The sequence below is a fragment of the Paraburkholderia sp. BR10936 genome, from assembly GCF_040965735.1.
Taxonomy (GTDB): domain Bacteria; phylum Pseudomonadota; class Gammaproteobacteria; order Burkholderiales; family Burkholderiaceae; genus Paraburkholderia; species Paraburkholderia nodosa_A.
On the sequence record NZ_JBFRCM010000023.1, the window covers coordinates 56,657 to 103,637 of the forward strand.

Genomic DNA, 46,981 nt, shown 5'->3' on the forward strand with positions numbered 1-46,981 from the left:
TGGGCGACATACCGTTGCTCCCGTTTTCAGACCAGCAACCAGACCAGCAGTTGGAGGACACATGAGCGATCAGAAACTGTTTCTCGCTGTTTTTCTCGGTACCAAAGACAACGCGCGCATGAAGGGATGGGCGGCGCTTTCCGAAGCCGATCGGCACGCGAAGGAAAAGGAGGGCATTGCGGCCTGGCACGCGTGGGTCGAAAAGCACAAGGCATCGATCGTCGATATGGGCGGCCCGCTCGGCAAGACGAAATCGATTGGCGAGCATGGCATCGCGGACACATCTAACGCGCTAACCGGCTATACCGTTTTCCGTGCTGCATCGCACGAAGAGGCTGCGAAGCTGTTCGAAGGCCACCCGCACTTTTCGATTTTTCCGGGCGAGGCCGTCGAGGTGATGCCCGTTCTGCCGATTCCCGGTGTGTGAACGGAGGCGCGTCATGAAACTCTATGGTTTTGCCGGCACGCGTTCGCAGCGCGCGCTATGGGGCCTCAAGGAAGTCGACGCCGATTTCGAATTCATCTCGGTCAATCTGCTCGCAGGCGAGCACAAGCGGCCTGAATACCTGCGCATCAATCCCGCAGGCAAGGTGCCCGTGCTGATCGACGGCGACCGCGTAATTCCCGAATCGGCTGCCATCGTGCTGTATCTCGCGGATAAATATCCAGAGAAGGCGCTGTTGCCCGCGGATCTCGACGAGCGCGCGCAGGCGTATCGCTGGACCCTGTTCGCGGTCACCGAACTGGAGCAGCCGCTCTGGAGAATCACGCGGCATTCGTTCCTGTATCCACCGGAAAAGCGCAGTCCCGCCGATATCGAACTCGCGCGGGAGGACTTCAGCAGCATGGCCGCGGTGCTCGAAAGGCACCTCGAAGGACGCGAGTTCATCGTCGGCAACAAGCTTTCGGTCGCCGACTGCGTGACGGTGTATCTGATGGACTGGGCCAACGAAGTGCAACTGCTGGAGGGCTTCCCGCGCTTGCAGGCGTATCTCGAACGCCTCTACGCGCGTCCCGAGGCGCCGCAGCGCATCGCCGAAGCGCGCAAGGCGGCATAAAGGGAAAACGGCCCAATCGGATCTCGCCGATTGGGCCGCCTCGCTACCGCGTTACACCCTATCAATGCGCCCGCGCATGTTCGTGATCCACATGCGTGCGCGGCTGCGTCACCGTGCTCACCACCATGAGCACGATCACGTTCACGAACAGCGCAAGGAAGCCGATGTTGACGTCCTTGAGCGCGTCCGGCGCGAACGGAATCAGCTGAGCCACGCTCACATGCGTGAGCGTCGTGACGATCACCACCAGCACGCCCGCCACGATGCCGCAGAATGCGCCTTGCTTCGTTACGCGATTGCGCGCGGAGAGGCTGCACACCATCGCCGGGAACAGCTGCGTGACGAAGTTGTAGCCCATCAGGAGCAGCGCGACGATGGTGTCGCCGCCATTGAGCGTGAAGCCGACTGCCACGAGCGCGATCACCGGCACGAAAACGCGCGCGAGCTTCGCGACTTGCGCGTCGTCCGCGCTCTTCACGAGCCCGCCGCGATAGATGTCGTTGGCGAGCAGCGTCGAAGCCGTGGTGAGGATCATCGAGCCCGGCACGAGTGCGGTCAGCACGCCGGCCGCGCCGATCACGCCCACGAACCATGGATCGAACGTCTGCAGGGCGAGACGGAACAGCGAGAGGTCGATGTCGCCGCCCTTGAGGCCCGGCACCTTGAGCACGGCTGCGAAGCCGCAGAAGAAGACGAACAGCAAAATAAGCTGATAGAGCGGCAGGATCATCGCGTTGCGGCGGAAGATGCGCTCGTTCTTCGCGGTGTAGACCGACATGAACGTATGCGGCCACATGAAGAAGCCTAGCGCCGTGAGCAGCACGGTGGACTGGAACCACGTCACGCTCTGGCCGCGTGCCGGGAAGGTGAGGAAGCCGGGCTTGGCGGCGTCGATGGCGCGGAACATCTCGCTCAGGCTGCCATAGTGGTGAATCGGCAGGTAAATGCCGAGGAACACGGCGATGGCGAGAATCATCGTGTCCTTCACGACCGAGTTCCACGCGCAGCCGCGCACGCCCGAAACGATCACGTAAGCCGTGACCACGGCCGCGCCGATCCAGATCGCCGCGGTGGAGGAGATCGCGCCATACGAGGCCGTCGTCACGATGATGCCGAGGCCCTTGAGCTGCAGAACGAGATACGGCACGAGCGCGAGCACGCCCACGCAAGCCACCAGCACGCCCAGCGCGGGGCTCTGGTACTTGCGCGCGAAGAAGTGCGGCTGCGAAACGAGCCGGTGCTGCTTGGCGAAGCGCCACACGGGCGGCAGCATCCAGTATGAGAGGATGTATGCAAGCGTGCCGTAAGCCAGAATGTAGTAGACGGGCGCGCCCTTGCCATAGGCGAAGCCGCTGCCGCCGAGGAACGTGAAGGTGGTGTAGATCTCGCCCGCCATCAGCAGGAAGACGAACGCGGTGCCGAAGCTGCGGCCGCCCACGGCCCACTGCTCGAGGTTCATGTCGTGCCCGCGGCGGGCGCGCATGCCGAGGTAGAGCGCGACGAAGGTCATCGCCGCGATGATGATGAGGGCGCTCATGATCGCACCTCCGCATCCGCTTCGCCCGAGAGCCGGTTGACTGGGTCGAGCCGGTAGACGATCCCCATGATCACCGCGGCCAGCACCACCCACATGACGATCCACGCGAGCACGAGCGGCATGCCGAGCACGAGCGGCTCGGTGCGATTGACGAACGGCACCCCTAGCAGGATGCCGATAAAGGGCAAGGCAGCGAGCAACCGCAGTGACATGGCAACTCCTCTTTCATATGAGAAGAAAAGAAACGTCGCGTCGGGGTGCGAAGCCACCCACTCTATGCTTGTGAACGCGCCCCGTAAAGCCGCCAAAAATACTGAAGGGCTTGCCGTAAAGATTGGTGCAACGCGCCATTTTTCGCGGCATCGAGCGACATCGATCAGGCACGCCCGACGCCGATCCGGCTACACTTCTCGCAGCCCGGCGCGCTTTTTGCGCATGCCCTCAACGGATCGACTCCATGATCGAGAGCCTGATTTCAGACATCCTGTTCGGTTTCACCGGACTCATCAGCATCATCAATCCCTTGAGCGGTGCTTTTGTTTTTCTCGATCGCACCACAACGCTTACTGACGAAGAGCGGCGCCTGCTCGCCAAACGCGTGGCGATCAACGCGTTCTTCGTGCTGGTCGGGGCTTTTTTCGTCGGCACGCCCATCCTGCATTTCTTCGGTATTTCAATGGAAGCGCTGCGTATCGGCGGCGGCCTCGCCGTAGCCGTGGCCGGCTGGCAAATGCTCAACGCGCCCGAGCCGGAGCCGCCCGCGGTCGATCATCCGGTCAAGCCCGTGAGCGCGAGTTCGGCTTCCGGAAAAGCTTTTTTTCCGCTGACCATTCCGCTCACCACCGGCCCGGGCTCCATCGCCACAGCCATTGCGCTGAATGCCAACCGCACGCACAAGCTTTCGGCGTGGCTGCTCTCGAGCTTCGCGTCGCTCGTGATCTCCGCGCTCGTCATGCTCGTGATCTATTACGTGTACAGCCGCGCCGCGCGGCTTTCGCAGTACCTGGGTGTGGAAGGCACGCGCGTGGCCATGCGCGTGTCGTCGTTTCTGCTCCTGTGCATCGGGGTGCAGATCATACTGACTGGCCTGACCGGCTTTCTCACGCCGATCGCCGACCTGCGCGCCGCGAAGTAGCGGCGCCTGTAGCTCGTGAGCAGGCCGGCGTACACAAACGTCCTCACGCGAAGGAGACCATCATGTGCCGCTGGCTCGCTTATAGCGGGAACCCCGTGCAACTCGAAACCGTGCTGTTTCACGCACGGCATTCGCTGATCGATCAAAGCCTGCATTCCACCAAAGGCGCGACCACCACGAATGGCGATGGCTTCGGCATGGGTTGGTATCAGGACCCGCACGACATTCCCTATCGTTACCGCAGCGTGCATCCCGCCTGGAACGACCGCAACCTGCGCGAACTGGCGCGCGCGGTGCGTGCGCCCATGTTCGTCGCGCACATTCGCGCGGCCACGCATACGCCGGTGCAGGAAACGAACTGCCATCCGTTTCGGCACCGGCGCTGGATCTTTGCGCACAACGGTCTGATCCGCAGCTATCCGCTGATGCGGCGCGACCTGCTGGTCGCGATCGATCCGGGGCGCTTCAATGCGCTCGAAGGGTCGACGGATTCGGAAACGATGTTCTATCTCGCGATGACGTTCGGCCTCGAAGTCGAGCCCGTTCTTGCGCTGGAACGCATGGCGGGTTTTGTGGAGGCAACCGCGCAAAAGCATGGCGTCGAGCCGGCGCTCAACATGACGGTTTGCGCATGCGACGGCGAGCAGATCGTCGCTGTGCGCTATTCGAGCGAGCGCAATTCCCGCTCGCTTTATCACACCACGGCGTTCCGGCATCTGCGCGAACTGTATCCCGACGACCCGCGCATCATCGCAGCCGGCGACGACGCGTATCTGCTCGTGTCCGAGCCACTTGGCGATGCGCCCGATGTATGGGCCGAAGTGCCGGAATCGACGGCCATTGTCGTGCGCGGCCCCGAGGTCGAATACCGGCCGTTCGCACCTATCTCACCTTAAGGCACCGTAACTCAAGGGCGCGACAAGTCGAACGTCACGCGCTGCGGCGCCTTTGCCTTGCCGCCGCAAGCGCGAGCACCTCGTCGAACAGCGTGACGTCCACGGGCTTCACGAGATGCATCTCGAAGCCCGCTTCGTGCGTGAGCTCGATGTCGGCAGCCTGGCCGAAGCCCGTCATCGCGGCGAACAGCGTGTGCTTGAGTGGCGGCAGCGCGCGTAGGGCACGCAGCGTCGCGTAGCCGTCGATCTCGGGCATGGCGATGTCGATGAGCGCGGCGTCCGGCGTGAAGCCGTCCACTTCCTCGCGCGCGTGAGCGGCGCTGTAGGCCACGCGCACGTCGTGCCCTTTGAGTTCGAGCAGCATGGCGAGGCTGTCGGCCGAATCGCGGTTGTCGTCGACCACGAGCACGCGCAGCGGCGGCACGCCGGCTTCGGCCAGCGCGGCAAGCTCGGCCGTGTCCGGCGTGAGCGGCGGCGGCTGCACGGCATGCGTGGCCTCGCGCGCGAACGGCAGGCGGATCGTGAACGTGCTGCCTTTGCCGGGCCCGTCGCTCCTGGCGGAGATGGTGCCGCCATGCAGCTCGACGAGCGAGCGGCACAGCATGAGGCCGATGCCGAGCCCGTTTTCCGTGGGCCCCGGCGCCGAGCGGTCCTGGCTGAAGAGGCCGAAGATCGACTCGTATGTGCCGGGCCGCAGGCCGCGGCCTTCGTCGCGCACCTGGATCTGCACGGCGCGCGCGGCGGAACGCACGTCCACGACGATGCGGCTGCCGTCGGGCGAGAACTTCGAGGCGTTGTGCAGCAGGTTCTGCAGCACCTGCACGAGCCGCGTGTGGTCGCCCTTCATGGTGAGCGGCTCGTCGGGCATCTGCACGTCCACGTGCTGACCGCGTGCCGAGGTGAAGGGCTGCGCCGCGTCGATGGCGTGCGCGACCACTTCGTGCAGGTCGAGCGGCGCCTCGCGCAACTCGATCTTGCCCGACGTGATGCGCCCGACGTCGAGCAGGTCGTCCACGAGCCGGGTGAGGTGCACGATCTGACGGTCGATCATTTCGCTCGCTCGCTCGATCTCGGGGCTCGGCGCATCCATGAGGCGCATCGTGGCCACGGCGTTGCGCACCGGCGCGAGCGGGTTGCGCAGTTCGTGCGCGAGCAAGGCGAGGAACTGCTTCATCTGTTCGCTCGAATGCTCGAGTTCGTCGGTGCGGCGGCTTTCGGTCATGTCGCGCGTGACCTTCGCGAACCCCGTGAGGCGGCCTTGGCCGTCATGCACCGCGGTGAGCGTGACACTGGCCCAGAACATCGAGCCGTCCTTGCGCACGCGCCAGCCCTCGCTCACGACCCGGCCCAACTCCTTCGCGCGGCGCAGCTCGCGTTCGGGCTGACCGGCGGCGACCTCGTCGGGCGGATAGAAAACGGAAAAATGCTGGCCGACGATCTCGGCCGGACGGTAGCCCTTCAGGTTGGTCGCGCCGGTGTTCCAGCTCACCACGTTGCCCTGCGGATCGAGCATGAACATCGCGTAGTCGCTCACGCTTTCCACGAGCAGGCGAAAGCGCTCTTCGGAAAGACGCAGCGCTTCGACCTGGCGGCGTTCGGCGGTGAGGTCGCGCGTGACCTTGGCAAAGCCGGAGAGCGAGCCGTCGCTCTCGTGCAGCGCGGTGATGACGACGTTGGCCCAGAACATCGAGCCGTCCTTGCGCACGCGCCAGCCTTCGTCGTTGAAGCGTCCGTGCAGCGCGGCCTGCTCCAGCTCGTGATCGGGCCAGCGGCGCGCGTTGGCTTCGTCGGTGTAAAAACGCGAGAAATGCTGGCCGATGATCTCGTGCGCTTCATAGCCCTTGATGCGGGCCGCGCCGCGATTCCAGCTCACGATGTAGCCGCGCGTATCGAGCAGGAAGATCGCGTAGTCCTCGATCGGCTCCACGAGCGCCTCGAAGCGGCGTTCGTGGTGGCTTTCGGCGACGGTGTTTTGCTGGGCGATGCCGGGGTCGGGCGTCGTCATGGTCCTCGGGTCTGTCATAGGGCCTGTTCACAAGATTGACAGGCTCCGGCCTCCTGAATGGACGGCCCGCGCGCAGCGGGCGTCGCAGCTTACCACGCGCGCTGCCCTGAGCGGTCGTACTTTTCGGCCATTGCCGGAATGCCCGCGCGCACGTGGCGTTCCGCGCGGCGTACCTGGCGGGTGAGCAGCACGACGTGCGGCGGCACCACGCGGCGTGCGCGCAACGTCCAGAACGCGCCGCGCAGCAGCGCCACGCCCGCGGGCCCGAGCGAGCGCTGGCGCGCGAACACGGCGAGCGCACGGCCGGTCGCCGCGATCGCATCGCGCGCGGGCAATCGCATCCACGCCACCCAGGCGGTGTTGCGCGCGAGCGCGCATTGCTGCGCGCGCGTGAACCAGCGGTAAAGCGGCTCGCGATGCGCGAGCGCCTGCTCGCAATAAACGATCTGGTGGCCGGCCGACAGCATGTCGAGCGCGGCAAGCTCTTCGGCGCCGCCGTGTGACAGCCGCTCCTCGTAGCCGCCGAGCGCGTGGAACACGGCCGCGCGGAAAATGCACGCGCCGGCCATGAAGTTCGCGAGCGCAGGCCCCGCCTCGCCTTCCGTACCCGGCGACGTGGCGGCGAGCATCAGGCAGGCGGGGTGAATTTCGCGCTCGTCGCCGCTCACCACGCGCGCGTTGAGCACGGCCACCTGCGTGTGGGCGTCGAGCAGGTGCGCCGCACGCGCGAGCGCGCCGGGCGCGAACCAGGTGCTGTCGTCGCAGCACGCGACATAGTCGGTGCGCGCGAGCAGCACGGCGCGATTGAAACCGGCCATGCCGTGATCGCCCAGCGACTGGACGATGCGCACTTGCGGAAAGAGCGACGCCAGCAGGGAGACGGTGGAATCGGTGGAGCCGTTGTCGGCCACGATGACGTCCGGGTGTTCGGGAAGGGCGGTGAGGCGCGCGACGGTATCGACGGTTTGACGTACATGATTGCGCGTGAGGACGACCACCGTCACGCGCGGCGCGCTGGGAGTTCCGGGGGCAGGGGCGGAGTCGTTCATCGCAGCAGGCGGCGGGAGCCGGCCGGTGAGTTGTCGAATTGACCTATGTCAGCATACGCCGATGGCGCGCGACATGCAGTACATGACGTGCGCCAGAGGCGGGGCGGCGCAGCCGCGGTGCTGCACTGCACAGCCGAGAGCTGCGCAATTTTCGCGCCGCGTGCGGCGGCGCGCGCAATCAGTCCGAGCGGCGGCTCGATCAGCGGCTCAATCGCGAGCGCAGACTTCGTCGAGGTGGTCGAGCAGGTCGGCGGGATCTTCGTACACGCGTAGCGCGCCCGCGCGTTGCAGCTCCTCGGTGCCGTAGCCGCCCGACTGCAGGCCGATGCCGAGCGCGCGGCAGCGTTGGGCCGCGAGCATGTCCCAGACGCTGTCGCCCACCACGAGGCAGCGCTCGATCGGCACGTTCAGCCGCAGCGCCGCGGCGACGAAAAGATCGGGGTCGGGCTTGGCGTGGCGCACTTCGTCGCGCGTGACCACCGTCGTGACGGACGGGTCCACGCCGAGCGCCTGCAGGTTCACGGACGCCGTGGCGAGGCGCCCGCTCGTGGCGATCGCCCAGGGCACTTGCGCCGCGCTGAGGGTGTCGAGCAGCGCGCGGGCGCCGGGCAGCGGGCGCACCTGGTCGGCGTGGCGGCGGTAGGCGTCGGCGTGTAGTTTTTGCAAGCGCGCGATGCGCTCGGGGGCGATCGACTCGTGGGCCTCGTGGGTCTCGCGCAGCAACTGGTTCATGAAGAGACCGCCGCTCATGCCGATGCGCCGGTGAATGCGCCACACCGAGAGCTCGATGCCGTCCGCGTCGAGCGCTTCCTTCCATGCGAGCACATGCTGATACACGCTGTCGACGAGCGTACCGTCGAGGTCGAACAAAAAGGCCGTTTCGTTGCGCATGGGGGGCTCCTGGTTGCTATACGACGATTACGCTGCGGTGGCGCAAAAAGTGTACGCCGCGCGCCGCCGGCGTGCGGCGCGGCGGGCGCGCGGCGGCGCCTCAGGGCGTGCTGGCGGCGGCCGCGCCGGACGCCGCCGGTGCGCCTTGCGCGGCGCCCGTCTGCGGATACATCTGCAGCAGCAGGCGCAGGACGCCGTTGGTCCATCCAAAGCCGTCCTGCAGCGGATATTCGCCGCCGCCTGCCGACGAGGCCTTCGTGGCCGACGCGCTCACGTCGTACTTCTCGACGAGCTTGTGTGTGCGCGCGTAGTAGGCGAGATTCGTCGCGATCCAGCGCGTGGCGATCTCCTGCGCGAGGTCCTGTGCGCCGTAGCGGCGCAGCCCCATGACCGCGAGATATTGCAGCGGCGCCCAGCCGTTCGGCTCGTCCCATTGCTGGCCGGTCGCGACCTGGGTGGTGGCGAGGCCGCCGGGGCGCAGCAGCCCGGCGCGCACCGCGGCGGCCACTTCCTGCGCCTGGGCCTTCGTCGCCACGCCCGCATAGAGCGGATAGACGGTCGCCGCCGTGAGCCGGTGCGTGAGCGTGCGGTGCGCGAAGTCGTAGTCGCTGTAGGCATGCAGTTGCGGGTCCCAGAGCACGCGGTCGATGGCGTCGGCGCGTTGTTGCGCCCGCTTCGTCATCAGTTCGGCCTCGCGCGCGTCGCCCTTGAGGCCATAGGCCTTCGCGAGCGTGCGTTCGAGGATCACCATCAGCGAATTGAGGTCGACCGGCGCGAGCGACGTCACATCGATAGTCGAGAGCGTTTGGCCGTCGGCGAGCCAGCGCGAGCTGTAGTCCCAGCCCGTCTCCGCGCCCGCGCGCAGGTTGCGCCAGAGGTCGGAGGCGTCGCGTTGCGGCGTGGCGCGCGCGGTCAGGATGTCCTCGCGGTACGACTCGTCGCGCGGGCGGTTGCGCGCGTCCCAGTAGCGGTTGAGCAGCGTGCCGTCGGGCAGGCGCACGAGGTGGCGCGCGGCGTGACCGGGCTTGAGCGTCTGCGCGCCGGCCATCCAGTAGTCGTATTCCTTGCGCAGTTGCGGCAGGTAATGGAGGTATGCGGCGTCGCCGTCTTTTTCCGCAACGAGGCTCACCATCTGCGCGAAAAACGGCGGCTGCGAGCGGCTCAGGTAGTACGTGCGATTGCCGTTCGCGATGTGGCCGTATCGGTCGATCAGCGCGGCGAAGTTGCTCAGCTCGTCGAGCGCGAGTTCGTGGCGGCCGCTCGCTTCCAGGCCGAGCATGATGAAGTACGAATCCCAGTAGTAGATTTCGTTGAAGCGCCCGCCCGGCACGACGTACGCATAGGGCAGCGGCAGCAGCGACGAATACGGATTCGGCTTTGCGTCGGGGCGGCGGCTCAGCACGTTCCAGAGCGTGTCGATGTGGCCGACGACATCCTGGTTCGGATCGGAAACGTAGTGATCTTCGGTTTGCGTGGGGGCCGTGAAGTACCGGTTCACGAACTGCGTGAGCGCGGCCTTGCGCGCGGCGCTGCCGTGCAGCCCCGCGTGTTGCTGGCGCCAGCGCTCGTAGGCGGCCGTGATCTGGCTCGGGCGCTCGTTGGGCAGTATGTCGGCAAAGGTCTTGCCGTCGGGGAAGATCTGCGCGAGCTGCACGTCGTGATAGAGGCGGCCATAGAGGTCGGCGGGCGTGGCGGGCCGGCTCTCTTTTGCGGCGTCATGCTGCGCCGGCGAGCGAACCGGCCTTGCCGATCGCGCGGGCGTTTGTAATTCCTGCGCGTTGGCGGGTGCGCTAGCGGAGGCTGCGACGTCGGCTTGTGCGTCGGCGGCATGGGCGGTTTGCGCGAGCGGCCAGGCGAGGCACAGCGCAGCGGCGAGCGTGGCGGCAAACGGGACGGGGCGGGATGTCGTGGCGGATGTGGGCGTGCGGGAGCGGAACGGGAAGGACATGGCCTTGATGTTTTTGAGGGGCGACGAGCGCGCCAGTGCGCAAACCTGGGGCGCAGGCGAAGCGTGACAATAAGCAATTTCCGTTCCGCGCAATGGCGATGCGAGACGGCGGGCGACTGCAACACTATTCAAAATAGAGATAGTCCATATTCTCCATATCGCGTTGCGCGATAACGCGTGCTGCGGCGAAACTTGCCAAAAATCAATTCAAGCAACGCCGCATCAGGAGACATCTCATGCGCACCCAGGTTGGCATCATTGGCGCCGGGCCCGCGGGCCTGCTTCTTTCCCATCTTCTGCATTTGCGTGGCATCGACTCGGTCGTGATCGAGCTGCGTGGCCGCGAGCAGATCGAATCGACCATACGCGCCGGCGTGCTCGAGCAAGGCACGATGGACGTGCTCACCGAAGCGGGCGTCGGCGAGCGCATGAAGGCCGAAGGCGCAGTGCATCACGGCTTCGAACTCGCGTTCGAAGGCAAGCGCCGCCGCATCGATCTCACCGGCCTCACGGGCAAAGCCATCACCGTCTACGCGCAGCACGAAGTGCTCAAGGACCTTGTGGCGGCGCGCGTGGCCGCGGACGGCAAGCTCTTCTTCAATGTCTCGAACACGTCGATTCACGGCGTCGAAACCAGCACGCCGTCGATCCGCTTCACGCACGAAGGCGAAGAGCACGAGCTGCACTGCGACTACGTGATCGGCTGCGACGGTTTCCACGGCGTGTCGCGCGCCTCGATTCCGGCGGCGCTGCGCCAGGACTACGAGCGCGTGTTCCCGTTCGGCTGGTTCGGTATTCTCGTCGAGGCGCCGCCCACTTCCGACGAGCTGATCTACGCGCGGCACGATCGCGGCTTCGCGCTCGTCAGCACGCGCTCGCCGAACGTGCAGCGCATGTACTTCCAGTGCGATCCGACGGACAACGTCGACAACTGGTCCGACGACCGCATCTGGGCCGAGCTGCACGCGCGCGTCGATTCGCGCGAAGGCCACCAGGTGGTGGAAGGCAAGATCTTCCAGAAGAACATCGTGGGCATGCGCAGCTTCGTCACGACCACGATGCAGCACGGCCGCCTCTTTCTCGCGGGCGATGCGGCGCACATCGTGCCGCCGACCGGCGCGAAGGGCCTCAATCTCGCGGTGGCGGACGTGCGCGTGCTGACCGCGGCGCTCGTGGCGTTCTACCAGGAAGGCCGCACCGATCTGCTCGATGGCTATAGCGAAACGGCGCTGCGCCGCATCTGGCGCGCCGAACACTTCTCGTACTGGATGACGCGCATGATGCACCGCCTCGACGACGCCACGCCGTTCGAGCAGCGCCTGCAGGTTGCCGAACTGGAGCATGTCACCACGTCCCGCGCCGCCGCGACGGCGATGGCCGAAAACTACGTGGGCGCGGTTGCCGTGTGAGGTAAGCGCAACGCATGAAAGGCCGCGCGAGTCCCGCAGGGTTCGCGTGGTTTTTTGTTTACAGCGTCGCGTTGGATCGCCTCAAATCGCCGTAAGCGGCGCAATGCCCAGTTCGGTGGCGATGTCGGCGAACGGCTTTCTCACGGAGTCGGGCAGCGTGATCGTCTGCATGTGCCGCGCACGATTTTCCGCTTCGTACTGGCCAGGGTACTGCACCGGCTGCGACGGATCCTGCGGCGGGCAGCTGAGCAGATAGTCGAGGAACGATTCGACCTCCTGCGAGCGCCACGTCGTGTTGAAGTCCACCTGCGGATCGAGCACCAGTGCGAACAGATTGTTGGTCGCCACGCCATTGCGCGGGTTGTCCGGATGGATCGTGCCGCCGCCCGAGAGCACGCCCGCGAGCAGTTCCGCCACGAGACCCAGCGCATAGCCCTTGTGCAGACCGAACGGCAGCAGCGCGCCTGGCGGGTCGGCGAACAACACGTTGGGGTCGGTGCTCGGCTGGCCGTTCGCGTCGATCACCGAGCCGTCAGGCGCCGGCAGGCCGTTTTCGGCGAGCACGCGCGCCTTGTTCACGGCGATGGCGCTCGTGGCGATATCCACGACGAAGGGCGACCGCCCGCCCGGCAGCGGACCCGCGAAGCACAGCGGGTTGGTCGTGAGCCGGGGCTCGCGTCCGCCGAACGGCGCGACGGTCGGCGCGCGATTGACCACGTTGGTGAAGGCGAGCAGCACGTAGCCCTGCGCCGCAACCATTTCGCCGTAGTGGCCCATGCGCCCCAGGTGATGGCTATGACGCAGCGTTACGATGCACTGCCCATGTTCGCGCGCGCGAGCGATCGCGTCTTCCATCACGACCTTGCCAATGTGCTGTCCGAAGCCGCTGTGGCCGTCATAGCCGATCAGGCTGCCGCGGTCGACGACGCGCTCGGCGCGGCCGTCTGCGGTGACGAAGCCCGCGGCCAGCACGCGCTTGTAGTTAGGCAGGATCGACAGGCCGTGGCTCGCGTAGCCCACGCGGTCGGATTCGATCAGATGGTCGGCCACGTCGGCGGCGATGTCTTCGGGCACCGAGACGTTCGTGAGCACGGCCGTGGCGAAGCGGCGTGCGTCGTCGATCCTGACTTCCATGAGCGGCTCCTTGCTAACCGTGCAGCGTTCGGGTGCAGTGTTCAGATCCAGCCCAGCCAGCGCCACCACGTCGCGGCGAACAGCAGCAACAACACATAGCCGACGACAGTCAGCACGATGCCCACGCGCGCAAACTGCTTCGCCGTGAACGTTTCGGTGGCGAGGCACACCATGTTTTGCGGCGCGTTGATCGGCAGGATGAAGCCGAAGCTCACCACGTAGCCGAGCAGCATGGTGAGACCGAGCCGGTTGAAGTCGCCCTGCATGGACTGCAGCACCGACACGAGAATCGGCAACATCGCGGAGGTGAGCGCCGTTGCGCTCGCAAAACCGAGGTGGATGAGGATGAGGAAGGCCGAGAGAATCGCGAAGGCCATGAACGGCGTGGCGGTGTCGAGCCCGGTGTGATGCGCGACGAGGTCGCCGAGCCATTGGCCCGCTTTCGTCGTGAGCAGCGCCGTGCCGAGGCTGATGCCCACGCCGAACACGATCACCGTGCCCCACGGAATGCGGCTCTGCACGGTCTTCCAGTCCATCACGCCAAAGCGCGGCAACAGCAGCAGCACGAGCCCCACGTAAGTGACCGAAGTGGTGTCGAACGGGTGCAGCTTGCCTTCGGTCGCCCAGAAGAGCAGCAGGCCGATGGACACCCCGAGCAGGCGTTTCTGCGGGCCCGTCATGGGGCCGAGTTCGCGCAGCGAGGCTTCGACGGCTTCCTTGCCGCCCGCGATGGCATCGGCTTCGGGCGGCAGCATCTTCAGCACGATGAAGAGCAGCGCCGCCGACATCACGATCGCCCAGGGCGCGCCCGCAATGAGCCAGTCGAGCCACGTGACGCGCGCGCCGAGCATCTTGTCCATGAAGCCCACGGTCAGCAGATTCTGCGCGGCGGCGGTCTGGATGCCGACGTTCCAGATGCTCGTGGCTTGCGCGACCACGATCATGATGCCCGCCGCGATGTTCGAGCGCTTGTCGACGCCGAACGCCGAGATCACGCCCACCATGATCGGCACGACGCACGCGCTGCGCGCGGTGGCGCTTGGTACGACGAGCGAGAGCACGATGGTCACGGCGACCGCGCCGATCAGGATGCGCCGCGTGGTGGTGCCGATCAGCGAGAGCGTGACGAGCGCAATGCGCCGGTCGAGCCCGGTGACGGTCATCGCCGCGGAGATGAAGAGTGCGCCGGCCACGAGCGCGAGCGCGGAATTGGAGAAGCCCGCGAGCGCCATGCTGATGGCTTTGTTGGTGCCGTAATCGACAGCGGGGTTTTCGATGGTGGGCGCGGTGCCCACGAGAAACGCCATGAGCGAGGTGATGATGATGGCGCTCGCTTCGTACGATACGGCTTCGGTGAGCCACACGACCACGGCGAACGCGAGGATGGCGAGCATGCGCTGGCCGGCGGGCGGGAGGCTATCGGGCAGGGGCAGCAGAAGCACGACGACGAGCGCGATCACGCCCGCGATCAGGCCCACAGGTATGCCCTTCTTCTGCGGCGCCGCGCTCGCGTTGGCGGCTGGCTGGGGTGCGTTCATGGCGATGACTCCCTGTTGGGCATGCACGCGGCATGGCTCGCGTGTCGCTTCTGGCAGAGCGCATGCAGCATCGAAAAGCGGCGGTGTGGCGGCTTGCGAACGAGTCAGCGCATTCGCATCGCGGATGGTACTGCCATTCGACTGATGAAGCGTTTAGTGTGTACAGCGGGAGCGCGCGAGCGCGAAGGCGGGGGAAGCGCAGCGTTGCAGCATGCTGCGGGTGATGCGGGCAAGCTGATGGTGAAGGCGTTTTAACCGGCAAAACAGCCGGTTAAAACGACCGCTGACGCGAATTACTGGCTGGCGCCAGCAGCAGCGTTAGCTTTCTTCTGTGCGTCCTGCAGGTTCTGCGGATAGTTCGGGTCGTTCAGCGCCGGCTTGTAGCCTGCGTCTTCCAGCTTCTTCAACTCGGCATTGTTCTTCGCGCGGGCCTGTTTGCGTTCGGCCTTGCGCTGCGCTTTGGCTTGAGCTTTGGCCTGCGCCTTTTGTTCCTTGGTGAGCGGTTGCGAGGCCGTGGCGGCGGGTGCGCTGGCTTCCGTTTGCGCAAATGCCGGCGCGGCAACGCCGATCAGGAATGCGGCGGTCGCCGCGGCGAGAGTCAGCTTGCTGGTGGTGGAGCGCATTGATTCCCTTAATGGTTGATTTGAACGACTTACCCAGGTCTGGGAGGACGGGCGCAAACGACTGCGGCGCGCCCGTTGCTCAATGTAATCGATCCCCATCAAAGACGGTAGCAAGCGCTGACCCTGGCTTGCCGGTAATCGCAGTAGTTACCCCGGCGGCCTCAACGGGCGCTCAAGCACCGAGCTTCGCGGCCGCCGCCGCGACTACGCGTGCGCGTGCGGCGAGCGATGCGGCTGTCTGCGCGCGCAACCTTTCCACGATTGCACGCGGTGCGCTGGCGGGGTCGCCCGCATCGAACGGCGGCGCGGGCGCGTACTCGAGTTCGAGCTGGAGCGCCTGGGCGTCCTCGTCGCCGATCAGTTCGGCGGCGAGCGTCAATGCGAAATCGATACCCGCGGTGATGCCGCCGCCGGTCAGCACGTTCCCGTCGCGCACCACGCGCGCTTTCACGGGCAGCGCGCCGAGCGGCTCCAGCAGTTCGTGGAAGGCCCAGTGCGTGGTCGCGCGCCGTCCGCGCAGCAGCCCGGCCGCGCCGAGCACGAGCGCACCCGTGCAAACCGAAGTGACGTAGCGCGCCGTGCTCGCCTGGCGGCGCAGGAACGCGAGCGTCTCGTCGTCTGGAATCAGCTGGGAGACGCCGCTGCCGCCCGGCACGCAGATCACGTCGAGCGGCGGGCAGTCCTCGAAGGTCGTGTCGGGCGTGAACATGAGGCCGGTGCTCGAGCGCACCGGGTCGAGCGTCTTCCAGATGAGCCGCGCGCGGGTGTCCGGCATCGAGGCGAGCACGTCGTATGGGCCGGTCAGGTCGAGCTGTTGAACGTTGGGGAAGACGAAAAATCCGATCTGCAATGCCATGTGGTGTTCCCGGTCAAGGTTTGGCTGTCGAAAAGGCCGACGCGGTGTGCCGATGATTCGGGAATCACTGTAATCTCGCGCCGCTCCACAACCATGCCAAAAACCGCGCAAAAACTGCCAGCGGCGCGCGAGCCGCAATCGGAAAGCACTCGGTGATCGACACCCGCGCCGCGTTCAGTCGCCGCTTAATTTGCGGCAGCTGCAGCAGCGCGCTTGCTGCTTCGGACTCAAGCCGGCATCTTGCGGAACGTCACCGCGATGCGGTTCCAGCCGTTGATCGCGATGATCAGCAGCGTGAGGTCGGTGATCTCCTGGTCGCTGAAATGCGGCTTCACGCGTTCCCATACTTCGTCGGGTACGTGCGTTTGCGCGAGCAGCGTGACTGATTCGGTCCATTCGAGCGCCGCGCGCTCGCGCTCAGTGAAGAACGGGGTTTAGCGCCACACCGATACCGTAGCGAGCCGGCGATCGGTTTCGCCGCCTTTACGCGCATCAGCGGTGTGCATGTCCACGCAATAGGCGCAGCCGTTGATCTGCGAAGCGCGCAGGCGCACCAGTTCCGCGAGGGGCTTTTCAAGCGAGCTTTTGCTCGCGCGCTCTACTCGGCGTTTCGCGCAAGACCACGCTCGACGTATTCGAACGGCTGCTCGCCGAAGGCTATCTGAACTCGCGGCGCGGCTCGGGCACTTTCGTGGCGCAGACGCTCGAACGCCTGCCCGCGGGCGAGCACGGTCATCCGAATCCGCAGATACGCGCGGCCACCGCGGCGATCACTTCCACGCGTACCGGCAAGGCGCCGCGCGGGGCGCGCAGGCGCAAGCCGAGGCGCTGCACGGTTCGTTGCCGCGCCTCGATACGCGGCTCGCCTGCGATTTCGCGGGCGGTGTCACCGACAAGTCGCGCTTTCCCTTCGACGTCTGGCGGCGCTGCATCAACGATGCGCTGCGCGTGCAGGCGCGCGGTTTCGGCATGTATCGCGATCCGGCGGGCGAGGAGAAGCTGCGCCTTGCGGTCTCGCGCTATCGCGCTTTCAACCGCGCGGTGCAGGGCATCTGGCAAGACGTGATTGTCACGCAGGGCGCGCAGCAGGCGCTCGATCTGCTCGCGCGCATCATCTTTGCCGCATTGGGCGCGAAGGTCGTGCCGGTGCCGGTGGATCACGACGGGCTCGTCGTCGCGCGGCTGCCGAAAGCGGCGCGGCTCGTGTACGTGCTCGACGCTGCCGCGGTGGCGCAGGCCGCGCGCCGCGCGTCGATCGGCCTGCATCCGCTCGCGCCGTTTCATCTCGAAGCGCCTGTGCAGAGCGGTTTTCTTTTCGGTTACGGTGGGGTCGACGCCGAGCGTATCGACGCCGCGCTGACATCGCTCGCCACGCTGCTGCGCACGCTTTGACTGCATTTTGCCGTCGCGGCGACACCGGCATGGCAGCCGAAATCGCGAGAAAACGCCATACGTGTGGCGCTTTCCTGTCGAACGCGCCGTGCGCTGCGCCCCACCGAAGCGTATCGTCCGTCGGTGATCCGGCTGCGCCAGGTGCACGTTTACCCCTGTAAACAGGCGTCAAAATGTGTTCGAGAGTCAGCGCTGCGCAACAAAATCGTAACGACAATGCAAAAGCTTCACGCAAAACGCTTGCGCGTATGTAGAATCCGCCGTTGAAGCACGTGCATTCCGCAGTGCTTCTTCGATTCACTGACCAACACTGGTAGGAGAAACATGCCGACTTCCGCAAAGAAAGTGGCCGCAAAAAAGGCAGCTGCCCCGGCCAAGAAGGTTGCCGCAAAGAAAGCGCCCGCCACCAAGACGGCCGCAGCTAAGAAGGTCGCCGTGAAGGCGTCCGGCGTACCGACGCCGATCAAGGACACCTTCACGAAGGCCTCGCTGGCTACCCACGTCGCTGAACGTGCAGGCGTCGAGCCGAAGGCTGCCAAGGCCGTGCTCGCCGCGCTGGAAGACACGATCCTCGGTTCGGTCCACAAGAAGGGCGCTGGCGAATTCACGCTGTCGGGCCTTCTGAAGATCGTCGTCCAGGCCGTGCCGGCGAAGAAGAAGCGCTTCGGCAAGGATCCGTTCACGGGTGAAGAGCGCTGGTTCCCGGCGAAGCCCGCATCGGTCCGCATCAAGGCGCGCGCCCTGAAGAAGCTGAAGGACGCAGCAGCAGCCTGATTGCGCTGATTGCGCTTGAAGCCGCGACCTTCGGGTAGCGGTTACCTGTCAGTACCAAAAAATCCCCGTTGGCGTCGAGCTCACGGGGATTTTTCATTTGGTGCGTGCAATGCGCACAGAACATGCATATCTATGCTCTGATGTTATGGTCAGGTATCCGGTATGATGTCCCTGTGTTAGAGGCATCAGTGTCATTCATGTCGTACGAAAACGATGTCGTAGACCCGCTAATTTAAATTTCCATAGCATAGTGTTATGCAGGCAACCGACCTCAGTTTGCGGCAGGTGGAAGCGTTTCGCGCGCTGATGCACTGGGGTACCGTCACGCGCGCGGCACAGGCGCTCGGCATTTCTCAGCCTGCGGTGAGCCGTTTGCTTGCCGACTTCGAAGCCAGGATGGGGTTCGCGCTTTTCGAGCGGCGCCAGGGGCGTTTGCTGCCGACCGTCGAGGCCCATACGCTGCAAGATGAAGTCGAGCGCGCGTTCTTCGGCTTCGAGCGCGTGGCTCAGGCGGCCGCGCAGATTCGCGCACAACGGCGCGGGGTCGTGCGCGTTGCCGCTTCAGCGGATCTTTGCGCCGACTTCCTGCCGCGCGTGGCCGCCGCGTTTGCAAGCGAGCACGAAGGCGTCGATTTCGAACTGCTGACTGGCGAAGCCGCCGGGATTGCCGAGCGCGTGGCGGCGCAACGCTGCGATCTCGGTTTCGTCGCGCAAGCCGTCGCGCATCCTGGCGCGCGTCTCGAGTATCTGGGTGAATGGCCGCTGCGCTGCATCGTGCCGCGCGGACACCGGCTTGCGCGCAAACGCGTGATTCATGCGCAAGACTGCGCGGGCGAACGCTTCATTTCGTTTGCCGCGGCGAGCGAGGCGCGCCTCTCCATCGACCGGCTCTTTGCCGAATGCGGGGTGGTGCGCGAGCCCGGCGTCGAAGCGGCGCTCGCGCAATCGGTCGTGGCGATAGTGGAAGCGGGGATGGGCATCGCGCTCGTCGACGCGCTGACCGCCCAGCACGCGAGCGCACGGGTGAGCGTGAAACGCTTCACGCCCACGCTGTCGAGCGCGCTCCATGTCGTGCGCGGAGCGCAGCGCGCGGCGACGGCGCTCAGCGACGCGTTCGTGTGGCACGCCGCAGCCGCGCTGGCGCGGCTGCGTTGAGCCTTTCGCTCGTGTAAAAGGCGTGTAAACGGCGCAAGTCACGACTTTGCGTGAACACGCCCTTGGGGGATTGCTCCTAAAACCCGGCGGCCATAAAAAAACCAGCCAGGGCTTGCGCCCGAGGCTGGTTTGTGCAGCGTGTCGTTTTCAGCTGCGTGGTCTCGCTCGCTTCGCCGGAATGGCTCGTCAGCCAGTTCCGGCGCCGGGCCGGAGCCCGGTGTAAAGCGTTGCTTAGAACTTGTGGCGGATGCCCAGGCTGACGATTTCCTGCGAGCTCGACGACGAGTTGAAGCTGTACGAGCCGATTGCTGCGCCAGCCGTCGTCGTCGTGCCGTCCGCGTTGCGCTGCGTGCCGTTGGCGTGCTGGTAAGCCGCAACAGCGTACAGGTCGGTACGCTTCGACAGGTTGTAGTCCGCGCCGAGCGAAACCTGGTTGTACGTGTTCGACGTGTCGCCCGAGCCGTGCGTCCAGGTGTAGCCGAGGCCGAGCAACAGGGCCGGGTTCAGCTGGTAGCCGACGAAGCCACCCGCGACGTTGAAACGCTGGTTCGAAGCGAACAACGAAGCGCTGTCGCGACGCATCTGAACGTTGCTGTAACGGCCGCTGAACGTGAACGGACCAGCGACGTATTGCGCTGCAATCGAAGCGATACCGACCGAACTCGCCGTGTTGTAGCCAGCGGTGATCTGGTTGTCGCCGAACATCGAGTCCGACGTTGCGGTCGACGACCAGCCGGTGCGGGCAACTGCCGACGCTGAGTTGTCCATGCGGAAGTAGCCGCCGGCAATGTTGAACGAGCCGATGCCGTACGTAGCCGCTGCGCCCCAGCTCTGACCCGAGCCCGTTGCGCCAGCCACGCCGCCCAGCGCGTACATGCCTTCGAACTGGAAGCCCTGGATGTTCGGCGAGACGTACTTGATGGCGCTGTTCGTACGCGAGCTGTTGTCGTTGTTGTCGACGTCACCCGGCGTCGTGAACGTGCTGCCGAAGTAGTTGTCGGCGGTCAGCGGCTGGACCATGTCGACCAGCGGATCGTACTGGCGGCCGAGCGTGACCGTACCGTATTGATCGTGCGTCACGCCGACGTATGCCTGACGGCCGAACATCTTGCTGCCTTGGCCGAGCTTGCCGTTGTTGATGTCAAAGCCGTTTTCCAATTGGAAAATCGCCTTCATGCCGCCGCCCAGATCTTCCGTGCCCTTCAGGCCCCAGCGGTTGCCCGACAGGTTGCCGCCAGCGAGGCCCCAGAAATTCTTGTTCCCTGCTGCGCCGCCGACCGGGCCGGTGTTGTGCGCGAACTGGATCGATTCGTCGATCACACCATAGAGGGTCACGCTGTTCTGAGCGTGTGCGGTGCCTGCTGCGGCCAAGAGGGCCAGCGAGAGGGTCGAGAGAGCGACTCGTTTCATTCTGTTTTCTCCACGCAGAAATTGTGTAGTTGTTGCGCGTTGGAGAATAACGCAGCAGGCCAGGCGACCTGAACTGAAAAAATAAAGATTGTCGCGAAAACCTGACACCGGCCAGAATCCCTTGTCAGGCGGGAACTCCGTCCATTATGCCGTTTCAAGAAATATTGGATTGTTGATCGAGCATTATTGTTGGTTTTGATAAAAGTTCCGTAAACAGCCGTTATTTTTGCGCCTTGTTGCGACCTTTGGTAGCAGCCTTAATTGGCGCGGCGGCATGGGGGTGGCGGCGCCTGCCGGCGGTTGTCATGGCGAGCGCCGCGCTCGCGACGAACAGCACCGAACCCCACGGATGGCGCTTCACATAGCGGTCGGCGGCGGCGACCGTGCGGCCCGCGTGAACCAGCGTGAGCGCGGCCGCGTAGGTGGCGCTGTCTTCCATGCGCACGACCGAACGGCGGATATGCAATCCCGATTTCAGCCTCCCGAACGGGCCACCATGCGCGCTCGCGCGCCGAATCGCGCCGAGCGGGGTTTCCGATAGTGTCGATTTGTCTGCCGAAACAGCTGCCGCCAGGGCCGCAGGCATTGCCGGGGCGGCTGCGCCGCCGTTTCCGATCGGCACGGCCTGCGGCGCCGACGCAGCGGGGCGGTCCGCACGCTTCGTGTCGTGCCGCGCGACGATGGTGGAGGCGGCGAGCACCGAGGCCAGCTTGGCGCGGCTGCCGGGCGGCGTTTCCTCGAGGAAACCCCACGCGCCGCGCGGATCGTGCATACGCCCGCGCGCGGCCGAGAATTCCGCGCCCAGCAGGAGCACGGCCGCTGAAAAATAGAGCCACATGAGCAGCACCGCGAGAGAGCCGGCGGCGCCGAAGGCCGTTGCCATGCCCGCGTGCGCGAGATAGAGCGCGAACAACTTCTTGCCCGCCGAGAACAGCACCGCCGCGACGACGCCGCCCACCATCGCGTCGCGCCAGCGCACGTCGGCGTCTGGCAGGAAGCGCAGCAGGGCGCCGAAGGCGACGGCCAGCACTACGAGGCCCACGGCAAGCTGCATCAGGTTGCCGATGATCACATAAGGGGAATTGCCCCAGATCCACTGACCGACGAACGTAATAGCCGTGTCGAGCACGAGCGAGACGATCAGCAGGAACGCGACGCCCAGCACGAGGCTGAACGAAATGAGCCGCACGCGCACGAGCGCCATCACGCTGGAGGGACGCTGCCCGTCCGGCGGCCAGACGATGTTCAGCGCGGAATTGAGCGAGGAGAAGGTTGCGGACGCGCCGATCACGAGCAGGGCGAGCGAGATGATCGCCGCGACGCCGCCCTTGCCGCCCGCCCGATGCGCGTTCTGCACGATGGTGGTGATGCCCGCGGCCGCGTCGTCGCCGAGCACGTTGTGGACCTGGCGGAAGAGTTCGCCGCGCGCGGCATCGACGCCGTAGAACCAGCCCGCCACGGCAATCACCATCACGAGCGTCGGCGCGAGCGAAAACGCCGAATAGAACGCGATGCTCGCCGCGAGCGACGGGCAGCGATTGGCGATGAACTGGCGCAACGCGCCCACCACCCACGACGCTTCCTTGCGTGCGGCGGACTGCAGTCGTTCGGTGGAAAGCGTTGACATGATGGTGCGCCCCGCGGTGGTGCTTCAGTGGTTCGTTTTCGTCACAAAGATGGTTCATTCGCCATTCGATATTAGCAAGCGCGGTTCCCGGGCGAGCTCGCGCTGTACGCGCGTAACGCTCGCGAGCATCCAGCGCGATCCGTCTCCCAAAACGTCTTATACTGAAAAAACCCACAATCAAGCCGAGGACGAATCATGCTGCAGATGTCCCGGCGCCAGTTCCTCAAGGTCACGGCAACATCGCTGGCGGGTTCCAGCCTCGCGTTGATGGGTTTCGCGCCCGACAACGCACTTGCCGAGGTCCGACAATACAAACTGGCGCGCACCACTGAAACCCGCAATACCTGCCCGTACTGCTCGGTTGGCTGCGGGATCCTCATGTACGGTCTCGGCGATGGCGCGAAGAATGCTACGACGAGCATCATCCATATCGAGGGCGATCCCGATCACCCCGTCAATCGCGGCACGCTGTGCCCGAAGGGCGCGAGTCTGATCGATTTCATTCATAGCGAGAGCCGCCTCAAGTATCCCGAGTACCGGGCGGCCGGCTCGAATGAGTGGAAGCGCATTTCGTGGGATGACGCGCTCGACCGGATCGCGAAGCTGTTGAAGGAAGATCGCGACGCGAACTTCGTCGAGAAGACCGCCGACGGCAAGACCGTGAACCGCTGGTTGACCACGGGCATGCTGGCCGCATCGGCAGGCAGCAACGAAGTCGGCTATCTCACGCACAAAGTGGCCCGCAGCATGGGCCTGCTCGCATTCGACAACCAGGCGCGTGTCTGACACGGCCCGACGGTGGCAGGTCTTGCCCCGACGTTTGGCCGTGGAGCGATGACGAACCATTGGGTCGACATTCGCAATGCGGACGTGATTCTGGTGATGGGCGGCAATGCGGCCGAGGCGCATCCGTGCGGCTTCAAGTGGGTCACGGAGGCAAAGGCGCACCGCGGTGCACGGCTCATCGTGGTGGATCCGCGCTTCACGCGCACCGCATCGGTCGCGGACTTCTACGCGCCGATCCGCACCGGCACGGACGTCGCGTTCCTCGGCGCGGTGATCAACTATTTGCTCACCAACGACAAGATCCAGCACGAGTACGTGAAGAACTACACGGACTTCTCGTTCATCGTGCGCGAAGACTACGCGTTCAACGACGGCATTTTTTCGGGCTACGATCCGCAAAAGCATTCGTACCCGGACAAGTCGTCGTGGAACTACGAGCTCGGCGACGACGGCTTCGTGAAGACCGACGACACGCTGCAGAATCCGCGCTGCGTGTACCAGCTGCTCAAGCAGCATTACTCGCGCTACACGCCGGAAATGGTCGAGAAAGTGTGCGGCACGCCGAAGGACAAATTCCTCAAGGTGTGCGAAATGCTCGCGACCACCGCCGTGCCGGGCCGCGCGGGCACGATCCTGTATGCGCTCGGCTGGACCCATCATTCGATCGGCTCGCAGAATATTCGCACCGGCGCGATGGTGCAGCTCCTGCTCGGCAACATCGGCATTGCGGGCGGCGGCATGAACGCGCTGCGCGGCCACTCGAACATCCAGGGGCTGACGGACCTCGGGCTCATGTCGAACCTGCTCACGGGTTACATGACGCTGCCGTCCGAAGCGGAGCAGGACTACGACGACTACATCAAGAAGCGCGCGTCGCAGCCCATGCGGCCGAACCAGCTCAGTTACTGGCAGCATTACGGCGCGTTCTTCGTGAGCTTCATGAAGTCGTGGTGGGGCGACGCGGCGACGAAGGACAACAACTGGGGCTACGACTGGCTGCCCAAGCTCGACAAGCCGTACGACCTGCTGCAGACCATCGAGCTGATGAATCAGGGCAAGGTCAACGGCTATATCTGCCAGGGCTTCAATGTCCTCGCTTCTTCCCCGAACAAGGCCAAGACCGTCTCGGCGCTCAGCAAGCTCAAGTGGCTCGTGATCATGGACCCGCTCGCCATCGAGACTGCCGAGTTCTGGAAGAAGTACGGCGACTATAACGATGTCGATCCGACTTCGATTCAAACCGAAGTGTTCCGTTTGCCCACCACGTGCTTTGCGGAAGAAAACGGCTCGCTCGTGAGTTCGAGCCGTGTGCTCCAGTGGCACTGGAAGGGTGCGGAGCCGCCGGGCGAGGCGAAGAGCGACCTCGAGATCATGTCGGGCCTGTTCCTGCGCGTACGCGCCGCGTATCAGAAGGACGGCGGCAAGCTGCCCGATCCGATCGTCAAGCTCGACTGGCCGTATTCGGATCCCGCGAGCCCCACGCCGGAGGAACTGGCGAGGGAGTACAACGGCCGCGCGCTCGCCGACCAGACCGATACGAAAGATCCGACCAAGGTGCTCGTGAAGAAGGGCGAGCAGCTCTCGGCGTTCGCGCAGTTGAAGGACGATGGCACGACCGCGAGCGGCTGCTGGATTTTCTGCGGCGCGTGGACCCAGGCGGGCAACCAGATGGGTCGCCGCGACAATGACGACCCCACGGGTATCGGGCAGACGCTCAACTGGGCCTGGGCGTGGCCGGCGAACCGGCGCGTGCTGTACAACCGTGCCTCGTGCGACGTGGCGGGCAAGCCGTTCGATCCCACCCGCAAGCTGATTGCCTGGAACGGCAGCGCATGGAGGGGTGCGGACATACCCGACTTCAAAGCTGATGAGGCACCCGATCAGGGCATGGGTCCGTTCATCATGAACCCCGAGGGCGTGGCGCGTTTCTTCGCCCGCGACGGCATGAACGAAGGTCCGTTCCCTGAGCATTACGAACCGTTCGAGAATCCGCTCGGCTATAACCCGTTCCATCCGAACAACCCGCTCGCCACGAGCAATCCGGCGGCGCGCGTGTTCCCCGACGACCGCAAGACGTTTGGAACCGCGCAGCAGTTCCCGCATGTGGCGACCACATACCGGCTTACCGAACACTTCCACTTCTGGACGAAACACGCTCGGCTGAACGCGATCATTCAGCCGCAGCAGTTCGTCGAGATCGGCGAGGCGCTCGCGAAGGAGGTGGGCGTGGCGGCGGGCGAGCGCGTGAAGGTGTCGAGCAATCGCGGCTATCTGATCGCGGTGGCGGTCGTCACCAAGCGCATCAAGCCGTTGACCATCGAGGGCAAGACCGTGCATCAGGTTGGCGTACCGCTGCACTGGGGCTTCAAGGGGCTCACGCACCCGGGCTATCTGACGAATACACTCACGCCACCCGTGGGCGACGGCAATTCGCAGACGCCCGAGTTCAAGTCGTTCCTCGTGAAGGTCGAAAAGGCATAAGGGGCGACGACATGGCATGGCAATCACTTGACGTCAAACGCCTCTCCGCGACTACCTCGGAGCCACCCGGCGTGCGCGAGCCGGTGACTGGCACGGTCGCGAAGCTCATCGATGTTTCCAAATGCATCGGCTGCAAGGCGTGTCAGACCGCGTGCATGGAGTGGAACGATCTGCGTGACGAAATCGGTATCAATACGGGCGTCTACGACAATCCGCACGATCTGACCGAGCACTCGTGGACCGTGATGCGCTTCACGGAATACGAGAACTCGCAGGGCAACCTCGAATGGCTGATCCGCAAGGACGGCTGCATGCATTGCGAGGACCCGGGCTGTTTGAAGGCGTGTCCCTCGCCGGGCGCGATCGTGCAATATACAAATGGCATCGTCGACTTCCACCAGGAAAACTGCATCGGCTGCGGCAATTGCATTACCGGCTGCCCGTTCAATATTCCTCGCATGTCGAGCGAACGCCGCGTCTACAAATGCACGCTCTGCTCGGACCGCGTGGCCGTGGGACAGGAGCCCGCGTGCGTGAAGACCTGCCCGACCGGTGCGATCGTTTTCGGCACCAAGGAAGACATGAAGCAGCACGCGGCCGAGCGCATCGTGGACCTCAAGGAGCGCGGCTTCGAGAACGCCGGGCTTTATGATCCGCCGGGCGTGAGCGGCACGCACGTGATGTACGTGCTGCATCACGCGGACCGGCCGTCGCTCTATGCCGGACTGCCCCAGGATCCGCACATCAGCCCGATGGTGCGGATCTGGAAGGGCGTGGCCAAGCCGATTGGGCTCGCCATCATGGCGCTCACCGCACTGGCCGGTTTCTTCCATTACACGCGGGTCGGCCCGAACGAAGTGACGGCTGAAGACGAAGCCGCGGCGCGCGAAGAGGCGCGGCGCATGCGTGGCGAACCACCGGAGGAGCGCGGCGATGAAAGACGATGAACCGCAACTGATCGAGCGCTATACGCCCAACGAGCGCAGCAACCACTGGATCACCGCAATCTGCTTCATCCTGCTCGCGCTCTCGGGCCTCGCGATGTTTCACCCGGCCATGGCATTTTTGTACGCGGTGCTCGGCGGTGGCCAGTGGACGCGCATTCTGCACCCGTTCATCGGCGTGGTGATGTTCGTCTCGTTCCTGATCCTTGCGCTGCGCTTCTGGCATCACAACTATCTGGACAAGGACGACATCCAGTGGATGAAACAGATGGGCGACGTGCTCAACAACCGCGAAGACAGGCTGCCCGAGATCGGTCGCTACAATGCGGGCCAGAAGCTGTTATTCTTTGTGATGGTGGTTTGCCTCGTGCTGTTGCTCTTGAGCGGCATCGTGATCTGGCGGCGATATTTTTCGGTCTACTTTCCGATCGAAATTATCCGGCTCTCAGCGTTGGTGCATGCGGTAGCGGCATTCGTGTTGATCTGCGGCATCATCATTCATATTTATGCGGCCATATGGGTGAAGGGGTCGATCGGCGCGATGACGCGCGGTTACGTCACCTGGGGCTGGGCGAGAAAGCATCACCCGCGCTGGTTCCGCGAGAGCATCAAGTAACGCACAGGCTGCGCGTCGCCTGCCGCGCCGTTTGGCGAAGGCAGTGGCGGCGCGAGCGGCAAACCGCCGGCGCCCGCAAGGGCACGGCGGTTTTTTCTTCGTGAAGCCGTTCTGGAGTCGACCCGTCGTGACGCAACGCATTCTCGACCCGCAGCAAATCGAATCGCTCGATCCTTCGGCCATTCCGCGCATTCGTCTGCCCGAACGGGTCGCCTTTTTCAGTACGCGCGCCGTGCGCCTGCGGCATCTCGCGGACCACAATCCCATTGGCGGCTACGTGCGGCTCATGGCGGCGCTCGTCGACGCGCAGCAGGAGGCGCTAGAACATTGCAGCGCCTCCATGCCTTCGCGTGAAGCGATTACGAACGCGCAGCATCACTCCATGCCGATCCTGCCGGCGCTTTCGGGCGAGCGTGATCCGCAATGGCGCGCCGTGCTATCGCGTCTTGCCGATCGGGTCGAAGCGGCAGGAGCGGTTGGGCCTGCGCTCGCGAAAGTGCTGGGCGACCTGCGCGCCATGAACGAAGGGCAACTCGATGCCCAGGCCGATGCGGTTCTCGCCCAGCGCTACACCGAAGTCGCGCCCGCCACCGCGCCGTTCATCATGGCCGCGCTGCAGGTGGTGTGGACCGACCTCGCGAGCCGCATCGACGTACGCGACGTGCCCTATGTCGACGCACCAGGTGCGTGCCCCGTGTGCGGATCGCCGCCTGTTGCCAGCATCGTGCGCATTGGCGGCGTGTATCAGGGCTACCGGTTTGCGCAATGCGGCCTGTGCGGCACCGAGGCTCACGTGGTGCGCGTGAAGTGCACGAACTGCGATTCGACCAAGGGCATTGCGTATCACGGCATCGAAGGCGGCAATGCCGCACTCAAGGCCGAATCGTGCGACGAATGCCATACGTACCGCAAGATCGGCTATCAGGAGAAGGACCTCGATTTCGAGCCGCTCGCGGACGACCTGGCGAGCCTCACGCTCGATCTGCTGATGAGCGACGCGGGCTACCGTCGCGCGAGCCCGAATCCGTTGCTATGGCCCGAAGTGCCGGGCGACCAGTAAGGAGCCGCGCACGCCATGAGTGAAGCCGTGGGACAAGCAGCGGAGCACGATGCGCACGCCCTGCATGTGCTGCTCGCGAAAATGCCGGCGGTCGAGCGCGTGATTGCCTCGGAGCAAGCGCAGCCGCTGATCGCTCAGTACGGACGCACCCAGGTGATCGACGCGATTCGCGCCACGCAGGACGGCTGGCGTCGCGATGTGCGAGCTGGCGTTCTGGCGCATGAAAACAAGGATGCCGAACCATTTTCATTGGAGCGCGTGATCGAGGCGACCACGCAACGGTTGGCCGAACGCGCGCAAAGCCGCCTGCGTTCCGTCTTCAATCTCACGGGCACGGTGCTGCACACGAATCTCGGCCGCGCGCTGCTGCCCGACGAGGCCGTGAAAGCGGTGGTGCAGGCGCTCACGCAACCCGCAAACCTCGAATTCGATCTCGCGAGCGGCAAGCGCGGCGACCGCGACGACCTGATCGACTCGCTGATCTGCGAACTGACGGGGGCAGAAGCCGCGACCGTCGTGAACAACAACGCGGCGGCCGTGTTGCTGCTGTTGAGCGCACTCGCCAATCGGAAGGAGGTCGTCGTTTCGCGCGGCGAACTGGTCGAGATCGGCGGGGCATTTCGCATTCCCGACATCATGAGCCGGGCGGGCGCACGCTTGCGCGAGATCGGCACGACGAACCGAACGCATCTCAAGGATTACGAAGCGGCGATCAACGCGCACACCGCGCTCCTGATGAAAGTCCATTGCAGCAACTACGCGATCAGTGGCTTTACAAAGAGTGTCGAACTCGATGAACTCGCGCCGCTAGCGCGTCAGCACGGCCTGCCCGTAGCGGTCGATCTGGGCAGTGGGACGCTCGTCGATCTCGCGCAGTGGGGCTTGCCGGCCGAGCCCACGGTGCGCGCGACCGTGGAAGCGGGCGCGGACCTCGTGACCTTCAGCGGCGACAAGCTGCTGGGCGGCCCGCAGGCGGGACTGATCGTCGGCCGCAAGGAATTGATTGCGAAGATCAAGAAGCACCCGCTCAAGCGCGCGTTGCGGGTCGGCAAGCTCACGCTCGCTGCGCTCGAGCCCGTATTGCGGCTCTATCGAGCGCCCGAATTCCTGCAGGAACGGCTCACTACGCTGCGCCTGCTCACGCGGCCCGCCCTGCAAATGCAAGAGGCCGCGCAGCGCGCGCTGCCCCCGTTTCAGCGCGCCATAGGCGAAGCGTATGCGGCGAGCGTCGAGCCGATGTTCAGCCAGATCGGTAGCGGCGCACTGCCCGTAGACGTGCTGCCGAGCAGCGGGCTCGTCGTGCGCCATGCGGGGAAGGGCGGCAGTGGCCGTGCGCTGCTCAGGCTCGAACGCGCCTTGCGCGAACTGCCGCGTCCCGTGATCGGCCGTATTGCCGACGACGCCCTGCGCCTGGACCTGCGCTGCCTCGAACCCGCGGACGAAGCGGCGTTCGTGGCGCAACTCGCGGAGCTGCGTCTGTGATCGTCGGCACGGCGGGGCACATCGACCACGGCAAGACCACGCTGGTCCGCGCGTTGACCGGCGTCGATACCGACCGCCTGAAAGAAGAGAAGGCGCGCGGCATTTCGATCGAACTGGGTTATGCGTACCTGCCGCTCGCCAACGGCGACGTGCTGGGCTTCATCGACGTGCCCGGCCATGAGAAGCTCGTCCATACGATGGCGGCGGGTGCGTGCGGCATCGACTTGGCGCTGCTCGTGATTGCGGCCGACGACGGCGTGATGCCGCAAACGCGCGAGCATCTCGCCATTCTGCAACTGCTGGGCGTGCAGCAAGGCGCCATCGCGCTGACCAGGGGCGATCGCGTGGATGCGGCGCAGCTCGACGCCGTGCGTGCCGAAATCGCCGCGTGGCTCGCTGACACGATGCTTGCGGACGCACCCGTATTCGAGACCAATGCCACGCAGCCGCATGACGAAGGCGTGGCGCGCCTCGACGCCTGGTTGCGCGAGCGCGCGAGTACATGGCGGGCGCGACGAGACGATGGACTCTTTCGCCTCGCCGTGGATCGCGTATTTACGCTGACGGGCCAGGGGACGGTGGTGACGGGGACCGTATTCGCCGGGCGCGTACAGGCGGGCGACGCGCTCGTGCTCGCACCTGCCGGCACGCCTGTGCGCGTGCGTGGCCTGCATGCGCAGAACCGAGCGGTACAGGCGGGCGATTCAGGCCACGCCGGCCAGCGTTGCGCGCTCAATCTCGCGGGCATCGACAAAGAGCAGATTGAGCGCGGGGACTGGATCGTCGATGCGCGGCTGGCCGAGCCGGCCGTGCGTCTCGACGTCGAACTGCAGTTGCTCGACGACGCGGGTATCACGTTGCAGCACTGGTCGCCGCTGCATGTGCATCTCGGCACGACGCATCGCGTGGCGAACGTTGCGTTGCTCGAAGGCGAAACGCTCGCGCCGGGCGCGGCTGCCCGAGTGCAGCTCGTCTTCGAAGCGCCGTTGCACGCGTTGCCGGGGGACCGCTTCATTGTCCGCAACGCGCAGGCAAACCACACCATAGGTGGCGGGCGTGTGCTCGATCCATTCGGTCCGTCGCGGCGGCGCCGGACGCCAGAACGGCGTGCCTGGCTCGACGCGTTGCGCACATGGCTCGACGAAGCGAGCCTGGCGCCGCTGATCGAAGAAGCGCCGCGTGGCATTGCGCGCGCGACGTTGACGCAGTTGACCGGTTACGACGACGCTGCGCTCGCTTTGCCCGCCGATGCGATTTCCATCGCACCGCAAGGACGCGACGACGAAGGCGCGGTGATCGCACACGCGCACTGGTCGAGGCTCACCGAACGCATTGTCGAGGCGCTCGCCGAGTTTCATGCGCGCTCGCCCGATGAGCAGGGGCCGGACGCGGCACGGTTGCGCCGCATGGCGGCGCCGCTCGTGAGCGATGCGGTGTGGCGCGCCGCGATCGAAGCGCTCGAGCGCGAGGGGCGCGTGGCACGCAGCGGGCCGTGGCTGCATCTGCCGTCACACGCGGTGACGCTCGACGCCGAAGACGAAGCGCTCGCCGCGCGCCTCATGCCGCTGCTCGCACAAGGGCGTTTCGATCCGCCGTGGGTGCGGGATCTCGCACGTGAGACGCGGCAGCCGGAAGAGAAGGTGCGTGCGCTGCTGCGTAAGCTTGCGCGCCTGGGTATGGTGTATCAGGTCGTGCGCGATCTCTTTTACGATCGCGACATGGTGCAGACGCTCGCGCGTGCCGTCGCACAGATTGCCGCGGAGCAGGGCGGTGCGGTCAACGCCGCGGCGTTTCGCGACGCCACGGCATTGGGCCGCAAACGTGCGATCCAGATTCTGGAGTACTTCGACCGCGTTGGATATACTCGCTTTCAGCGCGATACGCATCTGCTACGGCACGATAGCCGGATGCGCGAATGGTTGTAGGCACATCGATATGTGCGTGTGGTTGCAGGTGATTGGGTTTCACGAAGGAAGGCATTCGTATCCGGTGGTACGGCCGGGCTTCAAACCCGGTTGGGGGCGTCAGCCGCTCCCGGGTCAGTTCGACTCTGGCTGCCTTCCGCCATATGGGCCTTACGGCCTGGTCCGATCTCTCTTTGTAGAGTTCATCAATTAATGTCGTTTACGACAAGAATTGGTTGTCCTTGTTGTGACCCGATTTTTCGAAGGAGGTTTATCCGGGGCGTCCTCGGCAACCTTAACGGCCGCTGATAACCGCGACGCTCTAGTCTGAAACTTTGAAGTCTCAGACCTGTTGAATTTTCTTCCCGTTCTTTGAGACACTAGCGACGAAACTCTATCTCTCGTTGGCTGTACGTGCTGTGAGCGTAGTTCCTGATAGCATTGCCAATAGTTGTTAAAGTTGGCTTCCTCCCGTTCAAATTTTTGCCTGTGTCTGTCCTCCCGTCCAATTTTAACTATCCGCGCGACGATATCTGGCGCCAGTTTGCGCAAACGGTCCTTATTTACATCAAGAAGCCTGCAGGTTTGATTGAGATTTTTCGCCATCCCCGAACTCTCGAGATTCCTAAGGTCCGTGAGCAAAGCTTCTGACGATTCGACAATGCGGAAATGCCGCCGGCAATTTAATCTTTTGAAATCGAAGCTCAAATCAACGATCCTTTTTAAAGGCACTTTTCTTCCTAGAAGAATGTCAGAAATGTTGCAGTCGAAAGCACTAGCAATACGCGCAACTAAAGGAAGCGAAGGCTTGGTCACGCCATGCTTCCACCGATAAAATAATTTGCCGCACCGTAGGTAACTAAATAGCTTGCTTATTTTCCCGTCGAACAGTGTAATTGCTGCGTGCTGCAGAAATTCGCAAATCGGAGCACCATTTGCGAATGCTTCCGGATCTTCATGGATCTCATCCAGTAGGTCAGCGATCAAACGCGCCTTTTGGACTTGTTGACTACTGGCCTGTCGAACTTCGTGATTTGCTAGGCTGCTGCCATCAAGGCGAGAAATTCCCGGTAGCCAGAACGTGAACCGAATGCGCTTTGATGGTTCAGGGGCGGTCTCAAGAAGAGTACGATGCAAAGGGCAGGCTTCGACACAATCGATCGACCAAAGCAATCGATTGTATTTTGGGCGACCCTGAATTTCATCATCACAATAGCAGGATGGACAGAAACGCTCTTTTCTGCACAAAAGTTTGGTGCGTCCAATCAGGCCGCGTAGTGGAAGGAGCGTTCTCAGAATCAGGTCAGTGCGCAGGGTAAGCTTTTCCAGGACGTCGACCCACGTAGCCGCTCCTCCGGTCACGCCGTTCATAACGGTAGCGTATTGGTTAAAGTTCGGTGTGCATACTTCTTGATTTTCGAATAACGGTCTGATTCGCCAAGCAAACGAATGTGGGAATATGCCGTGGCAAGCGCACAATCTACGGAAGTAGCTTACTAGATCTTCGTAGCTTTCGCCGCTCTCTCCTTCAGGGGTTAAGCCAAAGCACGCAGACCGCGGCGGAGCATCATCTGGCCACCCGCTGGGAATACTCACCAATTGGACAGAAGCTTTCATCGAGCTCGATTTCGATTTAACCTATTTCTCTCGGCTTTCTCTGCACCTAACAATGCCCGAATCTCCGTTTCTGTCGCGTATTTGACACGCTGCTGATTTTGAAGATATGGCTGGATTTGCTCTTCGCCGCGTAGAGTTTCCATCGCAATCTCTTTTTGCGCCTTTATGGAGGGCATATATTTCACAAGGAAATCATCGCTCCACTTTGGATGCTTTTCTCTTGAGCATCGTGCAGCCGCCTTCTGTAATACCTCTACCGATGAACCGGGAATTCCGAGATTTCCATCGAATAGGTAATGAACACTGTGTTCCAAATCTATTTCAAATCGATATGGCATCTGCAACGCAACTGATTTCATGAACGTTGCATACTCTTTGTAATCTTCGGTGGAATCTGTGTAGCGCTGGTAGTGCAGAATAATTATGCGACGCGCTAGCTGGCCGCTTGCGTGAATTATCTCTTCACTTCCATATGCGCCGAGTAGCAGTAGATCAAAATTTGATCTGTTTGAAAGCGATTTCAGAAGATTTCCGTAGTGCTCGGGAGGTGTTGACGATGCTAAAAAATGAATTACCTCATCCAGAATAAGATGTCGAAGATCTCGTCCGACTATGGCTTTTTCGAGCATTATCCGACTTTTTTCCGTGTAGTCGACAGTATCAGAAAGACTTTTGGGAGTGGCAAAACCATCCAGAACGCTTGGCGATAGTAACGCCGAACAGATCCGTGCGAAAAATAGGCCGAAGTCTATCTCCTGTTTCTTGTCTGGCGAGTCGACTTCCACCATCACAGCCGGGATGATGGCTGGGTCCTCTTGAATCAAATACGAATACTTTTCGAGAGTTTTTCTTAGTAATTTCCTGCCAAGAGATGATTTTCCGACTCCAGTAGGTCCTACAATCACGACGATGGTGAGACCTGAATCCTCTTCCATAAGCGGTTGTACGTCATCTAGAACCCTATCCAAATTTCTATGAGGAATTGTGAGGTTTAACTGATATATCTTCCTGTCACGGGGCGAGCCCGCGATGGCCTGCTCTCTAGTAATCACGATGCTTGTCTCCCATGGTCGATAGCGTGATCTGACGTTTTCAGAAATGCTGATGACGTTTCAATCCAAGTTGGAAAGGCGACGTTGCTGAAATACCTCCGGATGCGAGTATGTACGATTTAATGCAATCCGCTGTGCAGTGGAAAATTATTTCGATAGAGCGACATGAGACATCGAAGATTTCGCAGTGTCTCCTGAGCATCCATCGCGTAGCGGATGCTGGATCATATCGAAACGTACACTTAGTTTGGTTGTCTAGCTGGAAGGTTTGCATAATCGATTTTGAATTTCGAAGGAGATGGATATTCATATCCTTCGTCATGCTTATCAATGACGGTCGTGGAGTGCGTAGAGTTGGTGGATGCTACGTCGTGATCTTCACACGTGCGCGTGGCAGGGGGGGAAACGGAGGTGAGTCCCGCCGGGCCGTAGAGCATTCTCGTTGCGGCGGTGGCTTCAGCTACTGGCGGAAGAATATTATCGGCAAATACATCGTCAAGAACCGATTGCAAATTTTCACCGGGAGAAGCTTTGAGCCGCAGGCGGACCTCATACAGAGCATAACGCAACTCGATTGATGTAAGGTTGCGATAGCGAAGCAGTAAATGCGAGACGCACTTTACCCAATGTTTATTTACGATCGCATATGCCACACTGACATCCCACATATCGACATAGATATCAATTTTTCTTTTTTTGTGGCGTGCCGCTGCAAATTCATCGGCCCAATACCAGATGGGGCGTATTAGCACTCCCATACTTGAATTTATCGTATATGGATTTCTGGGTGCTGGAATGAGAGTTTGGAGCATGAATTGTGTGTCATATGGGCGAAGCCTTGTTAGACGTCTCCCTGTTTCTATGAACCGCTTATGCATATATAGTTCTGGTGTATGGTCATGGGCTGGATGGATCTTTTCACGGTTATATTCGACAAAGAAAAAGTAGTCGAGAAGACCGTGTAACTCGACGAAGGTGAGGTGGTCAGCATTCATCGGGTCTACCGAGCGTGTTATTGTCCGGACGTGTTTAGTCGCCTTCGTGTTGCCCCTTAGATTGTGAATCAGTTCTGTGTTGGTAAGGCCGAAAAGGCGCTCAAGCACGCCGCCGAATCGTGACTGATGGGCTGGGCGATAATCGATGGTGATATCGTTGAGGTCACAAAATCTATCAAAAGCCTTCGCGTGAAATTCTTTACCGTTATCGCAAACAATAAAATCGGGAACGCGCTTGTGTCGCGCGACCATTGCTCTAATAACCATCATGCAGCTCACCGTACTTGGCGGGTGAGCTGCGAGATAGAAAGCCAGAACAGCCCGTGACTCCGCGTCCATTGCGACGGTGAGCCACGCGCGTAGTTTGTAGACGCGTCCCCCTCTCCCTCGTGTTTTGACTACGACATCAAGCTTGGTGTGGTCTATATGGACTCGGTGGAATGGACGCCCGCCGTGAATTTTGTCGTGGCGATGCAGATACCATACTGCGGGCTCTTTATTGTAGGCAAAGCGGGGGCCGCGTCTCGCATGTATATCGCGGAACTCCACGGATCGTCGATAGAACGTACTTTTGGAGCAAGGCCTCAGATTTCGCTCTTTGCAGAGATTCTTGAATGCTTCGTAGCTATTAGACTGGAGCGGATTTGTTGGCGTGTTGCCGCCGAGGGCGACCTCCCGAATTATGTCGATTACTTCCTGCGTGAGTTGAGGCCCCCGTCCTCCACGACGCTTCGGAATCAAAGCAAGCTTCTGAAGCGGTCGGGAATCTCCGGCTTCCCGTCTCAACTTTCTCCAACGCTGAATAGTTCTCTTGGTAAATGCATGAGGAACGTCGATTTCGTCAAGTAATTCCAGCAATTCGAACCTGCGATTGCCCTCTTGAATTCTCTCATCGCTAATCGGGTCATTCTCCGCCAGCAGCTGATCCGTGGTTTTAGGTGTTGAGAGCAGCCGAACATCCCCGCAATACATGAGCAATTGGAATTGTTGCTCTGATTCTTGTTCAAACACGTTTGCCGCTGAGTTCCGAAAGAGGACTTTACCTTCGGGCAATCCGGTGACCGTGTACACATCAGGCCGACCGCGAAACATGAACTCGGTTCCAATCTCGACTGTCATCTCGAAATGGGTCGAAACTGCATGAGGTGGCGGACGACGCCATTGGACAAGTGCTAACTGTTCTCGAGTCAGACAGACAACAACGTCGTGAGGATCGGAGAGGTCGACGTATTCCAGATCGACAAAGGTCTTCTGGTCGGCGATAGCCTTCCAGACATCGTCCCTTCGAAATCGACCCGGTGGTGCTTCAGTAACGATATCCTCATTCCATGGCGTATCGTCTTCGTATGCCTCATGATTTAACGCGGCTAAACTCGCCGCACCGTGACGCTTCCTGAGGAATTTTTCGATGGCAGACATCGCATCATCCGTAATGGGTCGCGAATCGTCCGTCAGGAAGGCAGAGAGATGCTCCAGGTTCACCGCGAATTGGTCGTTATGCTCTGCGGAGGAGCGAAGGCAAAAGGTGATACCCAGTTCTTTAAAGTATTCCTCTCGCTCCGGGCAGTGCCATGTGCCATCAATTTTGTAGAAGCGATCGGGGGACTTCTTTGCCAACTTGATGAGTTCGGCCTCTGTCTTCCATTCCTCGACAAAGGCACCATAGTCGGTCAGGCGTAGAAGATCCGGTGTGTAGGGAACGTCATATTGATATTCCGTTTCCTTTCGGCCGTGACGTGAAGTCCGGCGAATCGTTCGCGTGATTCTGACCAGAACTGGCTGGCAGCATAATTCGCGAGTGAATCCATCAAAATCGGCCTTTAACACAGCGGGAAATTCAACCCGTCTGCTCTCTGTCCCGATACGGACTCCCATCTTCTTTGACGTGTAACGGGACCTAACGTTTCCACCTATACCTGGAAACTTTCTCGTGGGTGCTTCCCGTAGGGATCGCAGGATGTATGTCTGTCCGGCAGCGGGGATTCCCCAATCTTGCAAAGCCTTCGATCGCTCTTCATCAGTGAATCGTTTTGCGGATCCGAGGTGGCAGCTTTCCATCCATTGCTTCTCGCTTTGCTTCCAGACGGAAATTGGCTCGAGGGTGATCGGCAACTCAATCCTCATACTGCGCTCCAGTCAATAGTGGCTTTGGATCTGCTTCTAGTCAAGACCAGCTCAAAGATAGCCACCATTGAGAAATATTCGAGGGTTATGACAATCCGAATGTCGATTGTCTTTGGATGATGTGGACGATAGCGTGGGACTGTCTGGCTATCGACCACGGGAAGGTTCATCGCAATTGATGATCTCAAGCGCGCGTGCACATGAGTAGGTGTCCGAAGTACATCGATAACGATATTTTCATTTCGCCGATCAAGGATGAATCGTTTGACTTCCCACCGGCAAGTGCTCCAGATCGCATACTCGCCTGACAGATCTGATACTTGGCTACAGCGATAAACCTAACAGTTCCCATGAAAACGGCAACTCGCCGCGGTGTAACCGCGCAGCGAGATGTCATGTTGGAACCATTCAGTTGGAGGAAATGGTGTATTGTTGGTGCTAGTGGACTACACTCCGCGCAGGAGATTGGACATGGCCGCGTACCCGTTTCCGACCCCGGTCTGGGACACCTCTGGCAAGAGGTCGATTTTCCACGAGCAACTTGGTCGCGCTGCGACAATGGCTTGGGCTACAGCAGCGATTTATATCCTTGATGAAAGCGCTTCTGCCATTAGCAAGCGCCTTGCGGCACCAGATAGCGCACCAGGTTCCAATAGCAAGTACCTCTATCAGCTGAAGAGTGGAAAACATGTCCTGAGTTCGAAGGGCGGTGGCCGTTATGGTTACAACTGGCTGGCCGCGGTCGCGGAGCGTCCGCGTGGCGATCGGGTGACACGCTTCTACTACGAGCCATGGGAGCTTATGGAGCGCGAAATTTCTCTGGACCGTGTTTCCGAGTTGCTTCACGCGACAGTGCTTTCCCTGTGCGGTCCGAACTCGGTCTGCTTTTTCTACGTTGCCGAGGAGGGTTTTCCGTCCACTCCTGCATGGTGGCGCAAGCGAAGCTCACTGCACGACGAAATTCGCGCACTTGACGCAGGTGTTAAGAGTGCTATGAGTGCCGTCAAAGGGTGCAGCGACGCAGAATTTGACCGCTTCGTCGCGTTCTGGTGCTTATATCGAGAGGCGATGTTGCGCCGCGAACTCAAGAGAGCCGTTTATTATCGGCTAGCCGTCGTTGATGCAGGTAAGAAGATCGCCAGCCATCCGGTTTTTTCTCAAGTGTTTGCTAACGAATACGACCGACTCTTCAAGCAAGTCCTTGAAGAAGACGGGTTGCCCCCGATAAGGGATATCTATCTGCGAAAAGTTCGTGGATTCGCCGAGCGAAATGTTCTCCCGTTTTTTGGGTCTGCCAGAGATAGTGCGCGGATGGGATTGCGAGCGATCCTTAAGCAGGTCCTTAAGAAAGCGAGAAGTCGGGGTTAATACCTGCACTGTTGCGTGTTGGTTCGTTTGATTCGGCTCGCTGGCCGAATCGCTCATTTCTTTCGCTTGAGGACGTCCAGCGAGGCTTGGATTGGTTGAGAACTATGACACCCCCCCCACGGGAGAAAGGCGGTTTGGTCTCGCTCTGTCTGCCTCTTAGGAAGCCGTGGCCGTCGAATGCCGCTTCGTCGCCAAGCAGTTCGATCTAGGCGCGCCTCTCGGGGTGCGTATCAGATTGCTAGTCCGTGATCGGCCGATGAACAGCCGTTCGTCGAGAGCGCTTTTACCACATCCGATCGTCTCTTCTGCTTCCGATAAGCAATCATTCAAAGCGATCGAAAACAACGTGTCTGGCGTGCGGGAGCGCCGAGCGGTATGCGGTTGTAGAAATGAAGAGAAAGGATGTGCGCACAACGCAATGAGTGGTCTGATGGCGATCGAACAGAAACGCTCCTCCTTAGGAGGAAGCCTAAAAAGGGTGATTCGGTATCGCAGCCGCTCTTGCTTTTCTCGCTGCACGCCGCTCATCTGCATAAGTTAGTCGGATTCCCTGTTCTTGGAGTTTTTTCACGATCTTCCTACGTGAAGGGTAGGTGCCGCTGTCTCTTAGCGCGAGGCGTGATTCCTGATATGCGTGGTCCTTCGCGTCTTTCCGTTCCTGGGAAGTTCGCTGCTGATGGAGACGGCCAGCGATGACGAGTGCCTCGTTTTTCTCTGGGAAGTTTTCCCGAAGGAATTTCGGCGATACGTCAAGGTGTCTTGCCGCGTCTATAGCATTCGAATTGGGGTTGAACATCAGAAAGGTTGCGAGGGACGCGAGCAGTTCTTCACGAGGCACCTTATAGCCTACGCGTCGTGCGAGGTCGAATAGGCGACGGCAAAATTTTCTTCCATGATGTAGTCGAATACCAACTGTATTTGCAGATAATATGTCGACGATAGTGCAATCAAAAGCATACGAGAGTCGCGTAACAAACGCCAGACTCGGTAGAATTGCATCGTTCATCCAACCATGAATTTGCGACTTTGATATTCCAAGGTGGCGCGCGAGAGCAGCGGAATTTCCATCAAAAAAATTATGAGTTACATAAGATAAAAAATCTGGAAGAGATGATTTCGTATATGTTTCAATCGATAGGTAATCAATTAATCCAGATACTTTTTTGGAGGCTTCTATCTCGTAATTTGAAGCTCGTTCGCTGGCGACGTTTGCAAGGCTGGTCCCATCAATTCTTGACGTACCCGGAACCGTGAAGGAAAAGGGGCGATGCCCTTTAAATGGAGGCTCAACAATTAGTCGGCATAGATGTAACGGGCATGCCGTAACACATCGTATTGTCCACAGCAGGCGATCATACTTTTCACGTCCAGCTCTTTCGTCCTCCGCGTAGCATAGCGGGCAAAATCGGTTCTTCGAGTCGAGAAGCTGGTAAGAAGATACTAGGTTTTTAAGAGAAGACAGGGTTAATAGTTGCAGGTCGGAGCGGGAAGTTAGGTCATTCAATACAGCAATCCAGCGAGCTGCGCTCGCGCTCATCCCGCACAAGTTTTTCCGGTAGCACTCGTCGGCTGTGAAATCCGCTGAGATTAGTGTTGGGATCCCCATCGGTGGAACTATTACGTAATATGCAAGGGAGCGGGGCAGTAGCCCATGTGCGTTTGCTGTACGTCTGAAAAAACTCATAACGCTTTCGCGCGTTGCTCCGTCAATACCATATGGTGTAGCTCCAAATAGTTGTGAGCGAATAGGGAAATCTTCTGGCCAGCTTGCCGGCCGTCGAGATCCTGAGGGAGCTTGCGAGGTCAAGGAGTACTCGATAGCAATCGGGGAGAATTCACGATGCTGCCATTGCGATGAGATGCCTTTCGCGACGCATTTTATTCTCTGCGAGCGCTACTTCTGGGTGGTTGTGCGTGAAACTATGCGATGGAGTGCTTGAACGGCTCTTGGGTCGGCTAATCCAATTTGTGGTTCGAGAAGCAGCGTAAGTCGCAGGAAGCACTTGGGGTATCGGGAATCTGCGTGGTCAAGTATGAGAACCTGTTCCGCGGAGTTCTTCGCGGCATCGGTTGCTAGCTCGATCCGATGAGGAGTAGCTGGGTAAAAGCTGGCATGCTGAAGGATAGTCCCATCAACCCGTGATGAAAGGGAACTCGGAAGGTGGCGCAAACTCTCTTCAAATCCAACTTTGTATGTCCACCACGTATTAAGGACTAGACGTAAGTCGTTGAAGTCTGCGACGACTTCTGCGAGTACATTGCTGCTCTCAAAGAGACGATGCCGCGGTGCGTACAGAAATGGGTGGTTGTTTTTGTCGAACTGGACTGCGTTAGGATGTAGCACGCCGTCGAAATTTAGAAAGAGCACCATCTTTCTACTACTCCTACTCGTATCGCATTCGAGGCTTAGGCGATAGCCCAAAGAAGGTCGCATCGATGAGGCACCATCGATGTACTTATCCGCATACAGCGTGAGCCAGCGCGTAACTCCCTAAAAGGCGCGGCATAAGGGTTCGGGTCATACAGATGCGGCAGCGAGACGTATCCATCTTTCTTCGACGCAGCAATAGCTGCCCAACGTTTGATAGTGTTAGATCCTGTTTTCGCGATATAAGTCTCATATATGAGATTATAGGAGCCTATTCGAGAGAGGCAAGGAATAATCCGCCTTTTTGCAGGGGTAAGGGCGGATGGACTGGTATGAGGTGGCTAGAAACGTACTTCGCGCCGAACTTGTTCGGCACGGGGTTAGCTATCGACAACTCGCCCTGTTACTTGCTGGCATCGGAGTCAGCGAGACTGAACGATCTATCGCGAACAAGCTGTCTAGAGGTAGCTTTAGCTTCGCGTTTTACCTGCAGTGCATGAAGGCATTGGGTCGAACGGATTTTCGCGTGGACCTCACGGACGTAACCTAACCCCGACTTCAGCTTCTGCGTGGGCTTTATCACTTTGGCAGCACCCCGAGTGTGGCGCCGCGGGGGGCCGACAGGTTGTAGGTGTGGTGTAGGTGAGCAGGCGAGTCCCTGGCCGTGGTTGCGTTACTTCTTGTGCTGCCAGCGTTCCCCATCGTCATGCACTAGTTATCTGGAAATTTCGCTCGCCGCAGCTTGCTGATCTCATATATGGGACTATAATGCCGTATGCGAGACTTTTTTGCGGGGTTGAGCTAACCCGCGTGTCGTGCGGCTAGCGATGGAGGGTGCGATGACGACGCCTGTTGAACGGACCCGCTCGGTGTACGGGACTAGACAGTTACTTGCGATACTTGCTGCTCATACCGGCCCGTTTAATCACCGCCTTGTCCGTACCCTGGCCATTCAACTCTTGCGGCACTTCCCGTCAGACGCCGACATTACGCTATCGAGCAATTCACTTCCGGCGCTGTGGGGAACGTTGAGGGAGGATTACTCTCAATCGCCGACGTCCAGATTCGATGCGCCGGTGACCAAGAAATCGCTTCACAGTTCTCGCAATTCCCAGAGTCGCTGATGGGGAGGTGTGTCGGATGCTGCGAGTCACCGTGGAGTTGCTACCCTGTGGAAGTGAACGCGCAAAGCGTGTCATCGCATCGGCGGACATTGCGCGGCTGGGCGACGGCGCACTTGGGGACTATAGGGTGATCTTGCAAGAAGCGTCGCTTGGTGTGGTCGGCGAGCCTGCATTCGTCCGAGATTATCCGCGATGGGCGAGCAGTGTATGGGATATCACTGCGCGCTGCGTCGCGGCTGCCCTCAATCATGGTCGCGAAGAACTTCCACCGCGACCTGCGAAACCCGAAGTGACGGTCCGGACGAACGATGCAGGCCAACATTACGTGCGGCTGGACGAGATCCCGGAGCCCACTCGAACATTCTTTGATCAGAACCTGAGCGGTTCGTCCATTCCCGATCACGGCTGCGCCTATGCGCACGATTGGTTCGACTTTCTTGACGGCCAACGCTGACGAGATGAGCCGCACCAGCCGGCCGCCTGACCAGCGTAGGGCACTGTTTACCGCCAACATAGTCTGTGATCCTGACGATTCGATTGAAGGCGGAGCCGTCTGGGCGATCGCTCGTGCCGCATGAGAACGGCGGGAGGTGAGTTTCCGGTACCGGACGAGATGAGGAATGGGATGGGAGATGCATGTGAAGAATCGTGGCCCGGCGAGCCCGACCGCGACCCCGAGCGCGTGTTGATGCGCATCCGGGCGCGGCTCGAAAGCGGTCAGCCAGCCGGACAAATGGATCCAGTCGGTCTGGAGGCACGGATCGTCCATGCGTACGAGGATGCTACGGACGTGTTTGAAAATCCCGTGCTCGGGATTCGATGGCTGCTGACGCCTAACCGGGCACTGGGAATGGCCAGACCGGTCGACTTGCTGTCCGCCGAAAATGGGGCGGACCGTGTCCAAACGACTCTCGCACGCATCCGTCATGGGATCTGCGTCTAACCCCGTTATTGAGCACGGACTTCATCACGGAGCGGGAGATGGAGAAAACGCAACGAGACGATAGGACAAAGGCGGAGGCCGGACCCTTGCGTGCCGGGATGGAGGCGATGGCGGCACAAGCGGTGCTCAACGGCACGAATTGGTTGACGGCACAGACGGTGGGTAAGCGGGAGAGCGCGGGAGTGATTCCGGAGGCAGCGGACCGGTGGCAGGACGAGGGTAGGGTGTTTGCCATTAAGTGGGCTGGTGAGACCTTGTATCCCAGCTACGTCTTTGATGTGCTGGGAAATCCGATTCCTGAAGTGGTGGAGATCCTGAAGGTGTTCAAGGGATACACGCCTCTTCGGATCGCCTCATGGTTTGAGTCGACGAACAGCATATTGCACGGTAAGCGCCCGCGCGAAGTCATGACGTCGGCACCTTCTGCTGTGCTGGAGGCTGCGAGGGATCATGTGGCAGGGGCGGTGCATGGTTAGTCCGCAGCACAAGTTGCTGAAGACTTAGATCGGCAGCGGCAATGAGCGCTTGCTCACCTGCTCGATCATTTCCAACTGGACCGGCACGCACTCGCTGCCAATTTCGGCATAGGAGGTTCCGCATGGCCCAGCTGAATAAGCGTCTCCGCCGCCTGGAAATCATGCAGGCCGTGTTGGAGTTGGGCGAATGGCTGACCGCAGCGCAGATCAACGCGCGGCAAAAGAGGCCGCCTTGCAGAAGGTCGCAACCAGCAAGCAACTGGAAGCGGCGGGGCCGCATCTACAGCGTGACGGTCAGTGGTCGGGCGTAGTTTTCGGCCTACCAGTTTGATACTACTTGCGAGCCGCCGCTCCTCATTCGCGACATTCTCGCGGAGCTCGGCCCGGTCACCGATAGCTGGAAGACTGCAGCATGGTTTTATTTTCCGAACGGTTGAATCAGTGACGAACAGGTGCAGGCGGTTGTGCCAAAGGATGCGCTGGATCGGCCCCGGGAAGTCATCACAGCGGCCAGACGTAGTAACGGGAGCTATGTCGCATGAGCACCGTGATGCTCGAAGCAGAAATGTGTGTCCGTACGAGCATCCATTGGACTGCGGTAGGCGCAGGAATCGTGTTGCCATCGACCAGGTGTCGGAGACCATTTAGGGCATGCCGCGCATCATGTCGCCCACCGCATTGAATCAGATCCGCAAGCCATACCCTCTTGCCCTCGACCTCGCGACACTGGGCCGCTCGATTCGTCTTAAGCGGCTGGAATGCGGTCTCGACCTTCAGGACGCAGCGGACATCATTAACATCGACGGCGCGGCCTTGAAGAGCCTCGAGGACGGGAAGCCGGTCGATACGTTTTGCCTGTTCAAGGTGCTGGAAGGCTTGGGCCTCACGATGCTTGTCATGCCTCCAGCCGATGCCGAAAACGCGCTTGATTTCCTCGGGCAAACAGTCAACTGGGGGCAGTTGACGGAAGCCAATTCCTCACCGAGGAATCGTCAGGCACGCGGTCCGGTGTCTATGCCGCTGGATCCGGAGAAGCTCACGCCCACGCTGTTCGTCGACTTCGATGGGACCTTGCACGTCGGCACCGCGTATATCGACGACCGCGGGGACATAACGCTCGACTCCGGGCGACCGTTGCTCGAATTCGCTCCATTGCTCGAGGAGCTACTAGTTGGGTATCCGAAGATCGAGATCGTGCTTACGACTTCGTGGCTTACGAAAATGCCAGTGCAGAAGGTGATCGATGCGCTACCGGCAGCGTTGCGTCGTCGGGTTGTCGGAACCACAGGAGACGTCAAACCTCGATGGAGTTACCTGCTCGCCGGCACCGAGCGAACCGATGTCATCATCCGCTATGCAGCCGGCAAGCGCCTGAGAAACTGGCTGGCGATTGACGATGCGGTGTTCGGAATTGAGCGAGCAGGTTTCGGAGCACCGGGTGAGCTCGTCGAGCACTTCGTCCTGCTTGACCCGGCCATCGGTATCAACGATCGCGACGTGCTATCGCGCATCGCCAAGTGGCTTGCCGATGTTCACGCAAAGATCCTGGAGGATATGCCGTGATATCCCAAAAACGGTGGGCAGTTTAGGTTCAAGAGGCTTCTGATAGCAGCGGCGACGGCGTGCTTCAGCTACCCGCCACCATATGGACCGAACTAGAGGCCGAGGGCTGGGAAGTTGGCGACGTACTCGAAATTGACACGACCGGCCCCGGCCGAGCGGTAATCCGAAACAAGTATGCCGAATGCCGCCGGCTTGGAATGGAAAGCAGAGGCGAGGCTCGCGCGCGATGACATCAGGTTCTCCACTGACACACCTGGTGCAGGATCATCGGCAATGCCTTGCTCGCGTTGCTTGAGCATGTGCGGGAAAAATTTGCAGTGCTCGGCTAGGCGTTGTCATCGTCCCCGCCCGATCCATTATGCCGGTCGCAAAACTGGGCGATGCCATTAACAAGCGAAGGCAAGTCATGGGTATCAAAAGTACGATCCGGTTCCAGCCGAAGGAAGGCGATCTGCCGGGCTGGCAGCTTTATACCGAGCTGTTCGAGCCTGAGGACGCCGTGTATCTGGAGCTTGAGGTCGTCCAGAGCGATCTGGCGATGATCGGGAGCCCGTTGGGTCAGTCGGCCGGGACTTTACTGATTCGCCTGCCCGCGTTGACCGCTGCGGCAACTGGGCCTCGTGGGGCCGGGGTGAACAAGAGACTCGTCGCGCGCGACGCAATAGCCAGGACTCTCGCTGTCCGGGTTACTGGTCCAGTCCAGACGGCGGCGTAACTATTGGGACGATCCCGTAGATGCAGCGATTTGCATATCCCGCAGCCGAGCGCCCCAGGGCGACTCCACCGCCCGCGCATATGGGCGGGCGCATCCTCTATCTCGACTTTGATGGCGTACTGCATCCGGAGGACGTTTGGAGACGGCCAGGAACTGGTCCGTATGTCGCCACTCCGCCTGGCCACGTAGTTCTCGAACACGCCCGCCTGCTTGCTGACTTGCTTGCCCCGTACCCGGACGTGCGGATCGTGCTCTCGACCAACTGGGTCATCGTCTATGGCAGCGTCCGCAAGGTCGCGCACAGGCTGCCGGATGGCCTGCGCGCGCGTGTCATCGGCGCGACGTTCCATCGTGACATGGACGCGTCGCTCTTCCGGGCAATGCCCCGCGGCTTGCAGGTCTGTGCAGACGTCATTCGGCGTCGGCCAGAAGCGTGGCTTTCACTCGATGACGACGGTCATGGGTGGCCGGATTGGGCAAAGGGTCATCTCGTGCTCACGGATCCGGTGCTCGGCATTGCGGTGCCAGCGGCCATTGCCGGGCTGAAGGCGGGACTGGCCGGAATGGCTACCGAAGACGCACGACACCCTGTATGAGAGTCATGCGAATTCCGTTGCGAACTCAGCGATAGAGAGGAACAGATGCGTGACGAACTGCAGAAAAGGTTGCGCGATCGCTATCCGCTTATTTTCCGCTCAGCTCTCCCGCCTCGTGACCCGTGCGGCCCGGCGCCGGATCCATTCCCGGTCTGGGGATTCGAGTGCGGCGATGGCTGGTTCGACCTGTTGGATGCGCTAGCTGCGCGGCGACAATCATTTTGGCCGGTATAGCGACAGAGGTTTTGGCTGGTGGGGAGAACTCGGAGGCGGCGTAGCCGCCGGAGGGTTCTCCCCACCAGCGGCGCCGAGTCGGCCGGGTTCTACGAT

Annotated in this window: 42 protein-coding genes, 1 tRNA gene and 2 pseudogenes; 25 read left to right on the plus strand and 20 right to left on the minus strand. The window is 61.4% G+C overall.

From position 1 onward, the window contains the following. Positions 1-61: 61 nt before the first annotated feature. Together AB4Y36_RS34645 and AB4Y36_RS34650 are read left to right on the plus strand one after the other, a co-directional pair. On the plus strand, positions 62-427 hold the full coding sequence (locus tag AB4Y36_RS34645; protein WP_069266232.1) for a hypothetical protein: 366 nt from the start codon (positions 62-64) through the stop codon (positions 425-427). A gap of 13 nt (positions 428-440) precedes the next feature. Further along, entirely contained in the window at positions 441-1,058 is a 618-nt protein-coding gene (locus AB4Y36_RS34650; RefSeq protein ID WP_368602870.1) for a glutathione S-transferase family protein, read from the plus strand. 61 nt (positions 1,059-1,119) lie between these two features. Here the strand turns inward: AB4Y36_RS34650 and AB4Y36_RS34655 are convergent, their stop codons facing one another. Together AB4Y36_RS34655 and AB4Y36_RS34660 are read right to left on the minus strand one after the other, a co-directional pair. After that, on the minus strand, positions 1,120-2,595 hold the full coding sequence (locus tag AB4Y36_RS34655; protein WP_368685371.1) for a sodium:solute symporter: 1,476 nt from the start codon (positions 2,593-2,595) through the stop codon (positions 1,120-1,122). Further along, on the minus strand, positions 2,592-2,807 hold the full coding sequence (locus tag AB4Y36_RS34660) for a DUF3311 domain-containing protein (RefSeq protein WP_028205546.1): 216 nt from the start codon (positions 2,805-2,807) through the stop codon (positions 2,592-2,594). Before AB4Y36_RS34660 ends, AB4Y36_RS34655 begins: the two co-directional genes overlap by 4 nt. A gap of 245 nt (positions 2,808-3,052) precedes the next feature. Between AB4Y36_RS34660 and AB4Y36_RS34665 the strand changes: the two genes are divergently transcribed. After that, entirely contained in the window at positions 3,053-3,730 is a 678-nt protein-coding gene (locus AB4Y36_RS34665; RefSeq protein ID WP_069266235.1) for a MarC family protein, read from the plus strand. Positions 3,731-3,792: 62 nt separating this feature from the next. After that, positions 3,793-4,626 carry a class II glutamine amidotransferase gene (locus AB4Y36_RS34670; protein WP_069266236.1) on the plus strand — a complete coding sequence of 278 codons (834 nt, stop codon included), beginning with the start codon at positions 3,793-3,795 and terminating at the stop codon, positions 4,624-4,626. A gap of 34 nt (positions 4,627-4,660) precedes the next feature. Here AB4Y36_RS34670 and AB4Y36_RS34675 read toward each other — a convergent pair whose 3' ends face one another. The 4 genes from AB4Y36_RS34675 to treF form a co-directional block, all read right to left on the minus strand. Then, the gene (locus AB4Y36_RS34675; protein WP_256094835.1) at positions 4,661-6,631 is read right to left on the minus strand and encodes a PAS domain S-box protein; all 1,971 of its coding nucleotides are present in this window, start codon (positions 6,629-6,631) and stop codon (positions 4,661-4,663) included. A gap of 89 nt (positions 6,632-6,720) precedes the next feature. Beyond that, positions 6,721-7,680, minus strand: coding sequence for a glycosyltransferase family 2 protein (locus AB4Y36_RS34680; protein ID WP_368685372.1), 960 nt, complete (start codon positions 7,678-7,680; stop codon positions 6,721-6,723). Positions 7,681-7,887: 207 nt separating this feature from the next. Then, a complete protein-coding gene (locus AB4Y36_RS34685) occupies positions 7,888-8,571 on the minus strand; it encodes an HAD family hydrolase (protein WP_069266238.1) in 684 nt (227 codons plus the stop codon). A gap of 100 nt (positions 8,572-8,671) precedes the next feature. Beyond that, positions 8,672-10,519: an alpha,alpha-trehalase TreF gene (gene treF / locus AB4Y36_RS34690; RefSeq protein ID WP_368685373.1), complete on the minus strand. Its 1,848-nt coding sequence runs from the start codon at positions 10,517-10,519 to the stop codon at positions 8,672-8,674. 236 nt (positions 10,520-10,755) lie between these two features. Here treF and pobA point away from each other — a divergent pair, with 236 nt between their 5' ends. Then, entirely contained in the window at positions 10,756-11,928 is a 1,173-nt protein-coding gene (pobA, locus tag AB4Y36_RS34695; protein ID WP_342946442.1) for a 4-hydroxybenzoate 3-monooxygenase, read from the plus strand. 81 nt (positions 11,929-12,009) lie between these two features. Here pobA and AB4Y36_RS34700 read toward each other — a convergent pair whose 3' ends face one another. From AB4Y36_RS34700 to AB4Y36_RS34725, 6 genes and pseudogenes are all read right to left on the minus strand, one after another. Next, on the minus strand, positions 12,010-13,062 hold the full coding sequence (locus tag AB4Y36_RS34700) for an Ldh family oxidoreductase (protein WP_368685374.1): 1,053 nt from the start codon (positions 13,060-13,062) through the stop codon (positions 12,010-12,012). 41 nt (positions 13,063-13,103) lie between these two features. Further along, complete coding sequence (locus AB4Y36_RS34705; RefSeq protein WP_342946440.1) at positions 13,104-14,600, minus strand: DASS family sodium-coupled anion symporter; 1,497 nt, start codon at positions 14,598-14,600, stop codon at positions 13,104-13,106. A gap of 293 nt (positions 14,601-14,893) precedes the next feature. Beyond that, positions 14,894-15,223, minus strand: coding sequence for a hypothetical protein (locus AB4Y36_RS34710; protein WP_069266244.1), 330 nt, complete (start codon positions 15,221-15,223; stop codon positions 14,894-14,896). A gap of 172 nt (positions 15,224-15,395) precedes the next feature. Continuing rightward, the gene (locus tag AB4Y36_RS34715) at positions 15,396-16,079 is read right to left on the minus strand and encodes a DJ-1/PfpI family protein (protein WP_368685375.1); all 684 of its coding nucleotides are present in this window, start codon (positions 16,077-16,079) and stop codon (positions 15,396-15,398) included. Between the two features lie 227 nt (positions 16,080-16,306). Beyond that, positions 16,307-16,669: pseudogene (locus AB4Y36_RS34720) on the minus strand (carboxymuconolactone decarboxylase family protein); the annotation flags it as partial. Between the two features lie 8 nt (positions 16,670-16,677). Next, complete coding sequence (locus tag AB4Y36_RS34725; RefSeq protein WP_368685376.1) at positions 16,678-16,815, minus strand: hypothetical protein; 138 nt, start codon at positions 16,813-16,815, stop codon at positions 16,678-16,680. A 134-nt stretch (positions 16,816-16,949) separates the two neighbouring features. On the opposite strand from AB4Y36_RS34725, the pseudogene AB4Y36_RS34730 reads away from it, so the two are divergent. From AB4Y36_RS34730 to AB4Y36_RS34740, 3 genes and pseudogenes are all read left to right on the plus strand, one after another. Continuing rightward, positions 16,950-17,471: pseudogene (locus AB4Y36_RS34730) on the plus strand (hypothetical protein); the annotation flags it as partial. Positions 17,472-17,795: 324 nt separating this feature from the next. Continuing rightward, entirely contained in the window at positions 17,796-18,245 is a 450-nt protein-coding gene (locus AB4Y36_RS34735; protein WP_069266248.1) for an HU family DNA-binding protein, read from the plus strand. 255 nt (positions 18,246-18,500) lie between these two features. Beyond that, on the plus strand, positions 18,501-19,400 hold the full coding sequence (locus tag AB4Y36_RS34740; protein WP_368602878.1) for a LysR substrate-binding domain-containing protein: 900 nt from the start codon (positions 18,501-18,503) through the stop codon (positions 19,398-19,400). Positions 19,401-19,631: 231 nt separating this feature from the next. Here AB4Y36_RS34740 and AB4Y36_RS34745 read toward each other — a convergent pair whose 3' ends face one another. Both AB4Y36_RS34745 and AB4Y36_RS34750 read right to left on the minus strand, forming a co-directional pair. Beyond that, positions 19,632-20,810, minus strand: a complete 1,179-nt coding sequence (locus AB4Y36_RS34745) for a porin (protein ID WP_368685377.1) — start codon at positions 20,808-20,810, stop codon at positions 19,632-19,634. A gap of 220 nt (positions 20,811-21,030) precedes the next feature. Continuing rightward, the gene (locus AB4Y36_RS34750; RefSeq protein ID WP_342946437.1) at positions 21,031-22,437 is read right to left on the minus strand and encodes a YihY/virulence factor BrkB family protein; all 1,407 of its coding nucleotides are present in this window, start codon (positions 22,435-22,437) and stop codon (positions 21,031-21,033) included. Between the two features lie 195 nt (positions 22,438-22,632). Here AB4Y36_RS34750 and fdnG point away from each other — a divergent pair, with 195 nt between their 5' ends. The 7 genes from fdnG (at position 22,633) to AB4Y36_RS34785 (ending at position 31,873) form a co-directional block, all read left to right on the plus strand. Beyond that, a complete protein-coding gene (fdnG, locus tag AB4Y36_RS34755) occupies positions 22,633-25,704 on the plus strand; it encodes a formate dehydrogenase-N subunit alpha (protein WP_368685378.1) in 3,072 nt (1,023 codons plus the stop codon). Between the two features lie 11 nt (positions 25,705-25,715). Next, entirely contained in the window at positions 25,716-26,651 is a 936-nt protein-coding gene (fdxH, locus tag AB4Y36_RS34760; protein WP_069266253.1) for a formate dehydrogenase subunit beta, read from the plus strand. Beyond that, a complete protein-coding gene (locus tag AB4Y36_RS34765; protein WP_069266254.1) occupies positions 26,638-27,264 on the plus strand; it encodes a formate dehydrogenase subunit gamma in 627 nt (208 codons plus the stop codon). Before fdxH ends, AB4Y36_RS34765 begins: the two co-directional genes overlap by 14 nt. Positions 27,265-27,391: 127 nt before the next feature. Then, positions 27,392-28,324: a formate dehydrogenase accessory protein FdhE gene (fdhE, locus tag AB4Y36_RS34770; protein ID WP_368685379.1), complete on the plus strand. Its 933-nt coding sequence runs from the start codon at positions 27,392-27,394 to the stop codon at positions 28,322-28,324. A 15-nt stretch (positions 28,325-28,339) separates the two neighbouring features. After that, a complete protein-coding gene (selA, locus tag AB4Y36_RS34775) occupies positions 28,340-29,806 on the plus strand; it encodes an L-seryl-tRNA(Sec) selenium transferase (RefSeq protein WP_368685380.1) in 1,467 nt (488 codons plus the stop codon). Continuing rightward, complete coding sequence (selB, locus tag AB4Y36_RS34780; RefSeq protein ID WP_368685381.1) at positions 29,803-31,731, plus strand: selenocysteine-specific translation elongation factor; 1,929 nt, start codon at positions 29,803-29,805, stop codon at positions 31,729-31,731. The genes selA and selB overlap by 4 nt, the downstream gene beginning before the upstream one ends. 46 nt (positions 31,732-31,777) lie before the next feature. Continuing rightward, positions 31,778-31,873: transfer RNA gene (locus tag AB4Y36_RS34785), tRNA-Sec, on the plus strand. A 47-nt stretch (positions 31,874-31,920) separates the two neighbouring features. Here AB4Y36_RS34785 and AB4Y36_RS34790 read toward each other — a convergent pair. From AB4Y36_RS34790 to AB4Y36_RS34800, 3 genes are all read right to left on the minus strand, one after another. Then, entirely contained in the window at positions 31,921-33,327 is a 1,407-nt protein-coding gene (locus AB4Y36_RS34790; protein WP_368685382.1) for a TniQ family protein, read from the minus strand. Beyond that, on the minus strand, positions 33,324-34,379 hold the full coding sequence (locus AB4Y36_RS34795) for a TniB family NTP-binding protein (protein WP_368685383.1): 1,056 nt from the start codon (positions 34,377-34,379) through the stop codon (positions 33,324-33,326). The genes AB4Y36_RS34790 and AB4Y36_RS34795 overlap by 4 nt, the downstream gene beginning before the upstream one ends. A gap of 242 nt (positions 34,380-34,621) precedes the next feature. Beyond that, positions 34,622-37,498, minus strand: coding sequence for a DDE-type integrase/transposase/recombinase (locus AB4Y36_RS34800; protein WP_368685384.1), 2,877 nt, complete (start codon positions 37,496-37,498; stop codon positions 34,622-34,624). 471 nt (positions 37,499-37,969) lie between these two features. On the opposite strand from AB4Y36_RS34800, the gene AB4Y36_RS34805 reads away from it, so the two are divergent. Beyond that, positions 37,970-38,866: a hypothetical protein gene (locus tag AB4Y36_RS34805; RefSeq protein WP_368685385.1), complete on the plus strand. Its 897-nt coding sequence runs from the start codon at positions 37,970-37,972 to the stop codon at positions 38,864-38,866. A 469-nt stretch (positions 38,867-39,335) separates the two neighbouring features. Here the strand turns inward: AB4Y36_RS34805 and AB4Y36_RS34810 are convergent, their stop codons facing one another. Next, positions 39,336-40,673, minus strand: coding sequence for a TniQ family protein (locus AB4Y36_RS34810; RefSeq protein ID WP_368685386.1), 1,338 nt, complete (start codon positions 40,671-40,673; stop codon positions 39,336-39,338). Positions 40,674-40,760: 87 nt separating this feature from the next. Further along, entirely contained in the window at positions 40,761-41,300 is a 540-nt protein-coding gene (locus AB4Y36_RS34815) for an HAD domain-containing protein (RefSeq protein WP_368685387.1), read from the minus strand. Between the two features lie 256 nt (positions 41,301-41,556). On the opposite strand from AB4Y36_RS34815, the gene AB4Y36_RS34820 reads away from it, so the two are divergent. The 7 genes from AB4Y36_RS34820 to AB4Y36_RS34850 all read left to right on the plus strand — a co-directional run bounded on the left by AB4Y36_RS34820 (position 41,557) and on the right by AB4Y36_RS34850 (position 45,340). After that, entirely contained in the window at positions 41,557-41,784 is a 228-nt protein-coding gene (locus AB4Y36_RS34820; protein ID WP_368612582.1) for a DUF6471 domain-containing protein, read from the plus strand. Positions 41,785-42,073: 289 nt separating this feature from the next. Further along, positions 42,074-42,358, plus strand: coding sequence for a BPSL0761 family protein (locus AB4Y36_RS34825; RefSeq protein ID WP_368685388.1), 285 nt, complete (start codon positions 42,074-42,076; stop codon positions 42,356-42,358). Positions 42,359-42,374: 16 nt separating this feature from the next. Further along, the gene (locus AB4Y36_RS34830; protein ID WP_368685389.1) at positions 42,375-42,812 is read left to right on the plus strand and encodes a hypothetical protein; all 438 of its coding nucleotides are present in this window, start codon (positions 42,375-42,377) and stop codon (positions 42,810-42,812) included. Between the two features lie 279 nt (positions 42,813-43,091). Then, positions 43,092-43,301: an antitoxin Xre/MbcA/ParS toxin-binding domain-containing protein gene (locus AB4Y36_RS34835; protein ID WP_368685397.1), complete on the plus strand. Its 210-nt coding sequence runs from the start codon at positions 43,092-43,094 to the stop codon at positions 43,299-43,301. Between the two features lie 38 nt (positions 43,302-43,339). Next, positions 43,340-43,777 carry a hypothetical protein gene (locus AB4Y36_RS34840; RefSeq protein WP_368685390.1) on the plus strand — a complete coding sequence of 146 codons (438 nt, stop codon included), beginning with the start codon at positions 43,340-43,342 and terminating at the stop codon, positions 43,775-43,777. Between the two features lie 122 nt (positions 43,778-43,899). Then, a complete protein-coding gene (locus AB4Y36_RS34845) occupies positions 43,900-44,088 on the plus strand; it encodes a hypothetical protein (protein ID WP_368685391.1) in 189 nt (62 codons plus the stop codon). A 340-nt stretch (positions 44,089-44,428) separates the two neighbouring features. Then, positions 44,429-45,340: an HAD domain-containing protein gene (locus AB4Y36_RS34850; protein WP_368685392.1), complete on the plus strand. Its 912-nt coding sequence runs from the start codon at positions 44,429-44,431 to the stop codon at positions 45,338-45,340. Between the two features lie 92 nt (positions 45,341-45,432). Here the strand turns inward: AB4Y36_RS34850 and AB4Y36_RS34855 are convergent, their stop codons facing one another. After that, positions 45,433-45,639, minus strand: coding sequence for a hypothetical protein (locus AB4Y36_RS34855; protein WP_368685393.1), 207 nt, complete (start codon positions 45,637-45,639; stop codon positions 45,433-45,435). 59 nt (positions 45,640-45,698) lie between these two features. Between AB4Y36_RS34855 and AB4Y36_RS34860 the strand changes: the two genes are divergently transcribed. After that, positions 45,699-46,055: a hypothetical protein gene (locus AB4Y36_RS34860; RefSeq protein ID WP_368685394.1), complete on the plus strand. Its 357-nt coding sequence runs from the start codon at positions 45,699-45,701 to the stop codon at positions 46,053-46,055. Positions 46,056-46,135: 80 nt separating this feature from the next. Then, entirely contained in the window at positions 46,136-46,651 is a 516-nt protein-coding gene (locus AB4Y36_RS34865) for an HAD domain-containing protein (protein WP_368685395.1), read from the plus strand. Positions 46,652-46,981: the final 330 nt, after the last annotated feature.

Excerpts from the sequence above, each read along its gene's own strand:
- AB4Y36_RS34645 (WP_069266232.1), top strand. The coding sequence starts at position 62 with ATGAGCGATCAGAAACTGTTTCTCGCTGTTTTTCTCGGTACCAAAGAC.
- AB4Y36_RS34650 (WP_368602870.1), top strand. The coding sequence starts at position 441 with ATGAAACTCTATGGTTTTGCCGGCACGCGTTCGCAGCGCGCGCTATGG.
- AB4Y36_RS34655 (WP_368685371.1), bottom strand. The coding sequence starts at position 2,595 with ATGAGCGCCCTCATCATCATCGCGGCGATGACCTTCGTCGCGCTCTAC.
- AB4Y36_RS34660 (WP_028205546.1), bottom strand. The coding sequence starts at position 2,807 with ATGTCACTGCGGTTGCTCGCTGCCTTGCCCTTTATCGGCATCCTGCTA.
- AB4Y36_RS34665 (WP_069266235.1), top strand. The coding sequence starts at position 3,053 with ATGATCGAGAGCCTGATTTCAGACATCCTGTTCGGTTTCACCGGACTC.
- AB4Y36_RS34670 (WP_069266236.1), top strand. The coding sequence starts at position 3,793 with ATGTGCCGCTGGCTCGCTTATAGCGGGAACCCCGTGCAACTCGAAACC.
- AB4Y36_RS34675 (WP_256094835.1), bottom strand. The coding sequence starts at position 6,631 with ATGACGACGCCCGACCCCGGCATCGCCCAGCAAAACACCGTCGCCGAA.
- AB4Y36_RS34680 (WP_368685372.1), bottom strand. The coding sequence starts at position 7,680 with ATGAACGACTCCGCCCCTGCCCCCGGAACTCCCAGCGCGCCGCGCGTG.
- AB4Y36_RS34685 (WP_069266238.1), bottom strand. The coding sequence starts at position 8,571 with ATGCGCAACGAAACGGCCTTTTTGTTCGACCTCGACGGTACGCTCGTC.
- treF (WP_368685373.1), bottom strand. The coding sequence starts at position 10,519 with ATGTCCTTCCCGTTCCGCTCCCGCACGCCCACATCCGCCACGACATCC.
- pobA (WP_342946442.1), top strand. The coding sequence starts at position 10,756 with ATGCGCACCCAGGTTGGCATCATTGGCGCCGGGCCCGCGGGCCTGCTT.
- AB4Y36_RS34700 (WP_368685374.1), bottom strand. The coding sequence starts at position 13,062 with ATGGAAGTCAGGATCGACGACGCACGCCGCTTCGCCACGGCCGTGCTC.
- AB4Y36_RS34705 (WP_342946440.1), bottom strand. The coding sequence starts at position 14,600 with ATGAACGCACCCCAGCCAGCCGCCAACGCGAGCGCGGCGCCGCAGAAG.
- AB4Y36_RS34710 (WP_069266244.1), bottom strand. The coding sequence starts at position 15,223 with ATGCGCTCCACCACCAGCAAGCTGACTCTCGCCGCGGCGACCGCCGCA.
- AB4Y36_RS34715 (WP_368685375.1), bottom strand. The coding sequence starts at position 16,079 with ATGGCATTGCAGATCGGATTTTTCGTCTTCCCCAACGTTCAACAGCTC.
- AB4Y36_RS34725 (WP_368685376.1), bottom strand. The coding sequence starts at position 16,815 with ATGACCGTGCTCGCCCGCGGGCAGGCGTTCGAGCGTCTGCGCCACGAA.
- AB4Y36_RS34735 (WP_069266248.1), top strand. The coding sequence starts at position 17,796 with ATGCCGACTTCCGCAAAGAAAGTGGCCGCAAAAAAGGCAGCTGCCCCG.
- AB4Y36_RS34740 (WP_368602878.1), top strand. The coding sequence starts at position 18,501 with ATGCAGGCAACCGACCTCAGTTTGCGGCAGGTGGAAGCGTTTCGCGCG.
- AB4Y36_RS34745 (WP_368685377.1), bottom strand. The coding sequence starts at position 20,810 with ATGAAACGAGTCGCTCTCTCGACCCTCTCGCTGGCCCTCTTGGCCGCA.
- AB4Y36_RS34750 (WP_342946437.1), bottom strand. The coding sequence starts at position 22,437 with ATGTCAACGCTTTCCACCGAACGACTGCAGTCCGCCGCACGCAAGGAA.
- fdxH (WP_069266253.1), top strand. The coding sequence starts at position 25,716 with ATGGCATGGCAATCACTTGACGTCAAACGCCTCTCCGCGACTACCTCG.
- AB4Y36_RS34765 (WP_069266254.1), top strand. The coding sequence starts at position 26,638 with ATGAAAGACGATGAACCGCAACTGATCGAGCGCTATACGCCCAACGAG.
- selA (WP_368685380.1), top strand. The coding sequence starts at position 28,340 with ATGAGTGAAGCCGTGGGACAAGCAGCGGAGCACGATGCGCACGCCCTG.
- AB4Y36_RS34790 (WP_368685382.1), bottom strand. The coding sequence starts at position 33,327 with ATGAAAGCTTCTGTCCAATTGGTGAGTATTCCCAGCGGGTGGCCAGAT.
- AB4Y36_RS34800 (WP_368685384.1), bottom strand. The coding sequence starts at position 37,498 with ATGAGGATTGAGTTGCCGATCACCCTCGAGCCAATTTCCGTCTGGAAG.
- AB4Y36_RS34805 (WP_368685385.1), top strand. The coding sequence starts at position 37,970 with ATGGCCGCGTACCCGTTTCCGACCCCGGTCTGGGACACCTCTGGCAAG.
- AB4Y36_RS34815 (WP_368685387.1), bottom strand. The coding sequence starts at position 41,300 with ATGCGACCTTCTTTGGGCTATCGCCTAAGCCTCGAATGCGATACGAGT.
- AB4Y36_RS34820 (WP_368612582.1), top strand. The coding sequence starts at position 41,557 with ATGGACTGGTATGAGGTGGCTAGAAACGTACTTCGCGCCGAACTTGTT.
- AB4Y36_RS34825 (WP_368685388.1), top strand. The coding sequence starts at position 42,074 with ATGACGACGCCTGTTGAACGGACCCGCTCGGTGTACGGGACTAGACAG.
- AB4Y36_RS34830 (WP_368685389.1), top strand. The coding sequence starts at position 42,375 with ATGCTGCGAGTCACCGTGGAGTTGCTACCCTGTGGAAGTGAACGCGCA.
- AB4Y36_RS34835 (WP_368685397.1), top strand. The coding sequence starts at position 43,092 with ATGGATCCAGTCGGTCTGGAGGCACGGATCGTCCATGCGTACGAGGAT.
- AB4Y36_RS34840 (WP_368685390.1), top strand. The coding sequence starts at position 43,340 with ATGGAGAAAACGCAACGAGACGATAGGACAAAGGCGGAGGCCGGACCC.
- AB4Y36_RS34845 (WP_368685391.1), top strand. The coding sequence starts at position 43,900 with ATGGCCCAGCTGAATAAGCGTCTCCGCCGCCTGGAAATCATGCAGGCC.
- AB4Y36_RS34850 (WP_368685392.1), top strand. The coding sequence starts at position 44,429 with ATGCCGCGCATCATGTCGCCCACCGCATTGAATCAGATCCGCAAGCCA.
- AB4Y36_RS34855 (WP_368685393.1), bottom strand. The coding sequence starts at position 45,639 with ATGCTCAAGCAACGCGAGCAAGGCATTGCCGATGATCCTGCACCAGGT.
- AB4Y36_RS34860 (WP_368685394.1), top strand. The coding sequence starts at position 45,699 with ATGCCGGTCGCAAAACTGGGCGATGCCATTAACAAGCGAAGGCAAGTC.
- AB4Y36_RS34865 (WP_368685395.1), top strand. The coding sequence starts at position 46,136 with ATGGGCGGGCGCATCCTCTATCTCGACTTTGATGGCGTACTGCATCCG.